The sequence below is a fragment of the Saccharopolyspora sp. NFXS83 genome, from assembly GCF_026241095.1.
Lineage (GTDB): Bacteria > Actinomycetota > Actinomycetes > Mycobacteriales > Pseudonocardiaceae > Saccharopolyspora_C.
This window is the reverse complement of sequence record NZ_JAPFGB010000033.1, coordinates 1-56,216: the sequence shown is the minus strand read 5'-3', so window position 1 is coordinate 56,216 and position 56,216 is coordinate 1. Positions and strand designations below refer to the sequence as shown.

General features: G+C 70.6%; 57 protein-coding genes (1 of these 57 running past the window's edge). 17 read left to right on the top strand and 40 right to left on the bottom strand.

The genetic code is table 11. The features are described from left to right. The 3 genes from OOZ19_RS26400 to OOZ19_RS26390 form a co-directional block, all read left to right on the top strand. Positions 1–3,823, top strand: the 3' portion of a protein-coding gene (locus OOZ19_RS26400; protein WP_266092860.1) for an ATP-binding protein. 1,649 nt of this gene lie to the left of the window's left edge; only the last 3,823 of its 5,472 coding nucleotides appear in the window; its start codon lies beyond the left edge, outside the window; the stop codon is at positions 3,821–3,823. Positions 3,824–4,245: 422 nt separating this feature from the next. Further along, positions 4,246–5,649 (top strand): mycothione reductase, encoded by a 1,404-nt coding sequence (locus OOZ19_RS26395; RefSeq protein WP_266092874.1) that lies wholly within the window; start codon positions 4,246–4,248, stop codon positions 5,647–5,649. A 2-nt stretch (positions 5,650–5,651) separates the two neighbouring features. Continuing rightward, positions 5,652–6,155, top strand: coding sequence for a metallophosphoesterase family protein (locus OOZ19_RS26390; protein ID WP_266092859.1), 504 nt, complete (start codon positions 5,652–5,654; stop codon positions 6,153–6,155). Positions 6,156–6,175: 20 nt separating this feature from the next. On the opposite strand, the gene OOZ19_RS26385 is transcribed toward OOZ19_RS26390, so the two are convergent. Beyond that, the gene (locus tag OOZ19_RS26385) at positions 6,176–6,352 is read right to left on the bottom strand and encodes a DUF397 domain-containing protein (RefSeq protein WP_266092858.1); all 177 of its coding nucleotides are present in this window, start codon (positions 6,350–6,352) and stop codon (positions 6,176–6,178) included. Then, on the bottom strand, positions 6,352–7,215 hold the full coding sequence (locus OOZ19_RS26380; protein ID WP_266092857.1) for a helix-turn-helix domain-containing protein: 864 nt from the start codon (positions 7,213–7,215) through the stop codon (positions 6,352–6,354). Before OOZ19_RS26380 ends, OOZ19_RS26385 begins: the two co-directional genes overlap by 1 nt. Positions 7,216–7,369: 154 nt before the next feature. Here OOZ19_RS26380 and OOZ19_RS26375 point away from each other — a divergent pair, with 154 nt between their 5' ends. The 3 genes from OOZ19_RS26375 (at position 7,370) to OOZ19_RS26365 (ending at position 8,667) form a co-directional block, all read left to right on the top strand. Then, entirely contained in the window at positions 7,370–7,588 is a 219-nt protein-coding gene (locus OOZ19_RS26375) for a hypothetical protein (RefSeq protein WP_266092856.1), read from the top strand. An 85-nt stretch (positions 7,589–7,673) separates the two neighbouring features. Continuing rightward, the gene (gene cmtR, locus OOZ19_RS26370; protein WP_266092855.1) at positions 7,674–8,021 is read left to right on the top strand and encodes a Cd(II)/Pb(II)-sensing metalloregulatory transcriptional regulator CmtR; all 348 of its coding nucleotides are present in this window, start codon (positions 7,674–7,676) and stop codon (positions 8,019–8,021) included. A 70-nt stretch (positions 8,022–8,091) separates the two neighbouring features. Beyond that, positions 8,092–8,667 (top strand): cation efflux transmembrane domain-containing protein, encoded by a 576-nt coding sequence (locus OOZ19_RS26365; protein ID WP_266092873.1) that lies wholly within the window; start codon positions 8,092–8,094, stop codon positions 8,665–8,667. A 239-nt stretch (positions 8,668–8,906) separates the two neighbouring features. Here the strand turns inward: OOZ19_RS26365 and OOZ19_RS26360 are convergent, their stop codons facing one another. Further along, positions 8,907–9,689 carry an MBL fold metallo-hydrolase gene (locus OOZ19_RS26360; protein WP_266092854.1) on the bottom strand — a complete coding sequence of 261 codons (783 nt, stop codon included), beginning with the start codon at positions 9,687–9,689 and terminating at the stop codon, positions 8,907–8,909. Between the two features lie 96 nt (positions 9,690–9,785). Here OOZ19_RS26360 and OOZ19_RS26355 point away from each other — a divergent pair, with 96 nt between their 5' ends. Then, positions 9,786–10,400: a TetR/AcrR family transcriptional regulator gene (locus tag OOZ19_RS26355; RefSeq protein WP_266092853.1), complete on the top strand. Its 615-nt coding sequence runs from the start codon at positions 9,786–9,788 to the stop codon at positions 10,398–10,400. 241 nt (positions 10,401–10,641) lie between these two features. On the opposite strand, the gene OOZ19_RS26350 is transcribed toward OOZ19_RS26355, so the two are convergent. After that, entirely contained in the window at positions 10,642–11,934 is a 1,293-nt protein-coding gene (locus OOZ19_RS26350) for a CynX/NimT family MFS transporter (protein WP_266092852.1), read from the bottom strand. 103 nt (positions 11,935–12,037) lie between these two features. Between OOZ19_RS26350 and OOZ19_RS26345 the strand changes: the two genes are divergently transcribed. Further along, positions 12,038–12,736, top strand: a complete 699-nt coding sequence (locus OOZ19_RS26345) for a FadR/GntR family transcriptional regulator (protein ID WP_266092851.1) — start codon at positions 12,038–12,040, stop codon at positions 12,734–12,736. On the opposite strand, the gene OOZ19_RS26340 is transcribed toward OOZ19_RS26345, so the two are convergent. The 10 genes from OOZ19_RS26340 to dxr all read right to left on the bottom strand — a co-directional run bounded on the left by OOZ19_RS26340 (position 12,703) and on the right by dxr (position 23,253). After that, the gene (locus tag OOZ19_RS26340; protein ID WP_266092850.1) at positions 12,703–12,975 is read right to left on the bottom strand and encodes a type II toxin-antitoxin system Phd/YefM family antitoxin; all 273 of its coding nucleotides are present in this window, start codon (positions 12,973–12,975) and stop codon (positions 12,703–12,705) included. The genes OOZ19_RS26345 and OOZ19_RS26340 overlap by 34 nt on opposite strands. Positions 12,976–12,994: 19 nt before the next feature. Further along, positions 12,995–14,527, bottom strand: a complete 1,533-nt coding sequence (locus tag OOZ19_RS26335; RefSeq protein ID WP_266092849.1) for a cobyric acid synthase — start codon at positions 14,525–14,527, stop codon at positions 12,995–12,997. Further along, positions 14,524–15,381 carry a type I methionyl aminopeptidase gene (gene map / locus OOZ19_RS26330; protein ID WP_266092848.1) on the bottom strand — a complete coding sequence of 286 codons (858 nt, stop codon included), beginning with the start codon at positions 15,379–15,381 and terminating at the stop codon, positions 14,524–14,526. Before map ends, OOZ19_RS26335 begins: the two co-directional genes overlap by 4 nt. A gap of 131 nt (positions 15,382–15,512) precedes the next feature. Further along, positions 15,513–15,905: a type II toxin-antitoxin system VapC family toxin gene (locus OOZ19_RS26325; RefSeq protein ID WP_266092847.1), complete on the bottom strand. Its 393-nt coding sequence runs from the start codon at positions 15,903–15,905 to the stop codon at positions 15,513–15,515. Next, positions 15,902–16,207, bottom strand: coding sequence for a type II toxin-antitoxin system Phd/YefM family antitoxin (locus OOZ19_RS26320; protein WP_266092846.1), 306 nt, complete (start codon positions 16,205–16,207; stop codon positions 15,902–15,904). The genes OOZ19_RS26325 and OOZ19_RS26320 overlap by 4 nt, the downstream gene beginning before the upstream one ends. A 24-nt stretch (positions 16,208–16,231) precedes the next feature. Continuing rightward, on the bottom strand, positions 16,232–17,968 hold the full coding sequence (locus OOZ19_RS26315) for a penicillin-binding transpeptidase domain-containing protein (RefSeq protein WP_266092872.1): 1,737 nt from the start codon (positions 17,966–17,968) through the stop codon (positions 16,232–16,234). 221 nt (positions 17,969–18,189) lie between these two features. Then, positions 18,190–19,026: a GNAT family N-acetyltransferase gene (locus OOZ19_RS26310; RefSeq protein WP_266092845.1), complete on the bottom strand. Its 837-nt coding sequence runs from the start codon at positions 19,024–19,026 to the stop codon at positions 18,190–18,192. A gap of 175 nt (positions 19,027–19,201) precedes the next feature. After that, a complete protein-coding gene (gene ispG / locus OOZ19_RS26305; RefSeq protein ID WP_266092844.1) occupies positions 19,202–20,359 on the bottom strand; it encodes a flavodoxin-dependent (E)-4-hydroxy-3-methylbut-2-enyl-diphosphate synthase in 1,158 nt (385 codons plus the stop codon). Positions 20,360–20,662: 303 nt separating this feature from the next. Further along, positions 20,663–21,946: a M50 family metallopeptidase gene (locus tag OOZ19_RS26300; RefSeq protein WP_266092843.1), complete on the bottom strand. Its 1,284-nt coding sequence runs from the start codon at positions 21,944–21,946 to the stop codon at positions 20,663–20,665. After that, positions 21,946–23,253 (bottom strand): 1-deoxy-D-xylulose-5-phosphate reductoisomerase, encoded by a 1,308-nt coding sequence (gene dxr / locus OOZ19_RS26295; RefSeq protein ID WP_184481675.1) that lies wholly within the window; start codon positions 23,251–23,253, stop codon positions 21,946–21,948. The genes OOZ19_RS26300 and dxr overlap by 1 nt, the downstream gene beginning before the upstream one ends. A gap of 163 nt (positions 23,254–23,416) precedes the next feature. On the opposite strand from dxr, the gene OOZ19_RS26290 reads away from it, so the two are divergent. From OOZ19_RS26290 to OOZ19_RS26275, 4 genes are all read left to right on the top strand, one after another. Next, positions 23,417–23,695, top strand: a complete 279-nt coding sequence (locus OOZ19_RS26290; protein WP_266092842.1) for a GlsB/YeaQ/YmgE family stress response membrane protein — start codon at positions 23,417–23,419, stop codon at positions 23,693–23,695. Between the two features lie 201 nt (positions 23,696–23,896). Beyond that, positions 23,897–24,169: a DUF2631 domain-containing protein gene (locus tag OOZ19_RS26285; protein ID WP_184481679.1), complete on the top strand. Its 273-nt coding sequence runs from the start codon at positions 23,897–23,899 to the stop codon at positions 24,167–24,169. Positions 24,170–24,333: 164 nt separating this feature from the next. Next, on the top strand, positions 24,334–25,416 hold the full coding sequence (locus OOZ19_RS26280) for a hypothetical protein (protein ID WP_266092841.1): 1,083 nt from the start codon (positions 24,334–24,336) through the stop codon (positions 25,414–25,416). Positions 25,417–25,728: 312 nt separating this feature from the next. Beyond that, on the top strand, positions 25,729–26,217 hold the full coding sequence (locus OOZ19_RS26275) for a beta-class carbonic anhydrase (RefSeq protein ID WP_266092840.1): 489 nt from the start codon (positions 25,729–25,731) through the stop codon (positions 26,215–26,217). A gap of 473 nt (positions 26,218–26,690) precedes the next feature. On the opposite strand, the gene rlmN is transcribed toward OOZ19_RS26275, so the two are convergent. Beyond that, a complete protein-coding gene (rlmN, locus tag OOZ19_RS26270; protein ID WP_266092839.1) occupies positions 26,691–27,800 on the bottom strand; it encodes a dual-specificity RNA methyltransferase RlmN in 1,110 nt (369 codons plus the stop codon). 171 nt (positions 27,801–27,971) lie between these two features. Here rlmN and OOZ19_RS26265 point away from each other — a divergent pair, with 171 nt between their 5' ends. The 4 genes from OOZ19_RS26265 to OOZ19_RS26250 are packed head-to-tail and all read left to right on the top strand — an operon-like array spanning position 27,972 to position 31,186. Then, the gene (locus OOZ19_RS26265; RefSeq protein WP_266092838.1) at positions 27,972–28,868 is read left to right on the top strand and encodes a metal ABC transporter substrate-binding protein; all 897 of its coding nucleotides are present in this window, start codon (positions 27,972–27,974) and stop codon (positions 28,866–28,868) included. Continuing rightward, a complete protein-coding gene (locus OOZ19_RS26260) occupies positions 28,865–29,587 on the top strand; it encodes a metal ABC transporter ATP-binding protein (protein ID WP_266092837.1) in 723 nt (240 codons plus the stop codon). Before OOZ19_RS26265 ends, OOZ19_RS26260 begins: the two co-directional genes overlap by 4 nt. Beyond that, positions 29,584–30,462 carry a metal ABC transporter permease gene (locus tag OOZ19_RS26255; RefSeq protein WP_266092836.1) on the top strand — a complete coding sequence of 293 codons (879 nt, stop codon included), beginning with the start codon at positions 29,584–29,586 and terminating at the stop codon, positions 30,460–30,462. Before OOZ19_RS26260 ends, OOZ19_RS26255 begins: the two co-directional genes overlap by 4 nt. Before the next feature lie 52 nt (positions 30,463–30,514). Then, a complete protein-coding gene (locus tag OOZ19_RS26250; protein ID WP_416309510.1) occupies positions 30,515–31,186 on the top strand; it encodes a metal-dependent transcriptional regulator in 672 nt (223 codons plus the stop codon). A 5-nt stretch (positions 31,187–31,191) separates the two neighbouring features. Here OOZ19_RS26250 and OOZ19_RS26245 read toward each other — a convergent pair whose 3' ends face one another. The 7 genes from OOZ19_RS26245 to rpsB form a co-directional block, all read right to left on the bottom strand. After that, entirely contained in the window at positions 31,192–31,674 is a 483-nt protein-coding gene (locus OOZ19_RS26245; RefSeq protein ID WP_266092834.1) for a hypothetical protein, read from the bottom strand. Positions 31,675–32,198: 524 nt separating this feature from the next. Next, positions 32,199–32,927, bottom strand: a complete 729-nt coding sequence (locus OOZ19_RS26240; protein ID WP_266092833.1) for a class I SAM-dependent methyltransferase — start codon at positions 32,925–32,927, stop codon at positions 32,199–32,201. 13 nt (positions 32,928–32,940) lie between these two features. Beyond that, complete coding sequence (locus OOZ19_RS26235) at positions 32,941–33,786, bottom strand: phosphatidate cytidylyltransferase (protein ID WP_266092832.1); 846 nt, start codon at positions 33,784–33,786, stop codon at positions 32,941–32,943. Between the two features lie 182 nt (positions 33,787–33,968). Continuing rightward, positions 33,969–34,526 (bottom strand): ribosome recycling factor, encoded by a 558-nt coding sequence (gene frr, locus OOZ19_RS26230; protein WP_266092831.1) that lies wholly within the window; start codon positions 34,524–34,526, stop codon positions 33,969–33,971. Positions 34,527–34,620: 94 nt separating this feature from the next. Continuing rightward, a complete protein-coding gene (gene pyrH / locus OOZ19_RS26225; RefSeq protein ID WP_266092830.1) occupies positions 34,621–35,370 on the bottom strand; it encodes a UMP kinase in 750 nt (249 codons plus the stop codon). A gap of 195 nt (positions 35,371–35,565) precedes the next feature. Further along, on the bottom strand, positions 35,566–36,381 hold the full coding sequence (gene tsf, locus OOZ19_RS26220; protein ID WP_266092829.1) for a translation elongation factor Ts: 816 nt from the start codon (positions 36,379–36,381) through the stop codon (positions 35,566–35,568). A 217-nt stretch (positions 36,382–36,598) separates the two neighbouring features. Continuing rightward, on the bottom strand, positions 36,599–37,435 hold the full coding sequence (gene rpsB / locus OOZ19_RS26215; RefSeq protein ID WP_266092828.1) for a 30S ribosomal protein S2: 837 nt from the start codon (positions 37,433–37,435) through the stop codon (positions 36,599–36,601). A gap of 501 nt (positions 37,436–37,936) precedes the next feature. Here rpsB and OOZ19_RS26210 point away from each other — a divergent pair. Further along, complete coding sequence (locus OOZ19_RS26210) at positions 37,937–38,557, top strand: murein hydrolase activator EnvC family protein (protein WP_266092827.1); 621 nt, start codon at positions 37,937–37,939, stop codon at positions 38,555–38,557. Positions 38,558–38,586: 29 nt separating this feature from the next. Here the strand turns inward: OOZ19_RS26210 and whiG are convergent, their stop codons facing one another. The 18 genes from whiG to OOZ19_RS26120 form a co-directional block, all read right to left on the bottom strand. After that, positions 38,587–39,678, bottom strand: a complete 1,092-nt coding sequence (gene whiG / locus OOZ19_RS26205) for an RNA polymerase sigma factor WhiG (RefSeq protein WP_266092826.1) — start codon at positions 39,676–39,678, stop codon at positions 38,587–38,589. Next, positions 39,653–40,621 carry a tyrosine recombinase XerC gene (locus OOZ19_RS26200; protein ID WP_266092825.1) on the bottom strand — a complete coding sequence of 323 codons (969 nt, stop codon included), beginning with the start codon at positions 40,619–40,621 and terminating at the stop codon, positions 39,653–39,655. Before OOZ19_RS26200 ends, whiG begins: the two co-directional genes overlap by 26 nt. 93 nt (positions 40,622–40,714) lie before the next feature. Further along, positions 40,715–41,851, bottom strand: a complete 1,137-nt coding sequence (dprA, locus tag OOZ19_RS26195) for a DNA-processing protein DprA (RefSeq protein ID WP_266092824.1) — start codon at positions 41,849–41,851, stop codon at positions 40,715–40,717. Between the two features lie 217 nt (positions 41,852–42,068). After that, the gene (locus OOZ19_RS26190) at positions 42,069–43,586 is read right to left on the bottom strand and encodes a YifB family Mg chelatase-like AAA ATPase (RefSeq protein ID WP_266092823.1); all 1,518 of its coding nucleotides are present in this window, start codon (positions 43,584–43,586) and stop codon (positions 42,069–42,071) included. Further along, positions 43,587–44,000, bottom strand: coding sequence for a YraN family protein (locus tag OOZ19_RS26185; RefSeq protein ID WP_266092822.1), 414 nt, complete (start codon positions 43,998–44,000; stop codon positions 43,587–43,589). A gap of 242 nt (positions 44,001–44,242) precedes the next feature. Next, positions 44,243–44,569 carry a DUF2469 domain-containing protein gene (locus OOZ19_RS26180; protein WP_184481717.1) on the bottom strand — a complete coding sequence of 109 codons (327 nt, stop codon included), beginning with the start codon at positions 44,567–44,569 and terminating at the stop codon, positions 44,243–44,245. A 33-nt stretch (positions 44,570–44,602) separates the two neighbouring features. Continuing rightward, positions 44,603–45,370, bottom strand: coding sequence for a ribonuclease HII (locus OOZ19_RS26175; RefSeq protein ID WP_266092821.1), 768 nt, complete (start codon positions 45,368–45,370; stop codon positions 44,603–44,605). Positions 45,371–45,372: 2 nt separating this feature from the next. Next, positions 45,373–46,287: a signal peptidase I gene (gene lepB / locus OOZ19_RS26170; protein WP_266092820.1), complete on the bottom strand. Its 915-nt coding sequence runs from the start codon at positions 46,285–46,287 to the stop codon at positions 45,373–45,375. A gap of 274 nt (positions 46,288–46,561) precedes the next feature. Next, positions 46,562–46,921 carry a 50S ribosomal protein L19 gene (gene rplS / locus OOZ19_RS26165; protein ID WP_266092819.1) on the bottom strand — a complete coding sequence of 120 codons (360 nt, stop codon included), beginning with the start codon at positions 46,919–46,921 and terminating at the stop codon, positions 46,562–46,564. 221 nt (positions 46,922–47,142) lie between these two features. Further along, on the bottom strand, positions 47,143–47,937 hold the full coding sequence (gene trmD / locus OOZ19_RS26160; protein WP_266092818.1) for a tRNA (guanosine(37)-N1)-methyltransferase TrmD: 795 nt from the start codon (positions 47,935–47,937) through the stop codon (positions 47,143–47,145). 97 nt (positions 47,938–48,034) lie between these two features. After that, positions 48,035–48,565 carry a ribosome maturation factor RimM gene (rimM, locus tag OOZ19_RS26155; RefSeq protein ID WP_266092817.1) on the bottom strand — a complete coding sequence of 177 codons (531 nt, stop codon included), beginning with the start codon at positions 48,563–48,565 and terminating at the stop codon, positions 48,035–48,037. Positions 48,566–48,572: 7 nt separating this feature from the next. After that, on the bottom strand, positions 48,573–48,812 hold the full coding sequence (locus tag OOZ19_RS26150; RefSeq protein WP_243792825.1) for an RNA-binding protein: 240 nt from the start codon (positions 48,810–48,812) through the stop codon (positions 48,573–48,575). After that, the gene (gene rpsP, locus OOZ19_RS26145) at positions 48,809–49,258 is read right to left on the bottom strand and encodes a 30S ribosomal protein S16 (protein WP_266092816.1); all 450 of its coding nucleotides are present in this window, start codon (positions 49,256–49,258) and stop codon (positions 48,809–48,811) included. Before rpsP ends, OOZ19_RS26150 begins: the two co-directional genes overlap by 4 nt. Positions 49,259–49,502: 244 nt before the next feature. Then, the gene (locus OOZ19_RS26140; RefSeq protein ID WP_266092815.1) at positions 49,503–50,303 is read right to left on the bottom strand and encodes a CPBP family intramembrane glutamic endopeptidase; all 801 of its coding nucleotides are present in this window, start codon (positions 50,301–50,303) and stop codon (positions 49,503–49,505) included. A 163-nt stretch (positions 50,304–50,466) separates the two neighbouring features. After that, complete coding sequence (locus tag OOZ19_RS26135) at positions 50,467–51,543, bottom strand: amidohydrolase family protein (protein ID WP_266092814.1); 1,077 nt, start codon at positions 51,541–51,543, stop codon at positions 50,467–50,469. Then, positions 51,540–53,117, bottom strand: coding sequence for a signal recognition particle protein (ffh, locus tag OOZ19_RS26130; protein ID WP_266092813.1), 1,578 nt, complete (start codon positions 53,115–53,117; stop codon positions 51,540–51,542). Before ffh ends, OOZ19_RS26135 begins: the two co-directional genes overlap by 4 nt. A 171-nt stretch (positions 53,118–53,288) precedes the next feature. Further along, positions 53,289–55,208, bottom strand: coding sequence for a DEAD/DEAH box helicase (locus OOZ19_RS26125; protein WP_266092812.1), 1,920 nt, complete (start codon positions 55,206–55,208; stop codon positions 53,289–53,291). Between the two features lie 319 nt (positions 55,209–55,527). Then, positions 55,528–56,112, bottom strand: a complete 585-nt coding sequence (locus OOZ19_RS26120) for a P-loop nucleotide/nucleoside kinase family protein (RefSeq protein ID WP_266092811.1) — start codon at positions 56,110–56,112, stop codon at positions 55,528–55,530. Positions 56,113–56,216: the final 104 nt, after the last annotated feature.

The following is a 56,216-nucleotide window of genomic DNA, read 5'->3' as shown; positions in this document are numbered from 1 at the left end:
CCAGATCACCGTCAACGGCCACCGGTTCCGCCTGGTCACCGGCACGCACGGGCCGACCCACCTGGTGGAGGTCGACGGCGTCGCCCACCGGGTCAGCCGCGACGAGGGCGGCGTCGTGCGCTCCCCCGCGCCCGCGCTGGTGGTCGCGACCCCGCTGGCCGTCGGCGACGAGGTCGAGGCCGGGGCACCGATCCTCGTGCTGGAGAGCATGAAGATGGAAACGGTGCTGCGCGCGTCGTTCCGCGCCCGCGTCCGCGAGCTGCCGGTGTCGATGGGCAGCCAGGTCGAGACCGGCGCGCCGCTGATGCGGCTGGAGCCGCTGGCCGACGACGACGCCGAGCAGGAGCAGGACACCGATTCCGCGGTCGAGGTCGAACTGCCCGCGGAGCAGGGCTCGGCCTCCCCCGAGCAGCGCGTCGAACGCGGCCTGCACGACCTGCGCAGCCTGCTGCTGGGCTTCGACGTCGACCCGCACGACCAGCAGCGGGTGCTCAGCGGCTACCTCGCCGCTCGGGCGGAGCTGGGCGAGCACGCCGACGCGCTGCCCGGCGAGGTCGCTCTGCTGGGCGTGTTCGCCGACCTCTCCGAGCTCAGCCGCAACAAGGGCGACCTCGACGACGAGACCGGCCCGGTGCACAGCCCGCGCGAGTACTTCCACAGCTACCTGCAGAGCCTCGACGTGGAGCGGGCCGGGGTGACCGCGGGCTTCGAGAACCGCCTGCGCCGCGTCCTGTCGCACTACGGCGTCACCGAGCTGGAGCGGACCCCGGAGCTGGAGGAGGCGGTCTTCCGGATCTTCCTCGCCCAGCAGCGCGCGTCCTCGGACGTCGCCATCGTCACGGCCCTGCTGCGGCAGTGGATCACCGAGGCGCCCCCGGGCAAGGAGCTGCGCGAGCACGCCGGGCTGACCTTGGAGCACGTCGTCAAGGCCACCCAGGTGCGGTTCCCGTCGGTGTCGGACCTCGCTCGCGGCGTGGTGTTCCGCTGGTTCGCCCAGCCGCTGCTGCGCCGCAACCGCGCGGAGGTCTACGCGGGGGTGCGCGCCGAGCTGCGCTACCTGGACGAGCACCCGGACGCCGCGGACCGCGCCGACCGGATCGCCGCCATGGTCGCCAGCGCCGAGCCGCTGGTCCGGCTGCTCGGCCAGCGCATGGGCCGCGAGCGCGACCACGCGCCGCTGCTGGAGGTGCTGACCCGGCGCTACTACGGCAACCGCGCGCTCACCGGGGTCACGGCTCGGGATGCGGCGGGCTGCCGGTTCGTCACCGCCGAGCACGGTTCCGACGAGGGCGTGACCAGGCTGGTCACCACCGCCGTCGACTTCAGCGCACTGCCGGACGCGGTGCGCGCCGTCGGTGAGCTCGCGGACGGGCAGGCCGGTGTGGTGGCCGACCTCTACGTGAAGTGGGAGGGCCAGCCGGACGCGGACGCGATGGCGGCCCGGCTCGGCGAGGCGCTCGCCGCGCGGTCCCTCCCGGACGGAGTCGCCCGGATCACCACGACCGTCGCAGGCATCGGCGGCGCGGTAATGCACCACCACTTCACCTTCCGCCGCGACGAGCACGGGTTCACCGAGGACCGCCTGATCCGCGGCCTGCACCCGCTGATCGCGCAGCGGATGCAGCTGGAGCGGCTGCGCGAGTTCGACCTCACCCGGCTGCCTTCGGCCGACGAGGAGGTCTACCTGTTCAAGTGCGTCGCGCGGGAGAACCCGTCCGACGAGCGCTTGGTGGCGATGGCCCAGGTCCGGGACCTGACGCCGCTGCGCGACAACGACGGCCGGCTGGTGGCGCTGCCCGCCGTCGAGGACATGCTCGCCGGGTGCCTGGACGCGATCCGCACCGTGCAGGCGCAGCGCCCGGCGAAGAAGCGCTTCGACACCAACCGGATCCTGATGTACGTGTGGCCGCCGACGGAGTTGACCGCCGACGAGCTCAACACCCTCACCCGGCGGGTCCTGCCGACCACCGCGGGCGCCGGGATGGAGGAGGTCACGTTCCTGGCGCGGAAGCGCCAGGACAACGGCGAGCTCACCGACATGGCCGTGCGCATCGCGCTCGGCGAGGGCGACGGCGCGAAGCTGCACATCGAGGAGCCGTCGACGGAACCGTTGCGCCCGCTGGACGACTACCGGCAGAAGGTGCTGCGGGCGGCGCGGCGCGGCAACGTCTACCCCTACGAGCTCACCGGGATGCTCGCGGGCGACGCGGGCGGTTTCGTCGAGCACGACCTGGACGACGACGGCGCCCTGGTCCCGGTCGACCGGCCGCGCGGGCAGAACTCGGCGGCGCTCGTCGCGGGCGTCGTCTCGACGCCGACCGAGCGCCATCCCGAAGGCCTCCGGCGCGTGGTCCTGCTCGGCGACCCGACGAAGGCGCTGGGCGCGTTGTCGGAACCCGAGTGCGCGCGGGTCATCGCGGCGCTCGACCTCGCCGAGCGGCTGGAGCTGCCGCTGGAGTGGTTCGCGCTGTCGGCGGGCGCCCGGATCTCGATGTCCTCCGGCACGGAGAACATGGACTGGGTCGCCGCCGCGCTCAAGCGGATCGTGGAGTTCACCCAGGACGGCGGCGAGATCAACATCGTGGTCGCGGGCATCACCGTCGGCGCCCAGCCGTACTGGAACGCCGAGGCCACGATGCTCATGCACACCAAGGGAATCCTGGTGATGACGCCGGATTCGACGATGGTGCTCACCGGCAAGCAGTCGCTGGACTTCTCCGGCGGCGTCTCGGCGGAGGACAACTTCGGCATCGGCGGCTACGACCGCGTGATGGGGCCGAACGGGCAGGCGCAGTACTGGGCGCCGAACCTCCCGGCGGCCCGCGACGTGTTGATGTCGCACTACGACCACACCTACGTCGTGCCGGGTGAGACGGCGCCGCGCGCCGCCGACACCTCGGACCCGGTGGACCGCGACGTCTCCCCGTTCCCGCACGAGATCGCGGGCAGCGATTTCCGGACGGTCGGCGAGATCTTCTCGTCCGAGCACAACCCGGACCGCAAGAAGCCCTTCGACATCCGCACGGTGATGCGCGCCCTGTCCGACCAGGACCACCCGACGCTGGAGCGCTGGGCGGGCATGGCGGACGCGGACACCGCCGCCGTGCAGGACGTGCACCTCGGCGGCCGGCCGGTGTGCCTGCTGGGCATCGAGTCCCGTTCGGTGCAGCGGCGCGGTTTCCCTCCCACCGACGGCCCGGACACCTACACCGCGGGCACCCTGTTCCCGCGGTCGTCGAAGAAGGCCGCCCGCGCGATCAACTCGGCTTCGGGCAACCGGCCGCTGGTGGTGCTGGCGAACCTGTCCGGTTTCGACGGTTCACCGGAGTCGATGCGCAAGCTCCAGCTGGAGTACGGCGCGGAGATCGGCCGCGCGATCGTCAACTTCGACGGCCCGATCGTGTTCTGCGTGATCTCCCGCTACCACGGCGGCGCGTTCGTGGTCTTCTCGAAGGCGCTGAACCCGAACATGACGGTGCTGGCGCTGGAAGGTTCGTACGCGTCGGTGCTCGGCGGCGCCCCGGCCGCGGCGGTGGTGTTCTCCGGCGAGGTCGGCAAGCGCACGACGAACGATCCTCGGGTCACCGAGCTCCAGGCCCTCGTCGGCGAGTCCAGCGGTGTCGAACGCGCCCGGCTGAACGCCCAGCTGGCGGAGCTGCAGGCGTCGGTCCGCGCGGAGAAGCTGGGTGAGGTGGCGACCGAGTTCGACCAGGTGCACAGCATCCAGCGCGCGGTCGAGGTCGGCTCGGTGGACGCGATCATCAGCGCGGCGGACCTGCGCCCCCGCATCATCGAGGCCATCGAGCACGGCCTCAAGCGCTGAGGACGGGTCGAGCCCGCGGCCCGCGCGGTCGCGGGCTCGGCCGGAGCGCGAAGGGGAAGCGGGGATGACCACCCCCTGGAGGGCCATCCCCGCCCGTGCCTCCCCGTTGATCGCCGCACGGCCGCACCCGTTCCGGCATTAGCGCACAGCGATGCGAGGTCCAAGTTAGTGATCTTGGTCGAGGCCGGTCGACATCCCTGAGGAGTAGATCCAGGGTAAACCTACGTGGTAGTAGGTAAGCGGGACCGGCCCGTTCCGGATCCTCGCGGCGGCGCTCCTCCAGCGGTGCCCGCACGGACTCGACCACCGGACGGGTGATCAGCGACGCCCTCCGGGAATCAGCAGGCCGCCCGCGGGGTTGTACCGCGAGGTGCGCCTTCGGCGCCGCGCACCGCGGTACCCACGACGAGCACAGGATGGACATGCCCCACTTCGACCTGGTCATCATCGGCAGCGGTTCCGGCAACTCGATCCTCGACGAGCGGTTCGACGACTGGAACGTCGCGATCGTGGAGAAGGGCGTCGGCAGCACCGGGAACTACGGCGGTACCTGCCTGAACGTGGGCTGCATCCCGACGAAGATGTTCGTGCACACCGCCGACACCGCCGCGAGCCCCGGCGTGGGCACCAAGCTGGGCGTCGACCTGGAGCTGCGGGACGTGCGCTGGCGCGACATCCGGGACCGCATCTTCGGGCGCATCGACGCCATCTCCGACGGGGGCCGCCGCTACCGCGCCGAGGGCAGCGCGAACGTCACCCTGTTCCAGGGCGAGGCCCGGTTCACCGGGGTGAAGGAACTGACCGTGGCGACCGGGTCCGGTCCGGAGACGATCACCGCGGACCGGTTCGTCGTCGCCGCGGGCGGTCGCCCGGCCACACCGGACGTCCCCGGCATCGACGAGGTCGACTTCCACACCAGCGACAGCGTGATGCGCTTGGACGAACTGCCCGACCGCATGATCATCCTCGGCAGCGGGTTCATCGGCGCCGAGTTCGCGCACGTGTTCTCCGCCCTGGGCGTCGAGGTGACGGTGGTGGCCCGTTCCGGGGCGCTGCTGCGCGCCGAGGACGAAGACATCTCGCAGCGCTTCACCGAACTCGCCCAGGCCCGCTGGGACGTGCGCCTCAACCGCAAGCAGACCGCCGTCGAACGCGACGGCGACGTCGTGCGGCTGCACCTGGAAGGCCCCGACGGCGCCGAAACCGTCGAGGCGGAGCAGCTGCTCGTCGCGGTCGGCCGCGAACCGAACACGGACCTGATCGACGCGGCGGCCGGCGGCCTCAAGGTCCGCGAGGACGGCAAGATCGAGGTCGACGCCGAGCAGCGCACCTCCGTCGACGGCGTGTGGGCGCTGGGCGACATCAGCTCCGACCACGAGCTCAAGCACGTCGCCAACCACGAGCAGCGCGTCGTGCAGCACAACCTGCTGCACCCCGACGAGCTCATCGACTCCGACCACACCTACGTGCCGCACGCGGTGTTCTCGTCCCCGCAGATCGCCGCGGTCGGGCTCACCGAGCAGCAGGCGCGGGAGCAGGGCGTCGACTACGTCACGAAGATCCAGAACTACGGCGACATCGCCTACGGCTGGGCGATGGAGGACACCACCGGTTTCCTGAAGCTGCTCGCCGACCCCGCCGACGGAACCATCCTCGGCGCGCACATCATCGGCCCGCAGGCGCCGACGCTGATCCAGCCGCTGATCCAGGCCATGCAGTTCGGCCTGGACGCCCGCACGATGGCCCGCGGCCAGTACTGGATCCACCCGGCGATGCCGGAACTGCTCGAAAACGCCCTGCTCGGCCTGGAACTGCACCCGGAGTGAGCGTGCGCCTGCTGCTGCTCGCCGACACGCACCTGCCCAAGCGCGCCAAGGCGCTGCCCGAGCAGGTGTGGCGGGAGGTCGTGCAAGCGGATGTCGTGTTCCACGCCGGAGATTGGGTGGAGCCGCCGCTGCTGGACGAACTGGAGTCCCGCAGCGCGCGGCTCATCGGCGTGTGGGGCAACAACGACGGCGAGGAACTTCGGCGCCGGTTGCCGGAGATCGCGCGGGTGGAGCTCGACGGCGTCCGCTTCGCGATGATCCACGAAACCGGCGCCGCCCAAGGCCGCGAACGCCGCTGCGACGAGGACTTCCCCGACACCGACGTCCTCGTCTTCGGCCACAGCCACATCCCGTGGGACACGGTCACGCCGAACGGCCTGCGCCTGCTCAACCCCGGCTCCCCCACCGACCGCAGACGCCAACCGCACTGCACCTACCAAACGGCGGAAGTCTCCGACGGGACGCTGACGAACGTCGAACTCCACCGCCTGCCACCACGGAGCTGAGCAGCGGACCCACCGCTAGATCAACGTAGCGCCACCAGGAACGCAGCCCACTCGCTGTGTCCTACCGATAACTCGCCGCCCTGCCGGTTTTTTGAATCCCGCACCGAGACCGCGCGCTCGGTCAGCCGGACTTCGACGCAGGCGTTGGACGAGGTCGAACTGCGGCTGCTCTTGAACCACCCGGTGTCGTAGCGCATCACTTCAGATCCTTCAGCTTCTCGATGAGCAAGTCACGAGCCGGTTCCGGATCAAGGGCAAGCTGTCGAACGCACTCCCATGCCCGGAACATGGGCGCAGTTTCCACCTCTTGATCGTGGTAAGTACAGGGACCGTGGGAAGTGGCGCAAGCGATGCGAGGCGCGTTCCCGGCGAAGTCCAACGTGATGAGACCACCTCCGAGGAGGAACTTGGAGGTGGTCGCCCGACTCAGAACCCGAACGGTCACCGACGGACGTTCACCCAGCTGGAGCAGGTGGAGGAGCTGGCCGCGCATGATCGCCGTGCTCCCGACCGTTTCTTCCAGCGCCGATTCGGTCAGCACGAAGTCGATCTGCTTCGGTTCCTCTGCCTCTAACACCCGCCGCTGCTGCTGAAGCCGGAACTCGATCCGACGCTCGATCTCCGCTTCGGAGGGCTCCCACCAGATTCCGTCCCCTACGCGCATCAACGCGACCACGTAGTCCTGCGACTGTGCGAGACCCGGAACGATTCCGGTGTCGTAAAAGCCGATCGCGGCGGCATCTGCTTGCAGGTCGGCCAGCCGCTCGAACGACTTGGGCAGCTGATCGGTGTATCCCTTCCCGCGCTGTCGTTTCCGAGCCACCGCGCCCAACGCGAGCACGGTTTCCCGATCCGCGTCGGACACCGCGTAGCGGTCGAGCAGCAACCCGAGCTCCTCGATGCTCAGCGAGGCCTTCGCCGATTCGAGATGGCTGATGCGGGTGTAGTGCCGGTTGATCGCGCGAGCCGCCTCTTGCTGCGACAGTCCTGCTTCACGCCGGAGTCGGCGGAGCGTGAGCCCCAGCTGACGGCGCTCGACGGTTTGGCGGCCTGTGGGCACGAAATCTCCTCCGGCTGAACCGATGGCTACCTGATCAGGGGACCGACAGTGAACCACAACCTGTGGTCTATTTCTCCCACAAGCCTAACTATGCGGCTTAAATGAAGATCTTTCGTGAACTGTACCGAGACACCGCAGATCAGGAGGAGACCGGATGCGCGAGCAGCGAGCGGTCGAGAACGACACCTACGTGTGCCTGTCCGAGCAGGTCAGGATCACCTTCGAGACCGAACCGGACCGGTCCGTCCAGCTGGACTTCCGAGGCAGCGGCGACGGCCTGACCCTGAACTTCACCGAAAAGGCTTTCGCCGAACTCACCAGCGCAGTCGGCCGAGCCAACGCGGAGCTCCTCGGCTCCCCGGCGCCGAACTGAGTGAACGGACCGTTCGTCCAATCCGCTTGGACGAACGGTCCGTTCACCCCGCCAACTGGTCAGCGCAGGCTGTACTGTTCAGCGTGTGCTGACATGTGAGGCGAAGAAAGCGGCGCTGGCCCGCGTGGGAAAAGCCCTGGCCGACCCCACTAGATGCCGGTTGCTGGTGGCGCTGCTGGACGGGCCCGGTTATCCCGGGAAGCTGGCGGCCGATCTCGGGTTGTCCAGGTCGAACGTGTCCAACCACCTGAGTTGCCTGCGCGGGTGCGGCCTCGTCGTAGCGACCTTCGAAGGTCGGCAGACCCGGTACGAACTCGCCGACCCGCACTTGTCGGCGGCACTGGGAGAACTGGTGCAGGTCGTGCTGGCGGTGCAGCAGTCGCAGCCGTGCTTGAACGACGCGCCCCTCTCGGAGGTGGCAGGTGAGCGCTGAGGCGGACCGCGATCAAGCCTGCCGCGGGAGCTGCTCGGCTCCGGAGCCGACCGAGGCTCGACGGGCTGCCCTGCGACGGCGGGTGCGGTGGCTGGTCGCAGCGACGATCACCTACAACGTCATCGAAGCCGTCATCGCGTTGACGGCGGGCAAGGTGGCGTCGTCGGTGGCGCTGATCGGATTCGGGCTCGACTCCGCGATCGAGGTCACCTCGGCCGCCGCGGTCGCCTGGCAGTTCAGCGCCCGCGATCCGGAAGCTCGGGAACGCGTCACGTTGCGGATCATCGCCGTATCGTTCTTCGCGCTGGCGGCCTACGTCTCGGTGGAGTCGGTGCGGAGCCTGCTCGATGGCGCCGAGGCGGATCATTCGACGGTGGGCCTGGTGCTGGCCGCGTTGAGCCTCGCGGTGATGCCCGGCCTGTCCTACGCGCAGCGCCGGGCGGGGCGCGAACTCGGGTCGGCCTCAGCGGTGGCCGACTCGAAGCAGACGCTGCTGTGCACCTACCTGTCCGGAGTGCTGCTGGCCGGCTTGCTGCTCAACACGCTCTTCAGCTGGTACTGGGCGGACCCGCTGGCCGCCCTCGTGATCGCCGCCGTCGCCGCCAAGGAAGGCCGCGAGGCCTGGCGAGGCCACCACTGCTGCTGAACCACCCCAAGACCCGCCAAGCCAACGGCCCGTTCCCCCAACCCCATTGGACAAACGGCCCGCTCACCCACAACCCGAACCGAGTCAACGGACTGTTCGCCCAACCCCGTTGGACAAACGGTCCGTTCACCCGACCTGCAACCGAGTGAACGGACTGTTCGACCAAGGGGATTGGACGATCGGGCCGTTCACCCCGACAGCGCCGCAGGGCGAACGGACCGTTCGCCCAACGGGGAAGCTCACGCGGCGAGTTCGCCCGTGAAGTCCCGCCACTCCCCCACGTCCAGGACGTGCGCGATTCCTCCCGCGTGGATCCGGAATTCGGCCACCGGGCCGTCGACTTCCACGTAACCCGGCGGCTTGATCAGGTGCTCGTCGTCGTGGTGGATCGGCACCGCCGCGCGGGCGCCGAGGATCCGCGCCGCGACCGCCGCCTGCTCCGGCCCCATCGCCGCCGGGAACGGGCTCGGCGGCTGCAGAGCGGGAGCGTCGACCACCGCCCCGTTGATCGGCAGGAACACCGCGTCGAACGGCCCGCAGCGCGCGGCGATGGACCACCAGGCACCGTGGAACAAGGTGTCCCCGGCGTGCAGGATCCGGCTGCCATCCGCCTCCACGACCCAGCTCACCTGCGGTGATCCCAAACCGTCTACGGCGGGCACGGCGGTGATCCGGAACGGGCCGACCTCCCGCCGCTCCCACTCGGCGACGACCTCGGTGGCCAGGCCGCTCGCGCTCAGCTCCCGCTCGACCCCCTCGGTGAGCACGTCCGCGAAGGGCGCGGGACGGAACACCGGCGCGCCGGGGCGCAGCGCCCGCGCCAGAGCCGGAACGCCCGTGTGATCGACGTGCAGGTGCGTCACCAGCGCGGCGTCGACCGCTCCGGCGGAGGGAGCAGGCAGCTCCGCCTGCGGATCGCGGAGACCGAACAGCTCGTTGGGGTGCTGGACCAGGTCCACCACCACGGTCGCTCCCTCGGCTTCGATCTCCAGCCCTGCCCAGGCCAAACGCCGGATGCGCATAGCGCGTCCTCCTCGGTTCTCCGGTTGACCGGGCAAAATTTAGCGTCCGATCGTTCGCCAAGTCAATAGCGCACGGTCGGACGCTAAACTGCGGCCATGTCACCTCGACGCTCCGCGGCGGAAGCCCGCGCCACCCGAGCGAGGATCATCCACCGCGCCACCGAGATCGCCTCCGCGGAAGGACTCGAAGGCGTCACCATCGGCCGCCTGGCGGGCGAGCTGGAGATGAGCAAATCCGGCGTGCTCGGGCACTTCGGCACCAAGGAAGCGCTGCAGGCCTCGACGCTGGACGACGCCTTCGCGGACTTCTGGCGGCGCGTCGTCGAGGCCGCCGAGCAGCACCGGCAGGGCATGCCGCGGCTGCGCGCGCTCTGCGAGAACTCGGTGAGCTTCCTGGCCACCCTGGAACTGCCCGGCGGCTGCCTGCTCACCGCGGCGTCGAGCGAGTTCGACGGCCGCCCCGGCCTGGTGCGCGACGCCGTCGCCGAACGGTGGTCGTGGTGGCGCGGCCGGCTGCGCGACGAGCTCTCCGCGGCGGCGACCAACGGCGAACTGCCCGCGCACGTCGACGTCGACCAGGCCGTGTTCGAGATCATCGCGGTCGGCCTGGCCCTGAACCAAGCCTTGCAACTCGACCACGATCCCCAGGCAGTCGACCGCGCGCACCGCGCGATCCACCGCATCCTCGAAACGGCTCCCCAGCAGCCATGATCACCCGCCGCCCAGCGGCCCGTCCGACATGAGTGAACGGACCCTTCGCCCAACGGGATTGGACGAACGGTCCGCTCACTCCACTCTCACCGAGCCCCTGCCGGGATGAACGGCCCGTTCACCCAACGCGGTCGGACGAGCGGTCCGTTCACTCCGGCTGCGGCGCACTCCCCGAGTGAAGTGAACGGCCCGTTCGCCCAACGGGATTGGACGAACGGGCCGTTCACTCGGCGAGCTCCGCTCAGATCACGCGGGGGCGTCCGGCGAGCATGCCGACGATCGTCTGCGCGACGACGATGACCAGCGCCGCGATCAGCGACACCGACCAGGTCGCCGTCACGTCGTGCAGCATCCCGAACAGGAACGGCCCCGACGCGGCGATCAGGTAGCCGATGCTCTGCGCCATCGCCGAGAGCTGCCCGGTGTCAGCAGCGTTGCGGGTGCGCAGCGAGATCATCACCAGCGCCAGCGGGAACGCGCTCATGCCGATGCCCATCAGCACCGCCCACAGCATCGGCGCAGCCAGCGGCGCGAGCAGCAGCCCCAGCAAGCCGGCGAACATGAGCGTGCCCATCAGCAACGCCCAACCGGACTGGCCTCGGGTCCGCGTCACCAGCGGCGGCAACACCATGTTGATCGGCACGCCGATCAACAGCAGCACGCCCAGCAGGGCTCCGGCCGAGGTGGCGTCCATGCCCGCGCCCTTGAACACCTCCGGCAGCCAGCCCATCACCACGTAGGCGATGGTCGACTGCATCGCGAAGTAGAACGTGATCAGCCAGGCCAACGGGTTGCGCATCAGCGATCGCCGCTCACCCTTGACCTCGGTGACGGCCTTGGTGGTGGGCCGCTTGCGGGTGCCGGGAATCCAGACGCACAACGCGGCCAGCGCGACGACCGTCCACGTCGCCAGCGACCACCGCCAGTTCCCGGTCGCCGAGTTCAGCCACGGCGTGATCGCCGAACCGGTGGCGCCACCGGCGGCCATCGCCGTCGTGTAGAGGCCGGTGGCCAGGCCGACGCGGCCGGGGAAGGACTCCTTCACCACCACCGGGATCAGCACGTTGCACATGGCGATCGCCGCGCACACCAGCACCGTGCCCGCCAGCAGCGCCCACGGGCCCCCGAGAACGCGGGCGATCATCGCGGCGGTGAGCAGCGCGAGCGAGCCGCCGACGACGCGGTTCATCCCCCACCGGCGGGCCAGCAGCGGCGCACCGATGCCCGCGACGCCGAAGCACAGGGTCGGCACCGAGGTCACGATGCTGGCCCAGGTGCTGGTCGCACCGAGCGAATCGCGCACCTCGCCGAGGATCGAGGCGAGGCTGGTGACGGCGGGGCGCATGTTCGCGGCGGCCAGCGCGACGCCCGCCAGCAGCAGTCCGCCGCCTGCCAACGCGCGCGAGCGGGACGGCGCCATCGTCTCCGCGGCGCCTTCGTTCACGAGGACTTCGGCTCTGGCCAGCGCGGAGGATTCGTCGGCCCGGGTGCCGGACGCGGCCGAAGCCGCTGACCTGGCATCCTGGTCGGTCACACGGTCGGTGGGAACTCGATCGATCGGGGGCTGGGTGTGCGACTCAGGAGACATCGCCACCTAGTATGGCAAACATAGGATGTTTGGATGAAAGGACCCTTCAGTGCCTTTGGTCACCACCCAGCGCACGGGTCTGGTCGAACAGGTCATCGCGCAGATGCGCGCGCTGGTGAGCTCCGGCGAATGGCCGTTGGGGGAACGCATCCCCACCGAATCGGAACTCGTCACCGCACTCGGCGTCGGCCGCAACACGGTGCGGGAAGCCGTCCGAGCACTCGCGCACGCGGGCTTGCTGGAGGTCCGCCAGGGCGACGGCACCTTCGTCCGCGCCACCAACGAGCTCTCCGGCGCGGTCCGGCGGCTCTGCGGCTCCGAGCTGCGCCGCATCCTGGAGGTGCGCCGCGCGCTGGAGGTCGAGTCCGCCCGGCTGGCCGCCGCGGCGCGCACCGATGAGGACGTCGCCGAGCTGGAGACGCTGCTCGCCGCCCGCGACGACGCGGTGGACCGCCTCGACCGCGAAGTGGTCGTCCACGAGGACACCCGGTTCCACCTGCGCCTGGTGGCCGCCTCCCACAACCCGCTGCTGATCGGGCTCTACGAAGGCATCAGCGAGGCCGTGCAGTCCAGCGTCGCCACGACCTTCGACCCCGCGTCGGTCACCCAGGTCTCGCACACCGAGCTGCTCAACGCCGTGCGCTCCGGCGACGCCGACCGCGCCGCGGCCGAGGCAGGCGGGTTCCTGGACGAGCTGCTCGACGCGATCGACGTTCAGCCGGAGAAGCCGACCTCACCCGCCGAGTAGTCGGTCCCGAAGTCGAAGGTGCCCGAATCCGCCGCGGCGTCCCCGGCGATCGGGGCGAGCCAAGCGCCGGTGAGCACCCCTGAGGTCACGACCTCCCGCGACCTGCCGGCACCGGCCCGCTGCAACGCCACCGAGGGTGCGCCGAAGCGGGTGATGACGATCTCCTCACCGGACTCCACGCGGTCCAGCAGCTCCGGCAGCCGCGCCTGCGCTTCTTCCACCGAGATCTCAGTCGCCATGCCGGAGATGTTACGCGCGTCACTTCCCCGCGTGCATCGCCGCAGGTCCGACGAGCGGCAGACCGCGCGGCGCCCCGCCGTCGAGCAGCCGCAGCAGCGCGTCGGTGTCCAGGTGCCGTTCGACGAGGTCGCCGAGCAGGTCCAGCTGCCCCTCCCGTAACGCCGCGAACGACACGTCCGGGGAGGCCGCGAAACCGTCCCGTCCCGCTTGGCGGGCGACGTGCGCGAGGAATCGACGGCGGAACGCGTCGTTCTCGAACAGGCCGTGCCAATGCGTGCCGGACGTGGCACCGCTGACCGCGCCCTCCGCGCCGAACTCGGTCGTGATCAGCGGAACCAGGTCGTCGCCGGGCCGCACCGGAGTGCCGTGGTGGATCTCGTAGCCGGTGACCGCCTCGCCGAACGCGGTGCCGCTCGGGGTGCGCAGCGTCTTCTTCGGCTCGAACTCGATCTCCAGGTCGAGCAACCCGAGGCCGTCGACGACACCGCCGCCGGATTCGACCTCGTCGGTGATCCGCCGGGACAGCATCTGGAAGCCGCCGCAGATCCCGAACACCGGCAGCCCCGCCCGCGCGTGCGCGAGCACCCCGTCCGCGAGCCCCGTCCGGTGCAGCCACGCCAAGTCCTCGACGGTCGCCTTGGAACCGGGCAGCACCACCAGGTCCGCGTCCGTCAGCCGGGACGGTTCGGTCACGAACCGCACTGCCACGCCCGGTTCCGCCGCCAGCGCCTCGATGTCGGTGGCGTTGGAGATGCGCGGCAGCTTCGGCACCGCGACCCGGAGCCACTGGTCCCCCAGCGGCGGGGCCGGATTTCCCACCACCCCGTCGGCCACGTAGGACAACGAGTCCTCGGCGTCGAGCCACAGCTCCTCCGACCAGGGCAGCACGCCCTGCACGGGTCGGCCGGTCAGCGCCCGCACCTGCTCCAGACCGGGCTCCAGCAACGCCGGATCACCGCGGAACTTGTTGATCACGAATCCGGACACCAGCGCCTGATCGGCCGCGTCCAGCAGCGCCAAGGTGCCGTAGAGCGCGGCGAACACGCCACCCCGATCGATGTCGCCGACCACCAGCACCGGCAGCCGCGCGGCCTGCGCGAGGCCCATGTTCGCGATGTCGGTGGCCCGCAGGTTGATCTCGGCGGGCGACCCCGCACCCTCGCAGATCACCTGGTCGTAGTCGCCCCGCAGTCCTTCCAAAGTGGACGACACGGTCTCCAGCAGCGCCGCTTTGCGCTCCCGGTAGGACAACGCGGTGACCTCACCGGCCACTTCGCCCAGCACCACGACCTGCGAGCTGCGGTCCCCGCCGGGCTTGAGCAGCACCGGGTTGAACCGCACCGACGGCTCCAGTCCGCACGCCGCCGCCTGCACGGCCTGCGCCCGGCCGATCTCACCGCCGTCCGGGCACACCACGGAGTTGTTCGACATGTTCTGCGCCTTGAACGGCGCCACCCGCACGCCCGAACGCGCCAGCCAGCGGCAGATCCCGGCGACCAGGACGCTCTTGCCCGCGTCCGAGGTCGTCCCGGCGACCAGCAGACCGCTCACGGCTGGGTGAGGATCTCGTTGCCGTCCTCGGTGATCAGGATGGTGTGCTCGAACTGCGCGGTCCACGACTTGTCCCGCGTGGTCACCGTCCAGCCGTCGCTCCACATGTCGTACTCGTGGGTGCCCAAGGTGATCATCGGCTCGATGGTGAACGTCATGCCCGGTTCCAGCACGGTCTGCACCGACGGCTCGTCGTAGTGCAGCACCACCAGCCCGGAGTGGAACGAGCGGCCGATGCCGTGCCCGGTGAAGTCCCGCACCACGCCGTAGCCGAAGCGCTTCGCGTACGACTCGATGACCCGCCCGACCACGTTGAGCTGGCGGCCGGGCTTCGCCGCCTTGATGCCGCGCATCGTCGCCTCGTGGGTGCGCTCCACCAGCAGCCGCACCTCCTCGGACGCCTCACCGGCGATGAAGGTGGCGTTGGTGTCGCCGTGCACGCCACCGATGAAACCGGTGACGTCGACGTTGACGATGTCGCCGTCCTCGACCACCGTCGAGTCCGGGATGCCGTGGCAGATGACCTCGTTCAGCGAGGTGCAGCAGGACTTCGGGAAGCCCCGGTAACCCAGCGTCGACGGGTACACGCCGTTGTCCACGAAGAACTGGTGCACGACCTCGTCGACGCGGTCGGTGGTGACACCGGGCTCGATGGTCTTGCCCGCCAGCTGCAGCGCCTGCGCCGCGAGCCTGCTCGCCACCCGCATCGCCTCGATGACCTCGGGCGGCTGCACGTCCGGGTCGGTGTTGCGGCGCGGAGCGGGCTTGTCGACGTATTCGGGCCGCTCGATCGTCACCGGCACCGGCCGGCGGGGCGTCTGGACTCCTGGCTGCAACGGTGCGCGTACGGGCATGCCCTTCACTCTAGAACGTGGGATCCGGACCCGACCGCTCCCCGTCCCGCCACGCCCGCGCCGCGGGAGCGAGCCACCCGCACAGGCGACGGGCGGCACGTTCTGGCTGGTCAGCACACCGGGCGGCTCGATCAGGCACCGGGCGAGGCCGTGGCGAGCCCTTCCTCCTCCGCCGCGGCCAGCAGCGCCTTGTCGTAGGAGACGTAGGCGTGCAACCCCTCGCGGATCTTGCACGCGGACGCGAGGTGGATCGCCTCCAGCGGGCTCACCCGGGAACGCAGCCCCGCCGCGGTGTCCAGCACGTCCTGCTTCACCGGCAACCGGTCCAGCTTCGACAGGATGATCGAGGCCAGGTCCTCGATCGCCGGGCCGAACTCGCGGAACGTGCGCAGCACGTCGACCTGCGAGACGGCGCTGGTGATGCGGGGCTGCTCCAGCCGGGCCTGCACCCATTCGCTGAGCGCTTTGCTCTCCGGTTCTGGGGCGATCAGCTTCACCAGCGCGGAGGAATCGAAGTAGATCAAAGCCGCTCCTGTTCACGTCGGTCGTCGCCCGGCGGCGTCGTGCGCGGCCCCGGTTCGTCCGGGAACCGCGCGTCGAACTCGCCGGCCTCCGGGTCACCCGGTTCCGGGAGGTCGCCGCCGTCACCGGGGATCAGTTCCCCGGCGGCGATCAATTCGTCGTAGAGCGAATGCGCGCGCGTTGGCGGGTTGAGGACCGCGACGGTCCGGCCGCGGTCCGTCACCAAGATCGACTCGCCGGTCGCCACCCGCTTGAGGTAGCGGCTGGCGTTCTGCCGCAGCTCCCTGACCCCGATCCGCTCCATGAGCTACAACGTAGCACTTTGACTTCAGGGCGTGTTCGACAAGAAGCTCTGCGCGACCTGCACGGCCGGCTTCGACTCGCCCGCGTCCTCCAGCAGCACCGCGAAGGCCAGGTCACCGCGGTAACCGACGAACCAGCCGTGGGAATGGGTGCCGTCCCCGAACTGCGCGGTGCCCGTCTTGCCCGCGACCTCGCCCGCGCCCGCGACCCCGGTGGCCGTCCCGGACAGCACGACCTCCCGCATCATCGGACGCAGCTGCTCCAGCGTCTTCGGCGACAGCGGAGCCACCTGCGCGTCGGCCTTCGTCTCCGCACCCTCGATCAGCTTCGGCGTGGGCATCGACCCGTTCGCCACCGTCGCCGAGGCCAGCGCCATCCCGAACGGACTGGCCAGCACGGTGCCCTGGCCGAACCCGTTCGCCGCCCGCCCCGTCGTGTTCTCACCGGGCGGAGCCTGGCCGGTGATCGTCGTGATGCCCGGCACCTCGAAGTCGACGCCGATGCCGAGCTGCTGGGCCATGTCGGTCAACGACTGCGCGGGCAGGTCCACCGCGAGCTGCGCGAACGTCGTGTTGCAGGACTTCGCGAACGCGGTGCGCAGCGGCACGACGCCCAGGTCGAAGTCCTTGTCGTTGGGAATCGTGCGGCCGTCGAACACCTTGCTCTTCGGGCATTCCACCGGCGCGTCGATGCTGACCTTGTCCGCTTCCAGCCCCGCCGCCGCAGTCGCGATCTTGAAGGTGGAGCCGGGCGGGAACTGGCCGCTCAGCGCGGGCGAACCCTGCGCGTCGGCCGGGTCGTTCTGAGCCACCGCCAGCACACCGCCCGTGGAAGGCTGCAGCGCGACGATCATCGCCGCCTGCGGCACCGGCGCCACCGCCTGCTCCGCGGCCCGCTGCACGCGGTCGCTGAGCGTGGTGCGCACCTGGTCCACCGGCCGCGACGGCGCCTCCTGCAGGACCTCGACGGGCGCGCCGTGCGCGTCGGCGGTCGCGACGCTCCACCCGGAGTTCGCCGCGATCTGCTCGTCGACCTGCTCGGACACCCCGTTCAGCACCTGCGCGGCGTACCCGCGCTCGGCCGTCACCAGCTTCGGCTGCGCCGGGAAGCGCACGCCCGGCAGGTCGTAGATCGCCGGGCGCACCCGGTCGTAGTCGGCCTGCCGCAGCGAGACCACCACGTAGGGCTGGCCGGGCGGCGTGCGCCCGACGCCGTCCAAGATCGTCTGCTGGGTGATCTCCGGGTCGACCGGTTCGAGGCCGTCCGCGAGGCGCCCCGCGACGCCCGGCAGGTCTCCGGCCTGCTGCGGGTCGAGGCTGACCGTGACGATCTGCTCCGACTTCATCAGCTCGGCACCGTCGCGGTCCAGCACCGGCTGGGGTTCCGGCCGCTGCTCGTTGAGCACCAGCCGCTGGTCCGGGCCCAGCTTCGGGTGCAGCACCGACGGCGCCCAGTGCACCTTCCAGCCGTCGTCGGACTCGGTGAGCTCGAACGCGCCTTGGTACCGCCAGGCGCGGCCGTCGCCGAGGTCCCAATCCGCGTCGAACGTGGCGCGGGCCGGGGCGCCGCCCTCGTCCTCGACGACGTTGGTCACGGTGAACCGCACCGCCTGCGGCGACAGGCCGCCGCGGGCGGCGTCGAGCGTCTGCCGGGCCTGCTCGGGGGCGTCGGTCCGGCCCGCGGCGCCCGCGGTGTCACCCGCGGCGAACGTGTTCAGGAACGACGAGGCGATCTCCTGGGCGGACGGGCCGGACTGGAACATGCCGCAGCCCGAGACGGGGAGGGTCAGCGCCAGCCCGGTTAACGCGGCGAGGACCCGCGAACGCGAGCCCCGCTGGGGGAAGATCCGTGAGGAACGCACCCGCGAAGTATGCCGAAGTCGACCGAGGCTTCCGAGCGCCCACCCGGTTGGTCCTGTGCCCGGGGCTTTCGGAGGTTCGTCCGACTCGGCGGACGCGAGCGGGGCGGGGCGCAGCGCGGGCGTCAGAACAGGACGGTGCTGAACGTGCCGGTCTGCTGGAAGCCGACCTTGCCGTAGGCGACCCTGGCCGCGATGTTGAAGCCGTTCACGTACAGGCTCGCGGCCCGTCCGAGACCGCGGACCAGGTGGTCGGCGACGGCGGCCGTGCCCGCCGTGCCCAGTCCGGAGCTGCGCTTGTCCGGGTGCACCCAGACGCCTTGGATCTGCCCGACGGCCTGCGACATCGCGCCGATCTCCGCCTTGAACACGACCTCGCCGTGCTCGAAGCGGGCGAACGCCCGACCCGCCGCGATCAGCTCCGCCACCCGAGCGCGGTATCCGGCGGCGCCGCCGTCCCGGGACGGGTCGACGCCGACCTCCTCGGTGAACATGGCGACGGCCGCGGGCAGATAGCGGTCCAGCTCCTCCGGGCGGACCTGGCGGACCAGCGGGTCCGGGCGCACCGCGGGCTCACCGGACAGGACCATCAACGGCTGCTGCTCGCGCACCTCGCGCGCGGGCCCCCACTGGGCCGCGAGTTCGTCCCACAGCGCCAGCACCTGCTCGGCGGGACCGACCAGCGAGGAGCACACCCTGCGTCGGCGCAACACCCGATCGGCGAAGGCCCGCATCGCGTCCGGTCCCCCGGACAGCGGAATCAGGTTGACGCCGGAGAAGCACAGCCCGTCGAGCCTGCTGCCGTAACCCCACACCTCGCCGCCGAGCCTGCTCGGCCGAAGCCCGGCGGGTTCCACCCTGGACGCCACCATGCAGGCCGCGACCGGGTCCCTGGCCAGCGCCGCGCGGACCTGGACCGCGTCCCGATCCTCCAGCAGGCGGGCACCGACGAGCTTCAGCACGGGTAAAGACTGCCAGACCGAACGGCCCACGGGCTCCCCTGCCCGACGTACCCGGTGCACACCCACCGGGTATCACCCGAACGGCGTAGCGCCAGAGGTGGCACCACGATCAGCCACGACCGTCGCGCACGAGAACCGCCCGCCGGAACCGAGCCCCGGCGGGCGGGGTCGGTGATCAGCCGACGGTGACGACGGGGCTGCCGTCGCCCTGCTCCTCGGCGCCCTCCATGGACTCCGCGATGCGCATGGCCTCTTCGATCAAGGTCTCCACGATCTTGGCCTCCGGCACGGTCTTGATGACCTCGCCCTTGACGAAGATCTGCCCCTTGCCGTTGCCGGAGGCGACACCGAGGTCGGCCTCGCGGGCCTCACCCGGACCGTTCACCACGCAGCCCATGACGGCGACGCGCAGCGGCACCTCCATGCCCTCCAGACCGGCGGTGACCTCCTCGGCCAACGTGTAGACGTCGACCTGGGCACGACCGCAGGACGGGCAGGAGACGATCTCCAGCTTCCGGGGGCGCAGGTTCAGCGACTGCAGGATCTGGGTGCCGACCTTGATCTCCTCGACCGGCGGCGCCGACAGCGAGACGCGGATCGTGTCCCCGATGCCCTGGCGCAGCAGGGAGCCGAACGCCACCGCGGACTTGATCGTGCCCTGGAACGCCGGACCGGCCTCGGTCACGCCCAGGTGCAGCGGGTAGTCGCACTGCTCGGCGAGGATCTCGTAGGCCCGCACCATCACGACCGGGTCGTTGTGCTTGACCGAGATCTTGATGTCGTGGAAGTCGTGCTCGGCGAACAGGCCCGCCTCCCACAGCGCCGACTCGGCCAGCGCCTCCGGCACCGCCTTGCCGTACTTCTTCATCAGCCTCGGGTCCAGCGAACCGGCGTTGACGCCGATCCGGATCGGCGTGCCGTGGTCCTTCGCGGCCTGCGCGATCTCCTTGACCTGGTCGTCGAACTTGCGGATGTTGCCCGGGTTGACCCGGACCGCCGCGCAGCCCGCCTCGATGGCCGCGAACACGTACTTCGGCTGGAAGTGGATGTCGGCGATCACCGGGATCTTCGACTTCTGCGCGATCGCGGGCAGCGCCTCGGCGTCGTCGGCGCTAGGACAGGCCACGCGCACGATGTCGCAGCCCGAGGCGGTGAGCTCCGCGATCTGCTGCAGCGTGCCGTTGATGTCGGCGGTGTTGGTGGTGGTCATGCTCTGCACGGAGATCGGGTGGTCGCTGCCCACTCCGACCGCACCGACCTGCAACTGCCGGGTCTTGCGCCGTTCGCCCAGTGTCGGGGCGGGTGCTGCGGGCATCCCCAGATCGACGGTCATCGATTCCTCTCCACCTTTGCGCTGCGCGGATGCGCTGATGAGTTACGGCGGGGCGAGGTGATTCGTACCGCGCCCCGGCGGACGGGACGGCTCAGCGACGAGCGTGCCGACACTGCTCCGGGAAACCCCTCGGAGAGGTCTCCGAGTGTCCGGCGCGTGCCGTTCCCCGCCCCACGATACCGATAGCCACTCACCCGGCCGGGCAAGGTTCACCCCTGCCATGATCACTGAGCGTGATCTTCGGTGGGCAATCCCGAACCCCGGTCCCGGCGTTCACCGACATTTCACGCGCCGGCCGGACGGCTAGAGCAGCGTCACCGGGTTGACGACGTCCGCGACCAGCACCAGCAGCGAATACGCGATGAAGATCAACGTCACCCCGTACGCCAGCGGCATCAGCCGGGCCGTGTCGAACGGACCCGGATCCGGCCTGCGCACCAGCTTCGCGATGCCCCGGCGCAGCGACTCCCACAGCGCACCGGCGATGTGCCCGCCGTCCAGCGGCAGGATCGGCAGCATGTTCATCACGAACAGCGAGAGGTTCACCGCCGCCAGCAGGTTCAGCATGGTGATCAGCCGCGCACCCACGGAGACCTCGTCCATGGACAGCACCTCACCGCCGATGCGGCTGGCACCCACGATGCCCACCGGCGAATCGTCGGACCGCTCCTGACCGCCGATGGCCGAGATCAGGTCCGGCACCCGCTGCGGCAGCTCAACGATCTTCTGCGCGGTGAGGGTGACGAACCCGCCGATCGTGCTCGCCACTCCGGCGACGTCCTGGCGGACCAGGACCGAGCTGGGCGAGAGCCCGAGGAACCCGACAACCTCGGTCTTGTCCGGATCCTGCAACGAGGGACGCTTGTCCTGGATCAGGTCGGCGTGCAGGGTCACGCGCTGGTCACCGCGCTCCACCACGATCGGGACCGACCCGGACGAACCGCGGATGGCGAGCTGGAGCTCGCTCCACGAGGAGTACGGCTTGCCGTTGAACTCGACGATCTTGTCGCCGGGCCGGAAGTCGGCGGCGGCGGCGGGCGACTTCGGAGCGCCCGGCGGGCAGTTCGTGGTGTCCTTCGCGTCCGCGGAGACCACGCACTCGTTGACCAGCTGAACCGTGGTGGTCGGCTGCGGAGTGCCGTAGCCCATCAGGATCCCGGCGAAGATGAGCACCGCGAGGATCAGGTTCATGAACGGCCCCGCGGCCATCACGATGATCCGCTTCCACGGTTTGCGCTGGTAGAACTGCCGATGCGCGTCCTCGGGAGTGACCTCTTCGGCCGCCGCCTCCCGAGCGTCCTCGATCATCACGCGCCACGGCGCCGAGGAGGCGGTGCGCCCGTACTCCTCGTCCCGCTTCGGCGGGAACATGCCGATCATCCGGATGAAGCCGCCGAACGGGATCAGCTTCACGCCGTACTCGGTCTCGCTGGTCTTGCGCGACCACACGGTGCGGCCGAAGCCGACCATGTACTGGGTGACCTTGACCCCGAACATCTTCGCGGTGAGCAGGTGACCGAGTTCATGCCAGGCGATGGACAGCAGCAGCCCCACGAAGAACAGGACGATGCCGACGATGACCAGCATCACTGCCCCTTCCCGGCCGCCACGAGCTCGCGGGATTTCACTCGCGCCCACTCCTCTGCTGCGAAGACCTCATCGACGCTCTGCGGCTCACCGCGCCACTGGTCGGCCGCGGCGAGCGTTCGCTCCACAGTCTGCACGATGTCGGTGAAACCACTGTTGCCTTCGACGAAGGCGGCCAGCGCTTCCTCGTTCGCCGCGTTGAAGATCGCGGGCAGGCACCCGCCGGTGGAACCGGCGTGGCGGGCCAGCGACACCGCCGGGAACGCCTCGTCGTCGAGCGGTTCGAACGTCCACGAGGACGCCTCCGAGAACGACAGCGGCGGCGCGGCCTTCGCGATCCGGTGCGGCCAGTCCAGCCCCAGCGCGATCGGCAGCCGCATGTTCGGCGGGCTGGCCTGCGCCAACGTGGAGCCGTCCACGAACGTGACCATCGAGTGCACGATCGACTGCGGGTGCACCACGACGTCGATGCGGTCGTAGTCCACGTCGAACAGCAACCGCGCCTCGATCAGCTCCAGGCCCTTGTTCACCAGCGTGGCCGAGTTGATCGTGACGACCGTGCCCATCGCCCACGTCGGGTGCTTGAGCGCCTCCTGCAGCGTCACGCCCTCCAGCTCGTGGCGCTTGCGACCGCGGAACGGGCCACCGGAAGCGGTCAGCACCAGCCGGTCCACCTCGTCCGCCTTGCCGCCGGCCAGGCACTGCGCCAGCGCGGAGTGCTCGGAGTCCACCGGCACGATCTGTCCCGGCTTCGCCGCGCGCAGCACCAGCGAACCGCCCGCGACGAGCGATTCCTTGTTCGCCAGCGCCAGCGTCGCGCCCGACTCCAGCGCGGCCAGCGTCGGCTTGAGCCCGCGCGAGCCGTCGACGGCGTTGAGCACCACGTCAGCGGGCGTGCGCTGCACCAGCTCGGTCGTCGCCTCCGGGCCCGCCAGCAGCTTCGGCAGCCGGAAGTCCCCCGTGGAATAGCCGAGCCGCTGCGCCTCCGCGTACAGCGCGAGCTGCACGTCCTCGGCGGCGGTGCCCTTGGCCACGGCCACCGCCTCGACCCCGAACTCCAAGGCCTGCGCGGCCAGCGCGGCCGGGTCGCTGCCGCCGGCGGCGAGGCCGGCGACGCGGAACCGGCCGGGGTTGTTCCGGATGACGTCCAGCGCCTGGGTCCCGATCGAACCGGTCGAGCCGAGGATCAGCACGCTGCGCGGCGTCCCGCGTGCGGAGTCGTGCTCGGCGGCGGCACCTGCCGGGCCACCGGTTCCGGAGACGGGGGATTCGGGGCGCGCGCTCGAAGCGGGGGTCGCGGTGTCCATCGCCGCCATTGTCCCCGAAGCAGGCGATCATCGGTCGCTCGCGGTGCGCGAAGACGAGATTGCCGTCACGATCGGGGAGTAAGCCCCGAGCACCGGACGTCTGAACCACCGGCTCGCACCGATGGCTCAGCGTTTCAAAGACCAGGCAGGAAGGGGTAGCGCCATGGGCATCATCGGATGGATCGTTCTCGGTCTCATCGTGGGCGCCATCGCCAAGTTGATCATGCCAGGCAAGGATCCGGGCGGGATTCTCGTCACCTTGTTGCTGGGTGTGGTCGGGGCTTTCGTCGGCGGCCTGATCGGGAACTGGATCTTCCACGTCGGATTGGGCAGTTTCTGGTCGTGGCGCACGTGGCTGCTGGCCATCGTCGGCGCGATCATCGTGCTGGGCATCTACCGGCTGATCGTCGGCAGGACCGGCAAGGCCGCCAAAGGGGGCTGACACGCCCCCGGTCCACTCCCAGGAAGCCGCGGAACGGGTCCTCCCGTTCCGCGGCTTCGTTTCAGCACCAGGCGTGCCCAGGGGGTCACCAGGCACCCGGTCGGCGGTCCCGCGTATGCGAAGATGGGCTACGCGTGGCTCGTGCCGCGCCTAGGAGCAGGTTCAACCGCCCCGGTGGCTGGTTGTGGCGCAGGAGGGTACGTGGCGAGCACGGAGCTGGAGACCAAGCCCGGTCAGGCCATCGACCCGGCAGACGAGCCGTCGGTCGACTGGGGCTGGCACGGCGGGTTCCCCAAGGGCACCCAGATCGCGGGCTGGTTCACCGTGTTCGCGTTGCTGATCATGCTGGTGGGCAACCACCACGGCATCCTCAGCGGCGGCGACACCTTCAAGACCGAGGACATCTGGCTCATCGGCCTCGCCGCGGCCGTCGCGATCGGACTGCTGGCGGACCTCCGCCGCCGTCGCCGCTGACCGGCGTCCCGGTCGTCACCCGGGAACTTGCCCCGGTTAGGACGAACGGGTGGTGTCCGTCCTCCTCCCGGCCGAGCCGATCACGACCCGACCTGCGGCGATGATCATTCCTTGTTCGGAGGTCGCTCGATCGGGTTTGCCCCAGGAGGTCTACGTTTCGCTTCGTGGGCCATTCCCCGGAGCCGCAACTGCACCGGCGGGTCTTGGCGCGCCTGGGGTCGGCGACGGATGAGCTCGCCGGGTTGCTCGGCGCTCGGGGCCGCAACCGGATACCGCACGAGTTCCTGGCCGCTCCCGCGCGGATCGACACCCGGGCGCTCTGCCGGGAGCTCGACGGGATCAGCGCCGTCCGCGCGTTGCGGTTGCCCAGCTCCTTCCTGGACGAGCTGAGCGGAGCGCCCGCCCCCGAGCGGTTGCCCGCGCTGCTCCGGGAGATCGACCGGCTCGGCAGGCTGCGGGAGCTGCGGCTCCCACCCGACGCCTTCGACGACGTACCGCTGGAGACCGTCGACTGCTGGCGGCATCGCGCGCTCGCCGGGCGGCCCGTCGCGCCCGGCGAACGGCTGTCGCTGCTGGCCGCGCTCTGCTGGTGCAGGCAGGCGGAACTCACCCACGAAGTCCTCAACGTCCTGTTCGCACTGGTGGACGAGTTGCACGCGCGCGTCGCGGAACGCCTGCAGCAGACGGGCCGGCCGGCGCGCACCGCGGGCCCGGCGGGCGGGCTCGCGCAGTGGGAGTGGTGGCCGGTGCCGGACGAGGGCCTGGGAGCGCTGCTGCGCGGCGCGGACGAGCAGCGCAGCCGCGCCAGAGCCGGCCGGGCCGCGCTGCACGTCGCCTACACCTCCGATTACCGGCAGCTGCTGTCGGCGATGCTCCAGGTGCTGGAGTTCCGCAGCGCCGCGCCCGACTGCTGGCCGTTGCTGGCCGCGCTGGGCGAACTGCTCGGGGAGACGACGCGCGCGTGGGGCGCCGAGCGGTTCTACCCGTCGGGGACGGACGTCCCGGTGCGCGGTGTGGTGCCCTCGGCCTGGCTGGACGTGGTCGTCGACCGGCACGGCCGGATAGACCGCTCGGCCTACGAGCTCTGCGTGCTGATCCGCTTGCGGGAAGCCGTCCGGGACGGCCAGATCACCGTGCCCGGTTCCGCGGATCCCCGCGTCGGCGTCGGGGACGTCGTCGGCGAGTGCGTCACCTGGCCACCGGACACCTCCGAGCGGATCACCGCGTCCGGAGCCCCACCCGGCTGAATCCGCCGAGCTCGCGCGTCCCATCACGTGGTGTCTCCTTGCGCGCACTCGGCGTGCACCCGTAGGAAGGCGTCGCGAAGTGGTCTTCGTCCCGTCGGCGGCGGGCTCGCCGAGCGGTGACCACGCGACTCGATCCGAACGGACTCCGAGGAGCGTGGGCATGACCTCTGCGGTGCTGACCGCGTTCTGGCCGACTCGGCGGGGCTCGCTGTTCGACCAGGCGTGTCGACGGGCCGCGCACCCGGTGCGCGCCGCTACCGCTCGGCGCGGGCGCCCGGCGTTCGCGCCTCCCACGACGAGGAAGGCTGCCCCATGTCGGTCACCGATGAACTGCTCCGCAACAACGACGCCTACGCCGCCGAATTCAACGGCCCGCTGCCCCTGCCGCCGTCGAAGAAGATCGCCGTGGTGGCGTGCATGGACGCCCGCCTGGACGTCTACCGCGCACTCGGCCTCAACGAGGGCGAGGCGCACGTGATCCGCAACGCCGGCGGGGTGATCACGGCGGACGAGATCCGCTCGCTCGCGATCAGCCAGCGCCTGCTGGGCACCGAGGAGATCGTCCTGATCCACCACACCGACTGCGGCATGCTCACGTTCACCGACGAGGAGTTCACCGCGTCCCTCCGGCGCGACACCGGGATCGAGCCCGAGTGGGCGCCGGAGTCGTTCACCGACGTCGACGCCGACGTCCGGCGGTCCCTGGAGCGGGTCCGCACCAGCCCCTTCATCCCGAAGAAGGATTCGGTGCGCGGCTTCGCCTTCGACGTCGCCACCGGGAGGCTCCGCGAGATCGGCTGATCCCCTTCGGCGCCGCGGCTCGGGGGGTCCGACCGGACAGTGCGGTGCGAGGGGAAGGGAGCACTGTCCGGTCGGCCGGGCCCGACGCCGGTCGGGGGCATCGGCATCAGGCCGACGCGGTCCCGACGGTCGGTCAGGACCACGCTCACCAGCATGATCTCCGGCAGGTCCGTTTTTCCAGAGCCCCCACACGGTCGATGGACACCCCTTGCGCGGGACGCCGCGATGATCGTGCACCGATCGTCGCGGCACCCCGGCACGAGCGTGATCGTGGAATTCTGCGCTGGTCGCTGCAGCGCACGACCGCCCGCGGGTATGTGACGCGGCAACCAGTCCGCGCGGTGCGCCGGCTCGGCCGGACTCGAACGAGATCATCCGACTTGATGAAGTCGCCCCGTCACCTGAGTGACTGCTCCGGGACCAGGCCCGCGAACCCGCGGCGGCACCCCGCTGCCGCGCGATCGGCGGGCTGTTCAGCCCTCCGCGGCGAGCTGGCCGCAGGCGGCGGCGATCTCCTGGCCGCGCGTGTCGCGGACCGTGCAGGGCACGCCCGCGTCGCGGACGCGCTGCACGAACTCGCGCTGCACCGGCTTCGGCGAGGCGTCCCACTTGCTGCCCGGCGTCGGGTTCAGCGGGATCAGGTTCACGTGCGCGAACTGGCCCAGGTGCTTGTGCAGCAGCTTGCCCAGCAGGTCCGCGCGCCACGGCTGGTCGTTGATGTCGCGGATCAGGGCGTACTCGATCGACACCCGGCGCCCGGTGTGGTCGGCGTAGCCGCGGGCCGCCTCCAGCACCTCGGCGACGTTCCAGCGGTTGTTCACCGGCACCAGCGTGTCCCGCAGCTCGTCGTCCGGGGTGTGCAGCGACACGGCCAGCGTCACGTGCAGCTGCTCCTCGGTCATCCGCTTGATCGCGGGCACCAGGCCCACCGTGGAGACCGTCACCGAACGCTGCGACAGGCCCAGGCCCTCCGGCGCGGGGTCGCAGATCCGGCGCACCGCGGCGATGACCCGCTTGTAGTTCGCCAGCGGCTCGCCCATGCCCATGAACACGACGTTCGACAGCCGCCCCGGACCGCCCGGCACTTCGCCGTCCCGCATCATCGCCGCCGCCGTGCGCACCTGGTCCACGATCTCCGCCGTGGACAGGTTCCGCTGCAGGCCGCCCTGGCCGGTGGCGCAGAACGGGCAGGCCATGCCGCAGCCCGCCTGGCTGGAGATGCAGACGGTGGCGCGCTCGGAGTAGCGCATCAGCACGCTCTCGATCAGCGTGCCGTCGTGCGCGCGCCACAACGTCTTGCGCGTGGTGCCCTCGTCGGTGTCCAGCGTGCGGATCTGGCTCAGCAGCGTCGGCAGCAGGTCCGCGCCGAGCTTCTCCCTGCTCGCCGCGGGGATGTCGGTCATCGACTCCACGTCCGCGTTGAGCCTGCCGAAGTAGTGGTGCGCGAGCTGCTTGGCGCGGAACGGCTTCTCGCCCAGCTCGGCTACGGCGGCGCGGCGCTCCTCGACCGACAGGTCGGCGAGGTGGCGAGGGGGCATGCCGCGCTTGGGCGCGTCGAAGACCAGCGGAAGTGAAGTCGACATAGCGCCGACCAGTGTCCCACGAAGGCACCGGCGGCTCGTCGGCCCGTCCGCGGACCGGCGGCCCTGGTCGACCCTCACCCCATCGGTTAAAGTTTCGGAGTGCCGAAAATCAGCTCTCCGCGCCAGCGAAACTTTCGCTGCGGCCAGCCGAGAGCGCGGCGTGCGGCGGCCGTGCTCGCCGCGCTGGCCGCGACGGTGCCCCTGGTGGCGGCCTGCGACGTCGACCTGAGCCGCGCCGACGACGGCAAGCGCACCGTGGTCACCACCTTCACCGTGCTCGCCGACATGACCAGGGCCGTCGCCGGGGACGCGATCGAGGTCGAGTCGATCACCAAGCCGGGCGCCGAGGTGCACGGCTACGAGCCCACGCCCAGCGACCTGCTCACCGCCGCGAAATCCGATCTGGTGCTGGACAACGGGCTCGGTCTGGAGAGCTGGTTCGCCCAGTTCGTGGCCCGCAGCGAAGCCCCGCACGTGACGCTCAGCGCCGGCGTCGAACCGATCCCCGTCGAAGCCGGGGGCTACGAGGGCAAGGCCAATCCGCACGCGTGGATGTCGCCGCGCAACGCCAAGATCTACGTCGCGAACATCCGCGACGCGCTCACCAAGCTCGACCCCGCGCACGCCGAGACGTTCCGGGTCAACGCCGAGAACTACACGCGGCGGCTCGACGAGATCGAGACCTACCTGCGCACCGAGATCGCCCGGATCCCCGAGGCGCAGCGGGCCCTGGTCAGCTGCGAAGGCGCCTTCTCCTACCTCGCCAGGGACACCGGTCTGCGCGAGGCGTACCTGTGGCCGGTCAACAGCGACGAAGAAGGCACCCCGCAGCAGATCAAGAACACCACCCGGTTCGTCGACGACCGGCGGATACCGGCCGTGTTCTGCGAATCCACCGTGAACGACAAAGCCCAGCGCCAGGTCGCCGAGGAGACGGACGCGCGGCTGGGCGGCAAGCTCTACGTCGACTCCCTGTCCGAACCGGGCGGGCCGGTCCCCACCTACCTGGACCTGCTGCGCCACGACGCCGAAACCATCGTCACCGGACTCTCCGGAGGTTCCCGATGAGCGTGCTGGCACGGCACGTCACCGTCTCCTACCGGGAGACGCTCGCCCTCGACGACGTGACCATGGACATCGCGCCGGGACGGGTGTGCGGGCTGTTGGGCGTCAACGGATCCGGCAAGTCCACGCTGTTCAAGGCCCTGATGGGGCTCGTGCACCCGGACAGCGGCGAGATCCGGCTGCTCGGCCGCGACCCGAAGCGCGCCCGCGGCGACGGGCTCGTCGCCTACGTGCCGCAATCCGAGGCGGTCGACTGGACCTTCCCGGTCACCGTGGCCGACGTGGTGCTGATGGGCCGCTACGGCCGGATGGGGCCGACCCGCCGCGCCCGGCCCGCCGACCGGGCCGCCGTCGCTGACGCGCTGGAACGGGTCGGACTCACCGCGCTGGCCCGCAATCCGATCGGCGCGCTGTCCGGTGGCCAGCGCAAGCGGGCCTTCGTCGCTCGCGGCATCGCGCAGGAGGCCGAGCTGCTGCTGCTCGACGAACCGTTCGCCGGAGTGGACAAGGGCTCCGAGGCGATGATCAGCGAGCTGCTGCGCGGACTCCGCGACGAGGGCCGCACGATCATGATCTCCACGCACGACCTCGCGGGCGCACCCGCGCTGTGCGACGAGGCGGTGCTGCTGCACCAGCGGGTCCTCGCGCACGGTCCCGTCGCCGACGTGCTCGCCCCGGAAACGCTCGCCCGGACCTTCGGCGTGGCGGAAGGAGCCCGATGAACGACATCGCGATCTGGCTGCTGGAGCCGCTGCAGTTCGGGTTCATGCGGCGCGCGCTGCTGGTCAGCGTCGTCGCGGCGCTGGTGTGCTCGGTGCTGTCGTGCTGGGTGACGCTGATCGGCTGGTCCCTGCTCGGCGATGCCGTGTCGCACGCCGTGCTGCCCGGGGTCGTGCTGGCCTACGTGTTCGCGCTGCCGTTCTCCGTCGGGGCGTTCCTGTTCGGCGGACTCGCGGTGGCCATGATCGGTGCGGTGCGCGGCACCACGAAGCTCAAGGGCGACGCGGCGATCGGCGTCGTGTTCACCGGGCTGTTCGCGCTGGGCGTGGTGCTGGTGTCGCGCATCCCCAGCCAGGTCGACCTCAACCACATCCTGTTCGGCAACGTCCTCGGCGTCACCGACGGAGACATCGCGCAGGTCCTGGTGATCAGCGCGATCACGCTGGCGATCGCGATGATCAAGCGCCGCGACTTCACGCTCTACGCGTTCGACCCCACCCACGCGCACGCCATCGGGCTGCGACCGCGCCTGATCGGGGCGCTGCTGCTGACCATGCTCGCGCTGACCGTGGTCGTCGCGCTGCAGGCCGTCGGGGTGATCCTCGTGACGGCGATGCTGATCACTCCGGGCGCGACCGCGTTCCTGCTCACCCGGCGCTTCCCCCGGATGCTGGTCGTGGCCTCAGCGCTGTCGGTCGGCAGCGGCATCGCGGGCACCTACCTGAGCTTCCACCTGGACACCTCGACCGGCGGGATGATCGTGCTCTGCCAGGCCTCGCTGTTCCTGCTCGCCTACCTGTTCGCGCCGGGCCAGGGCCTGCTGCGCGAGGTGCTGCGCCGACGCGCGCGGCGGGCGGAGGCGGCTTCGGCCGGATAGTCCACCCACTCGTGGCACCGTCCGGTCTCCTATCGTGGATGGCATGACAAGCATGGCCGAACGCCCGTCGGCGTCCGTCGAGGACTACGTCCGGGCGATCTACGGGCTCAGCGAGCGCGGGGTGGCCGTGACCAACGCGACGCTGACGCAGCGGCTGGGGCTGAGCCCCTCGTCGGTGTCCGGGATGATCACCAAGCTGGCGCAGCTGGGGCTGGTCACCCACGTCCGGTACCGCAGCGTCGAGCTCACCGCGGACGGCCGCCGGTTGGCCTACGACGTGCTCCGCAGGCACCGGCTGCTCGAACTGTTCCTGGTGGAGGTGCTCGACTACACCTGGGACGAAGTGCACCCGGAGGCCGACGCGCTGGAGCACGCCGTCTCCGACGAACTGATCGAGCACATCGCCGCCAAGCTCGGCAACCCCACGCACGATCCGCACGGCGACCCCATCCCCACAGCGGACGGCATCGTCGAGAAGCCCAGCACTCGGCTGCTCGACCAGGTCGAACCCGGCACCATCGGCACCATCGCGCGGGTCTGGGACACCGATTCGGAGCTGCTGCGCTACCTCACCGATCACGGGATGACGCTGGGCGCGCGGATCGAGGTCGTGGAGCGCAAACCGTTCGGCGGCCCGCTGGTCGTGCGCATCGGGGAACCGGCGCAGGCCGAAACGCACTTCCTCGGCACCGAGATCGCGGGCACCCTCTCGATCCGGACCTGAGCACTTCAGCAGGCGCGACGCCTGCCCTCGTCCCATTCCCTGCTGCCGGCCTCCTCCTCGCCGGAACGATCAGCGGGCTCGCTCGGCGAGACCTCCTTCTCGACCGCCTCGGCGCCGTAGAGCTCATCGGTGAGCAGCCGTCCGTGCAGCTCATCGGTGCGGTGCGCACCGAGCACCGCGAGCAGCAGGTCGAACCGGTGATCCGTGAGCACTATCGCCACGTAGGCGAACCCGGCCAGGCCGCCGAGGACCAGCGCGGACACCCATCGCGTGGGCACATCCGCCTGCACCAGCAGGATCACGGCGAGCGCCAGCGCCAGGACCGAGGTGAACGCGATGCCCCTGGCGAACATCACCTGCCGCCACAGCGATCGGAACGTCGGGTGCTGCCGGGACAGCTCGCGGACCAGCCGCGCTCGCTCGCGTCGATCCATCCGGGCGACCTGGCTCAGGCCCGCGGTCACCGGTCTCCCCGCGTGAATGGCCATCTGGTCGCTCCTGTTGCGCGTCTTCTCGGGCGGGGTCGGGCCGCCGGCCCGTGGCCGTCCGGGAACGGCTCGCCGGGCGCGATCGTGGATCTGCTGACCGGTTTCGGTGGTCATCTCGGTGTGCCGTGGTCGGCGCTGGAGGCCGCGGTCGGTCACGGGGCACCGTCGCGGGTCGCTGCTGGACCTGCGGGCGGCGCTGCCGCCGCGTCGTTGCAGCGGGCGCACACATCTCGTCGCCGCCACAAGTCGATCACGCCGGGAGCCCCGGAACAAGGCGTCATTCGGGGGCGTTCGCATCGCGACAAGAGCACCGAAGGGTAACGGTACTCGATAATGCTGCTCGGCTTAATAGTCTGGCCGGTTGTTATTCCCAGCCGATCGAGATCCGCAACTACTTTACGTGTCAGCAACCTTGCCGGGATGCAGCAATCCCTTGCCCCAGCAGGTGTTTTCCCGAGCAAGGAACTACCAGTCGGTACCCCACCGGAAAACCCGACCCGAATCCGGAAAGGGGAATTCGAAATTCACGAACCGCGAAGCAGCCCCAGCGGACGGGTGCGAATTCGCAGGCGATAGCCCACTTCCAGCGCGCACCCGGAGACCTCGCGCAGCGCACGACGCGCCACCTTCGGCGAGAACTCGATCCCCAGCACCGCTGCCAGCTCCGCGCGATCGCCGAACCGCCACACCGTCCGCACCTGCTCGCTGTCGAAGCCGTGCAGCTGGAAGAACCGCTCCACCGCAGGCGGGTCGAAGCGAGGCGCGTCCGCCCGCATCCACTTCCCGTAAGGCTCGCACGAGCCGTCCAGATCGATGATCGCCAGCGTGCCGCCGGGCCGCAACACCCGCTCGGCCTCGGCCAAACCCGGCTGGCAGCCCGGGCCGAAGAAGTACGCCGTCCGCGCGTGCAACAGGTCGACGCTCGCGTCGGCCAGCGGAAGCCGCTGCGCGGGAGCCCTGCGGACGTCCACCCCCGAGAGCCCGGCGACCCGCCGCCGCGCCCGCTCCACCAGCGGCGCGTGCGGCTCGATTCCGATCACCGACCGCGCGGACTCCGCGAAGACCTCCAAGTGGAATCCGTCGCCGCACCCGACGTCCACCACGTCCCGGCCCGCCCAGTCGCACCGGTCGCGCAGCGCGCTCCACAGCGCGCCGGTCGAATCCTGCGCCCGGTTCTCCCGCTCGTAGACCTCCGGCCAGTGCCAGATGTTCGGGCTCGGCGTGACCCGGGGCTCCGGATCGGAGCCGATCACCACGACGACCAGATCATTGCGGGAGCAACCAGAACAGCATCATCCACGCCACCACCGCGGACGGCAGCAGCGAATCCATCCGATCCATCAGACCGCCGTGCCCCGGCAGCAGGTTGCCCATGTCCTTGATGCCTAGGTCCCGCTTGATGACCGACTCCATCAAGTCGCCCAGCGTCGCGCTGCACACCAGAGCGGCGCCGAACAACGCGCCCTGCCACCACTGGCCCTCCAGCAGCAGCGTCACCGACAGCGCCCCCGCGACAGTGCCCGTCAGCATCGAACCTCCGAAGCCCTCCCAGGACTTCTTCGGACTGATCGACGGCGCCATCGGGTGCTTGCCCAGCAGCACCCCGAACGCATAGCCCCCAGTGTCCGAGGCGACGACGCCGATCATGAAGCACAGCGCGCGGAACGCGCCGTCCTCCGGCACCGCCAGCATCGCGGCGAACGACGCGAACATCGGCACGTACGCGGCGGTGAACACCGAAGCGGTCACGTCGCGCAGATAACCGTCCACGCCCAGCCGGAAACGCCAGGCCAAGCAGCCCAGCGTGGTGATCGTGAAGGCGACCAGCAGCCCGCGCAGGCCGAACGGCCACGACAACCAGATCATCAGCTGGCCGCCCACGAGCACCGGCAGCAGGCTGACCCGGATGTCGGCGCCGCGGCGCAGCGCACCGGCGAGTTCCACCGTGGAGACCGCGGCGGCCACCGCGACGATGCCGATGAACAGGTGCCGCAGCATCAGCAACGACAAGATGATCGCGGCGCCGAGCACGACACCTACAGCGATCGCCGCTCGCAGGTCGCGACCTGCGCGAGACGGGCGCGACGGCGGGTCCGGTACGGAAGCGGACATCCCGGACTCACCTTCGCGCTGGCTGGTCGTCACCGAAGATCGCCCGGTACCAGCACACCCGGAGCCCGGACCTCGTGCGCCCGGACCTGAGGAAGGCACGAGCGGGAACGACCAGGCGCCCACTCGGGCGCCGCCGGCGAAAGCGGCCCGGCAGCCGCGAACCACAGTTGCAAGACAGCCTCTCAAACTTCGAGGAGCTCTGCTTCCTTGTGCTTGACGAGCTCGTCGATCTGGGCCGTGTAGCGGTGCGTCAGGCTCTCGAGCTCCTTCTCGCCGCGGGTGCCCTCGTCCTCACCGGCCTCGCCGTCCTTGACGACTCGGTCGATCTCTTCCTTGACCTTGCGCCGGATACCGCGCACGGTGATCTTGCCTTCCTCGCCCTTGTGCTTGGCGAGCTTAACCATCTCCTTGCGGCGTTCCTCGGTCATCTGAGGAATGGAGATCCGGATCAGCTGCCCGTCGTTGGACGGGTTGAAGCCCAGGTCGGAATCCCGGATGGCCTTCTCCATCGCGGCGAGCTGGCTCGCGTCGTAAGGCTTGACCACGACCAACCGCGCCTCCGGCACGCTGATGCTGGCCAGCTGGTTCAGCGGCGTCGGCGAACCGTAGTAGTCGACGACGACGCTGGCGAACATCCCCGGATTGGCGCGGCCGGTGCGAACCGTGGCCAGGTCGTCCTTGGCCACCTGCACCGCCTTCTGCATCTTCTCCTCGCCTTCGAGGAGAGTCTCGTCGATCACGGTTGCTCCTTAGGTGTGCCGGCCGATGTGTACAGTGCGCGCCGCGTGCGACGCGGCGGCGTCGGTAGCGGACCTGATCAGGATCCCAGCACGGTCACGCGGACGCTGCGGCCGGGGTGCTGACCAGGGTTCCGATCTTCTCACCGCGCACGGCGCGAGCGATGTTGCCCTCCTCCAGGAGGTTGAACACCAGGATGGGCATCTGGTTGTCCATGCAGAGGCTGAAGGCGGTGGCGTCGGCCACCTTGAGCCCTCGCTCCAGCACCTCGCGGTGGCTGACCGCGTCGAAGCGCTCCGCGGTCGGGTCCGTCTTCGGGTCCGCGGTGTAGACCCCGTCCACACCCTTGGCCATCAGCACGACCTCGCAACCGATCTCCAGGGCGCGCTGCGCCGCCGCGGTGTCGGTGGAGAAGTACGGCATGCCGGTCCCCGCACCGAAGATGACCACGCGGCCCTTCTCCATGTGCCGGATCGCGCGGCGCGGAATGTAGGGCTCGGCGACCTGGCCCATTTCGATCGCCGTCATCACCCGGGTGTCGATGTCGTGCTCGCGTTCCAAGAAGTCCTGCAGCGCCAGGCAGTTCATCACCGTGCCCAGCATGCTCATGTAGTCGCCGCGAGCGCGTTCCATGCCGCGCTGCTGCAGTTCGGCGCCGCGGAAGAAGTTGCCGCCGCCGATGACCACGGCGACCTCGACGCCGCCCGCCACGACCTCGGCGATCTGCCTGGCCACCGTGCCGACCACGTTCGGGTCGACGCCGACCGCACCGCCACCGAACATCTCACCGCCCAGTTTGAGCAGCACACGCCCATAGCCGTCTTCCGACAGACCGTCGTCGGTCACTGGGTTCCTCCCGTGAGGCTGTTGTTCCGCGGTGATCGAAGTGCACCGTCAGCGGTGCGCTGCGCGAACGCCCCGCCCTCCCAGGGGGCGGAGGCGGGGCGTGCAGGTCGCGAACCCCGCCGCCGGGAACGCCCAGAGCGAACCGGCGGCGGCGCGAAACCGGTGCGGCGGTCGCGACCGCCGCACCGGGCGAGATCAGGCCTGGCCGACCTCGAACCGCGCGAAGCGGGTCACGGTCACGCCAGCCTCGTCGAGCAGGGCCTTGACGGTCTTCTTGTTGTCCTGCACCGACGGCTGGTCAAGCAGCACGTTCTCCTTGAAGAAGCCGTTGAGCCGACCCTCGATGATCTTCGGCAGGGCCTGCTCCGGCTTGTTCTCGGCGCGCGCGGTCTCCTCTGCGATGCGGCGCTCGTTCGCCACCACGTCCTCCGCGACGTCGTCGCGGGTCAGGTAGGTGGCCTTCAGGGCCGCCACCTGCATCGCGGCGTTGCGGGCCGCGTCCTCGGAGGGACCGGTGTACTCGACGAGGACACCGACCGCCGGCGGCAGGTCCGCGGCGCGGCGGTGCAGGTAGGTCGTCACCTGGCCGTCGAAGACGGCGACGCGACGCAGCTCCAGCTTCTCGCCGATCTTGACGGCGAGCTCCTGCACGGCCTCACCGATCGTCTTGTCGCCCAGCGGGGCGGCCTTGACGATCTCCAGGTCGGAGGAGTTCGCGGCCTTGGCGGCCTTCACGACCTGCTCGGCCAGGGAGATGAACTCGTCGTTCTTGGCGACGAAGTCGGTCTCGCTGTTGAGCTCGATCATCGCGCCGTCCTCGGCGGCGACCAGGCCCTCGGCGGCGGAGCGCTCGGCGCGCTTGCCGATGTCCTTGGCACCCTTGATGCGCAAGACCTCCACGGCCTTGTCGAAGTCCCCGTCGGTCTCGGTGAGGGCCTTCTTGCAGTCCATCATGCCGGCGCCGGTCAGGTCACGGAGACGCTTGACGTCGGCCGCAGTGTAGTTAGCCATCGTGCGGGTCCGTCCTTTTTCGGAATGTGTGCACAGCGGAAGTTTCAGCGGCGATCTCCGGTGGAACCAGAACCTTCGGAAACCGCTCGCGACGCGAAAGAGGCGGCGGCCGCATCAGCGATGCCCGCCGCCACTGGCCTCGGCCACCAGTGTGGCCGGTCGGCGCGAAGATCGTGCTGGTCACCCGCTCGGACGGCGGGTGACCAGCACGACTGAATCAGGACTGAGCGGGCTGCTCGTCGGCCGCGGGGGCCGGAGCGCCTTCACCGGAACCGGTGGCCAGCAGCTGCTGCTCCCACTCGGGCAGCGGCTCCTCGCCGGTCGGCTGCGGCTTCTCCTCGCCCTCGGCGGCGCCGTTGCCACGGCCGCTGCGGGACATCAGGCCCGCCGCGACACCGTCGGCGACCACGCGGGTCAGCAGCGCGGCGGAGCGGATCGCGTCGTCGTTGCCCGGGATCGGGTAGTCGACCTCGTCCGGGTCGCAGTTGGTGTCCAGGATCGCCACGACCGGGATGCCCAGCTTGCGAGCCTCACCGACGGCGATGTGCTCCTTCTTGGTGTCCACGATCCAGACGGCGCTGGGGATCTTGGACATGTCGCGAATACCGCCGAGGGTCTTCTCGAGCTTGTCCTTCTCGCGGGTCAGCATCAAGATTTCCTTCTTGGTGCGACCCTCGAAGCCACCGGTCTGCTCCATGGTCTCCAGCTCCTTGAGCCGCTGGAGGCGACGGTGCACGGTCTGGAAGTTCGTGAGCATGCCGCCCAGCCAGCGCTGGTTCACGTAGGGCATGCCGACGCGCAGCGACTGCTCCGCGATGGCTTCCTGAGCCTGCTTCTTGGTACCGACGAACAGGATCGTCCCGCCGTGCGCGACCGTCTGCTTGACGAAGTCGTAAGCCGCATCGATGTAGGACAGCGCCTGCTGCAGGTCGATGATGTAAATGCCGTTGCGCTCGGTGAAGATGTAGCGCTTCATCTTCGGGTTCCAGCGCCGGGTCTGGTGCCCGAAGTGCACGCCGCTGTCGAGCAGCTGCTTCATGGTGACGACGGCCATGGCCTTGTTCGCACCTCTTGTGTCGGGCGCACCGCCGAGCGGTGCGCGGTTCGGTTCTCGCGGCGAGCCGGGTGGCCCGCTGCCCTGGTGCCCGCGCCCGATGCCCCCACCCTGGCCCTGCGGGCCGGGACCTCGAAGGCACCGCTCGTTGCGCCGGAGCTCCGAACCGCCCTGCTCCCGAACACCGGGTCGATCATCGATCGGACCGGGTGGTCTCGCGTTTCCCGTTCGGCCGTGCCGAGCCGGAGGCCGAAGCCGTTCAGCGCGGTACGGGACCGCCAGGAGCGGACCACAGGTGCGGGAGTGGAGTTGTTCGGTTTCCCGACGGCGACGCGCGGACACGCGAAGTCGGATCGTGCGCACACGAAACCGCGTTAATAGTGTACTCGACGGGCAAAGCCGCCCAGGGCGAGGTCGCGAGTTGTCCACAGGCGGCCGATTCATCCACAGATTTCCGGATTGCCCCTGTCCAGGCCGCGCCGTGCGGGTCACGGTGGAAGCATGCTCCCGCTCCCCCGGATCTTCCCCGTCCGCGCCGGTCACCGGCGCTCCGGACACGTCCGGTCCGGCCTGCTCACGCGGCTGCTGCCGGTGCTGCTGATCGTTGCGCCCGCGGTGTTCCCCGCGACCGCCGCGACCGCACCGGGCGCGGAGCCCGGTGTCGCGCCTACCCCGCCGCAGACCGGGCTGCACCACCCGCTGCACCACCCGCTGCCCGGCTCCGCGGTGTCACGCCCGTTCGTGCCGCCCACCAGCGCCTACGGCCCCGGACATCGCGGCGTGGACCTGGCCGGGGCGCCCGGAGCCACCGTGGCGGCGGCCGATGCGGGCGTCGTCGGCTACGCCGGACTGCTCGCCGGGCGCCCCGTGGTGTCCATCGAGCACGCGGACGGCCTGCGCACGACCTACGAGCCGGTTCGCCCCACCGTCGAGGCCGGCCGCCACGTCGCCGCGAGCCAGCCGATCGGCGTCCTCGAACCGGGGCATCCCGGCTGCGCGGCGCCGGCGTGCCTGCACTGGGGCGCCCGCCGCGACGCGGACTACCTCGATCCTCTCGCCTTGCTCGGCGGGGTCGAGGTGCGGCTGCTGCCCTGGGACGCGGAAGCTCCAGCCGGTTCGTGAGTCCAGCACGTTCGAGCGCTAGGCCGTGATCACGGCTGAGGTTCGGTGAGCTTGCTGCGCAGGCGCAGGACAGCGCGGGTGTGCAGCTGGCAGACGCGGGACTCGGTCACCCCCAGCACCTTGCCGATCTCGGCCAAGGTGAGGTTCTCGAAGTAGTAGAGCGTCACCACGACCCGGTCGCGATCGCTGAGCCGTTCCACCGCCTCCGCCAGCTGCCTGCGGCTGTCCCGGTCCACCAGGGCCGCCACCGGGTCCTCCGCCCGGTCGTCGGGCAGCGTCTCGGCGAGCGAGGCGCTACCGCGGCCGACGCTGATCAGGTCGTCGAGGGCGACGACGCTGGTCATCTGCAGCTGCGCGAACAGGTCGTGCAGCTCGTCGGCGGACACGTCGAGCTCGTCGGCCAGTTCCACGTCCGTGGCGTGGCGCTGCAGCTTCGCTTCCAACCGCTCCAGCGCGCGCTCGAGGTCCCTGGCCCGGCTGCGCACCGAGCGCGGTACCCAGTCCTGCGCGCGCAGGTCGTCCAGGATCGCGCCCCGTATCCGCTGCATGGCGTAGGTCTCGAACTTCAGGCCGCGTTCGGGCTCGAACTTCTCGATCGCGTCGACCAGCCCGAAGATGCCGGACTGCACCAGGTCGGAGACCTCGACGTGCGAGGGCAGCCCGGTGCCGACCCGGCCGGCCACGTACTTCACCAGCGGCGCGTAGTGCAGCACCAACCGGTCCCGCAGCCCTTGATCGCGGTGTTCGCCGAAGGCGTGCCAGAGCGCCACGATGCCCGCTTCGACGTCGTCAGCGCTGCGCTGGTCGTCGGCGACGAGGTACGACAGGCGCCCCGGTGTCGAGGGCTTCGCCGCGTCAGCACCCTGGTCGACCCTGGATCGGGTGGCCGTGTCCGACTGCGCCGCGGCCCCCTGGGGGGTGGCCGCGCCGTCGGTGTGCCGGCTGCCGTTGACCTGCGCGCCGTTGGTGCCGGAGCTCGTGTCGTGGCCGTTCTGGCTGCGCCGCGCGGTCGGCTCGCCGGGGAGACTCGTCCTCGACGACGTCGATCTCGATGTCGCCTCCGTGGCCACGGTGCGGGCACCGCCCCCGGCGTCGTCAGGAACGGGGGTGGGTTCGGTCATGAATCGCCTTCAGCCGGTCGACGGTCACGTGGGTGTAAAGCTGGGTCGTTGCGAGCGTAGCGTGACCAAGCAACTCCTGAACGCTACGGAGGTCTGCTCCTCCTTCGAGCAGATGGGTCGCAGCCGAATGCCTCAGCCCGTGCGGTCCGAGATCGGCCGCGCCGGGCACGGCCTGCACTGCGTCGTGCACCACCCGGCGTGCCATGCGCTGGTCCAACCGCCCGCCGCGGGCGCCCAGGAAAACCGCCGGGCCGGAACCTCCGGTGCGGAGTTCGGGCCGTCCCGCCGAGAGCCAGCGTTCCAGTGCCGCATCGGCGGGTACGCCGAACGGCACGGCGCGCTCCCGTTTCCCCTTGCCGAGCACGCGGAGCAGTCGCCGTTCGTGATCGATGTCATCGAGGTCGAGCCCGCACAGCTCGGCCACCCGGATCCCGGTCGCGTACAGCAGCTCCAGCAGCGCGTGATCGCGCAGGGCGACCGGGTCGCCCTGCTCGGCCCCGGCCGCGGAGGCGGTCATCGCCGAGTCCGCCTGGTCGGCGCGCAGCACCGACGGCAGCGCCCGGTGCTTGGACGGGGCAGTGAGCCTGGGCCCGGGGTCGACGGCGAGCAGCCCGGTGCGGTGCGCCCACGCGGTGAAGGTCCGCACCGACGCGGCCCGGCGCGCCAGCGTCGCCCTGCTGATGCCCTGGGCGTGCTGGCCCGCCAGCCACGACCGCAGCGCGGGCAGCGTGACCTGGTCCAGTCCCGGGCCGGAGTTCGCGACGTCGGCGAGCAGCGAGACCACGTCACCGAGGTAGGCGCGCACGGTGTGCTCGGACAGGCCGCGCTCGGCCGAGACGTGGCGCTGGAACCGATCCACCGCGGAACCCAGCTCGTCGGGAAGCGATGCGCGTGCCGCGCGCAGGTCCGTTCTGGCCGCGGCGCCGGACCGTCTGCGTTCCATGGTGCAAACGCTCGCCCTTGGACGTGGTCCGGTCAAGAGGGCCACGCCGTGAACACGCTCCCACCCGCGGCGCCGCCGTCGATCACCGCACGTTCACCCGGCGCTCACCGCCCAACCGCCCTCCTTCCGCTCGATCAGGCCGGCCAGCTCCATCTCCGGCAGCAGGGCCCGAACGGCGCGCAGGGACAACCCGGATTCCTGCGCGAGCCGGTCAGCGTCCGCTCCGTTGCAAGCGCTGACCGCATCGTGCAGCTGTCGTGCACGCGGCTCCAGCGCGTCGGTGCGGCGAGCGGCCGGTACCGGATCGACGGGTGGCGCCGCCCCGAGCGGGTTGATCATTTCGAGCACCTGGGGCGTGGACGTCACCAGCACCGCCTTCCCGGAACGCACCATGTCGTGGCAGCCCACCGAACTCGCCGAGGTCACCGGTCCCGGCACCGCCATCAGCGGCAGCCCCAGCGCGTCGGTGGTGTTCGCGGTGTTGCCCGCGCCGCTTCGCGACCCGGCCTCCACGACCACGGTGCCCTGGCCGCACGCCGCGATCAGCCTGTTGCGCACCAGGAACCGATGTCGTCGGGGCGTGGTGCCCGGCGGGTACTCCGTCGCCACCACTCCTTGCTGCGCGATGGCGCGCAACAACCGGCCGTGCCCCGCCGGGTAGTCGATGTCGATGCCGCAGGCAAGGAACGCGACGGTTGTTCCTCCCGCGGCCAGCGCGCCCCGGTGCGCCGCGCCGTCGATGCCGTAGGCCGCGCCCGAGACCACCGCGCACCCGGCCGAGGCCAGACCGTGCCCCAGCTCGGCGGCGAGGTGCTCGCCGTACCCGGTCGCCGCGCGAGCCCCGACCACCGCCACCGAGGTGGTCAGCGCCGTGCCGAGATCGGCCTGGCCGCGCACCCACAGAGCCAGCGGTGCCGCCATGCCCGGTACCCCGACCTCGGCGGCCCCGGCGAGCAGTCCGAACCGCTCCGCGGGCCAGTCCGGATCTTCCGGGATCAGCAGCCGCGCACCGATCCGCCGCGTGGCCGCCAGGAGATCCGCGCCCGAGACGTGCCGCCGCCGGGACTCGACCTCGTCGGCCACCGCGCCGGGGGCCGAACCGCCGTGAACCAGTGCGGCCGTGCGGACGGGCCCGCGTTCGGCGACGCAGGCGGCCAACGCCGGCGCCGGGGGTTCGGCCACCGCCGCCAGGTAGGCACGAGCGAGCCGAACCTTCTCCTCCCCGCTCATCGCACACCCCCGTCGCCGGAACCGGTTCCGCTCGGACGGGCCGGATCACCGGCGGCCGATCCGGACCTCGCACCGGGGCACCGAATCGCGCGCACGAGCCAGGAGCACCGCGGGAGCGCGCCGGAATATCGAGGATCGACACCGTGCGACGAACATCGACACGATGCCGCCTCGCATTGCACCATCTGCATCGCTTGCACCGTTCCGGCCGTCGCGTTCATGCGAGCCTCCGTTCCCGGAACGCGAGTGCGGCGGCCACGTGCTCCGCCTCCGGACGCTCGCTGCCGTCCAGATCGGCCAGCGTCCACGCCACCCGCAGGCAGCGGTCGGCGCCTCGCGCGGTCAGCGCCCCCACGTCGAGCCCGCGGTCCAGCAGCGCGGTCACCGCGTCCGGCAGCGCGAACTCGCGGCGGAGCACCGGGCCGGGCACCTCGCCGTTGGTCTGCCAGCCTCGCGAAGCCCACCGCTGCACCGCCACTTCCCGCGCCCGCGACACCCGCTTGCGCACCACGTCCGTCGACTCCGCCTGCCCGCCTGCGCGCATGGTGGTCGCGGTGACCGGGCGCATGTCCACGCGCAGATCGACCCGGTCCAGCAGCGGACCGGACAGCTTGCCGAAGTAGCGGCGCCGCGCCTGCGGCGCGCAGTGGCAGTCGGCGTCCCTGGCCGGCGCGCACGGGCACGGGTTGGTGGCCAGCACCAGCTGGAACCGCGCCGGGTAGCGCAACGTCCCGTCCCGCCGCGAGAGCCGGACCTCCCCTTCCTCCAGCGCGGTGCGCAGTGCTTCGAGGCGCTGCGGACCGAACTCGCACGCCTCGTCCAGGAACAGCGTGCCCCGGTGCGCGCGGCTGACGGCTCCCGGTCGCGCCAGCCCGGCCCCACCGCCGATCAGACCGGGAACCGAGGTGGAGTGGTGCGGAGCCACGAACGGCGGATCCGCCACCAGCGGAGCGTCCGCGCTGAGCTCGCCGGCCACCGAGTGGATCGCGGTGACCTCCAACGCCTCCTGCCTCGACAGCTCCGGCAGCAGCCCGCTGAGCCGTCGCGCGAGCATCGTCTTGCCGGTGCCCGGCGGGCCGACCAGCAACAGGTGATGACCGCCCGCGGCGGACACCTCCAGCGCCCAGCGCGCCTCCGGCTGCCCCAGCACGTCCGCCAGGTCCTCCGTCGACGTCGCGCGCCGGGAGACGACCTCGCCGGGACCGTCCACGAGCTCGCCCTGCCCGCGCAGCCAGTCGACGACCTCGCTCAACCGCTCCGCCCCGAGCACTTCGAGGCCGTCGACCAGCCGAGCTTCCGCCAGCCCCTCCACCGGCACGATCGCCCGCCGGATCCCTTCGCGCCGAGCCGCCAGCAGCCCCGGCAGCAGTCCGCGCACGGGCCGTATCCGGCCGTCGAGGGCCAGCTCCCCGAGCAGCACCGTGCCTTCCAGCCGGTGCGCGGGCACCTGTTCGGCCCCGGCCAGCACCGCGCAGGCCAACGCCAGGTCGTACGAGGTGCCCGCCTTCGGCAGCGCGGCGGGTGACAGCGCCAGCGTCACGCAGCTCTTCGGCCAGTCCTCCTGGCAGTTCTGCACCGCCGCGCGCACCCGGTTCTTCGACTCCTGCAGGGCCGTGTCCGGCAATCCCAGCAGCTGCACGCTCGGCAGGCCGCCCTTGCGCACGTCCGCTTCGATCTCCACCAGCACGCCGTCCACGCCGAACAGCGCGACCGCCCAAGTCCGCCGCAGCGCCATTCAGAACACCCCCGGCAGGTGGTCAAGGGTGATCGGCCCCTTGGGGGGCCACAGGACGGAGATGACGTCGAACCGGACCTGGCAACCGGTCAGCCGCCGCTCCGCGAGCCAAGCTCTGGCGAGCTCCCGCAAGCGACGGATCTTGTTCGGTCCGACGGCGTCGAGGGGCGCCCCGTAGTCGATCCCGGAGCGCGTCTTGACCTCGCAGAACACCACGCGGTAGCCGTCGGTGCCGACGATGTCGAGCTCGCCGTGCGCGGTACGCCAGTTCCTGGCGAGCACCGAGATGCCCAGCTTCTCCAGGTGTTCGGCCGCCAACCGCTCACCGGCTCGGCCGAGCGCGTGAGTGCCTTGCCCGTGCACGTCCGAGAGCGCCCCGCGCAACGGTCGGTAGTCGAGAGTGGGCACCGCCATGATCTCCTCCAGGGCTGGGAATCGGCCCGGAGCTGCTCTCCGGGCCCGACTTCCAAAGTGCCCTGGCCGATCAGCGCCCACCAGGCCCAATTGGGAAATCTGTGGATGGATCGACGACCTGTGGACAACTCCATCGAAAACGATCTATGAATGCTGCGACGAAGAACGGGTGGCCGCCCGCAGGCGACCACCCGTTCCACCACATCAGCGCCGAGCGCCCCTCCGCCCGGTGGCGCGACCGGTCAGCTCCCGCCGAACGGCCCGTTCTCCGGCAATCGGAGTTCCGGTTTGTCCAGCTCCTCGACGTTCACGTCCTTGAACGTGATCACCCGGACCTTCTTGACGAACCGCGCCGGCCGGTACATGTCCCACACCCACGCATCCGACATGGACACCTCGAAGTAGACCTCCGAATCGGAGTTGCGAACCTGCACGTCCACCGCGTTGGCCAGGTAGAAACGCCGCTCGGTCTCCACGACGTAGGTGAACTGCCCGACGATGTCGCGGTACTCCTTGTAGAGCTGAAGCTCCATCTCGGTCTCGTACTTTTCGAGATCCTCGGCGCTCATCGCAGTGCGAGCCCTTCCCCGTCGCCGTTCGTTCTACGTTCGCCCATTGTCCACCACTTCCCCCTCAGAAGCATCGAACAGACCGGGTTTGCTGGTGACGGTGCGTGGCGACCGCATCCCGTGCAGCCGGGCCGCCGCGACCACGTTCGAATAGGACCACCGGTGCTCCCCGCTCGGACCGTGCTCGCGCATGCGCGCGGTGTGGTGGACCGTGCAATACCCCTTGTGCCCGGCGAAGCCGTACCTCGGTAACCGCTCGTCCAGCTCGCACATGATGCGATCGCGGGTGACCTTCGCCAGCACCGACGCGGCGGCCACGCAGGCCGCGACCAGGTCGCCCTTGAGCACCGCCACGCTCGGCGCCGCCAAGCCCTGCACCCGGAACCCGTCGGTGAGCACGTAGCCCGGATGCACCGCCAGCCGCGCGACCGCGCGCCGCATGCCTTCCAGGTTGGCCACGTGGATGCCGAGCGCGTCGACCTCGTCGGCCTCGATCACCACCGTCGACCAGGCGACGGCCCGCCGCACGATCACCTCGTAGAGCCGCTCCCGCTCCGCCTCGCTGAGCACCTTGGAGTCGGTGAGCCCCTCGAACCGCCGCGCGTCCCCGGCGCGCAGCACGCAGGACGCCACCACGAGCGGTCCCGCGCACGCGCCGCGGCCCGCCTCGTCCACCCCGGCGACCGGGCCGAGACCGCTGCGGTCCAGGGCGCTCTGCAGCGCCCAGTTGCCGCTGCTGCGGCGGATCACCGGCCGTGGCGGGCGCCAGCCCGTCTCGGCGACCGCGGACCGCGCTCCCACCGTCAGTGCCGCTCCTGGTGGTGCTGCCGGATGACAGCGGTGAACCTGCGGCCCATCCACAGCACCGGGAACGCGGCGGCGAAGCCGATGCCCGCGGGCAGGCCCGCCTGCCAGGCGGGGGCGCCGAGCGCGTCGGCCTGCGGGTTGGTCTCCGAGATGCTCTGCCAGCGCTGCGGCGGCAGCACGATCACCTGCGCCTTGCCGATCACGTTGTCCACCGGCACCGCACCGTTGACGCCACCACCGCCCTGGAATCGGGAGTCCAGGGAGTCGTTGCGGTTGTCGCCCTGCACCCAGAGGTATCCCTGCGGAACGGTGACGGGCGCGAAGTCCGGCTGCGTGTCGCCGCGACCCGGCTCCCAGTAGATGTAGGGCTCGTTGAGCGGTTTGCCGTCCACGAGCACCCGGTTCTGGTCGTCGCAGCATTCGACGGTCTGCCCGCCGGTGGCCATGACCCGCTTGACGAAGTCCTTCTCGTCGGGCGAGCCGAAACCGACCAGTGCCATGGCGCCCTGCAGGAAGCCCACCACCGGGTTCGACGGCTCGGCCACCTGGAAGTCGTTGTGCCCCCACGTCTCGGGGCCGCGGAACACGACGACATCGCCCGGTTCGGGATCGGTGAACCGGTAGGAGACCTTGTCCACCAGCACCCGGTCGTTCTGGCAGCCGTCGCAGCCGTGCAGCGTCTGCTCCATCGACTGCGAGGGGATCACGTAGACCCGCGCCAGGAACGCCTGGATCACGATCGTGAGCACCAGCGCGGTGACGATCAGGATCGGCAGCTCCCGCCAGAACGATCCCTTCCGTTCGCGCGAACGGCGGCCCCGCGAGCGGCCACCGTCCCCTTCGGAGTGCTCGGCAGCCGCGCCTTCGCGGGGCTCTTCTTCTGGTCCATTAGAGCGCATGACGTCGGCCACGCAGCCAGGCTACTGGAACCGCGGTGCCCCCCGGCGGACTGCCCCGGCCGGAGGCCGCGGGGCCGCATTCCGCCGGTGACGTGCGGGTTCCCGGCACGCGGTCGATCAGTGCGGGTTCCGGGAGATCCGGGAACGGGCGCGATGTGCCGCGCCCCACCGAACTCGTTCACCTGATCGTGGATCACCGGAACGATCAGGCGCGCACGAAAAGGACGACCCGGGCGCGAAGCACCCGGGTCGTCCGAAGTCACCCGCCACCGGCGGGCGTCACGCATCAGGAAGCGGCGATCGGCTCCCGCTTCTCCTTGATCTTGGCGGCCTTGCCGCGCAGCTCCCGCAGGTAGTACAGCTTCGCCCGGCGGACCTGGCCGCGGCTGGCGACCTCGATCTTGGCGATGTTCGGGGTGTGCACCGGGAAGGTGCGCTCCACGCCGACACCGAAGGAGATCTTGCGGACGGTGAAGGTCTCCCGGACGCCTGCGCCCTGGCGACGGATCACGACGCCCTGGAAGACCTGGTTCCGCTCGCGCGAACCCTCGATGACGCGGACATAGACCTTCAGCGTGTCGCCAGGCCGGAAGGCCGGAATGTCGGAACGCAGCGACTGGGCGTCCAGAGCGTCCAGGGTGTTCATCGGTGGTCCGTCCTCATCCGTGTCGTAGGCACCCGTGCACTCGCGAATCGTGACCGGGTCTGAACCGCGGCCGCCGCCTGACACGGGGTTTGGCTTGCGATGTGCGCGCCGGTACAGAATCCGGCTTCAGCAACCCGTCAAGTGTGCCAGACGCGCAGGCAGGCGCCGGAACCGGCCCCGGAAAGCGCCGCAGTACGAGCCTTCGCGGCTCTCCGGTGGGGTCAGTCCTGCCCCTGCTGCGGAGTTCCTTCCGGAACGTCCGCTTCATCATCCGCGCGCAGTGTATCCAGCCGCGCGCGGTCCTTGGCGTTCAGGTCCTGCGCGGGCAGTCGCTCCAGCAGATCCGGCCGCCGGTGGTAGGTCCGCTCCAGCGCCTGGTCGCGCCGCCAGCGCGCGATGGCGGCGTGGTTGCCGGAGCGCAGCACGTCCGGCACCGGCCGGTCGCGCCACACCTCGGGCCGGGTGTAGCTGGGGCCTTCGAGCAGGCCGTCGGAGAACGAGTCCTGTTCGGCGGAGGCCGGGTTGCCGAGCACTCCCGGCAGCAACCGGGCGACGGCCTCGATCATGGTCAGCGCGGCGACTTCACCGCCGACCAGGACGTAGTCGCCGATCGAGACCTCTTCGACGGGCATCCGCTCGGCCGCCTCGTCGACGACCCGCTGATCGATGCCCTCGTAGCGACCGCAGGCGAACACCAGCCACGGCTCAGCGGACCAGCGCACCGCGGTCCGCTGGGTGAAGGGACGCCCGGCCGGAGTGGGCACGATCAACCGGGGCCGCGCCTCCGGCGACGCGCACACCTCGTCGAGGGCTTCGCCCCACACGTCGGGTTTCATCACCATGCCCGGACCGCCGCCGTACGGGCTGTCGTCCACCGCGCGGTGCACGTCGTGGGTCCAGTCGCGCAGGTCGTGCACCCCGACGGAGATCTTCTCCCGCTCGATCGCCTTGCCCAGCAGCGCGGCGCGCAGCGGAGCCAGGTACTCGGGGAAGATCGTGACGACGTCGATGCGCAACGGGGTGTTCCTTCAAGGAGATGTCCCGGCGGCGTGGCCGGGCAGCGTTCGGAGATCGGACGAGCACCGACGCGGCGTGCGCCGCCACCGGGCGTGGTCAGTCGTCGCCGAGCAGGCCCTCGGGCGGGTCCACCACGACGCGTCCGGCGGCCAGGTCGACCTCCGGCACGATCTCCGACACGAACGGGATGAGCCGTTCCACGTCGTCCGGGGTGCGCACCGACAGCAGCTCGCCACCGGGCGTGTGCAGGATTTCGCGCACCACGCCGACCTCGTCGCCGGTCGGCAGCACCACTCGCAGGCCTTCGAGCTGGTGGTCGTGGTACTCGTCCGGATCGTCGGTGGCCTCCAGCGCGTCCGCGCGCACCATGAGCGTGGCGCCGCGCAGGTGCTCGGCGGCGTCCATGTCGTCCACCGACTCGAAGCGCACCAGCAGCCGCCCGGCGTGTGGCCGGGCGGCTGTCACGGTGAGCGTGTCCGGCCCGGCTTTGCCGCGCCGCTGGACGCCGAGCACCGCGCCCGGCGCGAACCGCAGTTCAGGGCTGTCCGTGCGCACGTCGACGACGACTTCGCCGCGCACGCCGTGCGTCTTGGCCACCCTGCCCACGGCCAGCATCGGACCGGTCATGCCGTCCTCATCGATCGGTGTCGACCACGTCGACCCGGATGCCACGACCGCCGATCCCGGAGATCACGGTGCGCAGCGAGGTCGCCGTGCGACCGCTGCGGCCGATGACCTTGCCCAGGTCGTCCGGGTTGACGTGAACTTCCAGGGTGCGGCCGCGCCGGGTGGTGAGGAGTTGGACGCGGACATCGTCGGGGTTGTCGACGATGCCGCGCACCAGGTGTTCAAGCGCGTCCGCGAGGACCGTCACGCCTGGCCGTCCTCGGACTTCTGCTCTTCGGCGGCGGCCGCGTCGGCGTCGGCCTTCTTGCCGCCCTTCTTCTTCGGCGTGGTCGCGTCGGCGACGGTGTCCTCGCCGGCGGCGGCCAGAGCTGCGGCGAACAGCTCCTGCTTGCTCGGCTTCGGCTCCGCGACCTTCAGCGTGCCCTCGGCGCCCGGCAGGCCCTTGTGCTTCTGCCAGTCGCCGGTGACCTCCAGGATCGCCTGCACCGGCTCGGTCGGCAGCGCGCCGACACCCAGCCAGTACTGCGCCCGCTCGGAGTTGACCAGGATGCGACTGGGGTTCTCCATGGGGTGGTACTGACCGATCGTCTCGATCGCCCGGCCGTTACGGCGGGTACGCGAGTCGGCGACGACGATGCGGTAGTGCGGCTCCCGGATCTTACCGATCCGCGCCAGCTTGATCTTCACAGCCACGGGTGCTGGTGCTCCTCAGACTCTCGTTCGTGCTCGGGTGAGCAAACCAAGCCGTGTGGGGAAATACGGTGTGGAAGGCTCATACGTCGATGGCCGCGGACGGTGAGAGGGACCGACTCGCAGCGAACAGGCGTTTATTCTGCCAGATGCCCGGCTCGGCCTCGCAGGAGGTACCCGCCGCGGGCACGGCCGCGATTCCGGGACCGCCGCGGTGGGCGATTCCGGGCGAGCGGCCCCGGCGCGCTCAGGACGGCGCCACCACGCCGAGCGAGATCAGCAGCAGGCCCAGCGCGGGCAGGAAGTTGTTCACCTGGTGCGCGACGACGCTGGCGGTGAGCCTGCCGGTGCGCATCCGGGCCACCCCGATCGGGATCGCGATGATCAGCAGCAACCAGGTGCGCTCGGGTTCCAGGTGCCCGATCGCGAACACCGCGGTGCTCAGCACGAACGCGCTGATCCGGCTCCAGCGCAGCCGTTCCATCGCGCCCCACAGCAGGCCGCGGTAGAGGATCTCCTCGCACACCGGGGCGATCAGCCACACGTGCAGGAAGATCAGCACGGCGAGCAGCGGCGGCAGCCGCACCCCGTCCAGCAGGGTGCTCACCGTGGAGGTGGCGTTCTCCGGTCCCACCCAGCGGATCCAGATCATCGAGGCGACGGTCGTGCTGAGCAGGCCGATCGCGCCGATGCCGAAGCCCGTCGTGATGTCCGACCACCGCCAGTGCAACCCGAAGTCGAGCCGCGGCCCGTTGCCGCGCACCACTGTGATCACCACGGCCACCGCGGCGGACAGCAGCGTCGGCACCATCAGCATCAGCGGGAGCGCCACGGTGAACCAGGAGCTCTCCCCCGGATCACCGAAGATGGCCGCCAGCGTGACCGACGCGAGGATGAACACCGCTTCCGCGAGGAAGAACGCGCCGAACCCCCACCGGTGATCCGATTCCGCGGGTGGCGGCTGCACCTGCGTTGCGATGGCGGTTCCTCCCGCGATCTTCCCGACGGCGGGAACGCCTTCGGTGGGCTCGGGCTGCGGTACCTGCACGGGCGCCTCCGTCTCGGGCGGGCGGCGTGGCCTGGACGCGCTCGTCCCGTTTCCCGCCGCTCGGCCGTGGTCTGCTGTCCAGCACGCCGATTTCCGGCGGAATCGTCAGATTACCTTCGGCATTCGCCGCCCCACATCCGAATTCGGATGCGGGGACCGTCGTTCAGGTGACGACGGCGCCTTTCAAGACGATGCGCCGGGGATGGCGCAATGCGGCGAGTTCCTTGCGCGGATCGGAGTCGTAGCAGACGAGATCCGCCGCGTCGCCGTCCCGCAGCCCGGAGTGCCCGAGCCAGTCGCGGGCCTCCCAGGACGCGGCGCCCAACGCCTGCTCGGCCGACATCCCGACGCGGTGCAGCGCGAGGATCTCGTCGACGAGCACGCCGTGCTCGATGCCACCGCCGGCGTCGGTTCCGGCGTACACCGGGACGCCCGCTTCGATCGCCTTGGCGACGGTCGCGTCGCCGCGTTCGTAGAGCGCGGTCATGTGGCTCGCGTAATCCGGGTACTTCGTCGCCGCGGACGCGAATCCGGGGAAGTTCTCGATGTTCACCAACGTCGGGACCAGCGCGGTGCCGTGCCGGGACATCATCTCGACGGTGTCGTCGGTGAGGCCGGTGCCGTGTTCGATGCAGTCGATGCCCGCCGCGAGCAGACCGGGCAGCGCGTCCTCCCCGAAGACGTGCGCGGTGACGCGGGCCCCGTGCGCGTGGGCGGTGGCGATGGCCTCGACCAGCACCTCATCGCTCCACAGCGGGGCGAGGTCGCCGGCGGAGCGGTCGATCCAGTCCCCGACGAGCTTCACCCAGCCGTCGCCGTCGGCGGCCTGCTCGGCCACCGCCGCGGGCAGCTGCGATTCGTGTTCGAGCTGGTCGGCGAGGTACGGGATGTAGCGCTTCGGCTTCGCCAGGTGCCTGCCCGCGCGGATGATGCGCGGCAGGTCGTCGCGCTGCTGCAGCGGCTTGGTGTCGATCGGCGCCCCGCAGTCGCGGATGAGCAGCGTGCCCGCGTCCCGGTCGATCTCGGCCTGCTTTGCCGCCACGTCGAGGTCCACCGGCCCGTCCGGGCCGATGCCGACGTGGCAGTGCGCGTCGACGAGTCCGGGCACGACGTAGCCGCCGTCGAACACGGTGGTCGCGCCGGGCAGCGGCGCGCGGCTGATCCGGCCGTCCCCGATCCACAGCTCACCGAGTTCGCCGTCGGGCAGCAGGACACCGCGCACGTGCAGCGGCGCCGTCATTTCTTCTTCTTGCCGCCGAAGTTCAGCTTGGACGGGTCGAAGCCCGGCGGGAGCTCGTTGAGCCCGCCTTCGAGCTGGGACGTGTCCTGACCGGCACCGGCACCGGGCATTCCGCCGGGCATGCCTCCGGGGAATCCGCCGGGCGGCATGCCGGGGAAACCGCCGGGCATGCCGCGCATGCCCTTGGGCTGCGTCGGGCCCTTGATCTTCTTGCGGTTCTTGCCCTTGCCCTTCTTGACCTTCTTGGTGCCGCCTCCGCCGCCGAAGCCGCCGAACTGGCCCGCCATCTGCTGCATCATCTTGCGGGCCTCGAAGAACCGGGTCACGAGGTCGTTGATGTCGCTGACGTTGACGCCGGAGCCCTTGGCGATGCGCTGCCGCCGCGAAGCGTTGATGATCTTCGGATCGTCGCGTTCGGCGGGCGTCATGCCGCGGATGATGGCCTGCAGCCGGTCCAGGTGCTTCTCGTCGAAGTTGGCCAGCTGGTCCTTCATCTGGTTCGCGCCCGGCAGCATGCCCAGCAGGTTCTGCAGCGGGCCCATCCGGCGGACCGCCTGCATCTGCTCCAGGAAGTCCTCCAGCGTGAGCTGCCCGGATCCGAGCTTCTGCGCGGCCTGCTCGGCCTGGTCGGCGTCGAACGCCTGCTCGGCCTGCTCGATGAGGGTGAGCATGTCGCCCATGCCCAGGATCCGGCTGGCCATCCGGTCCGGGTGGAAGACGTCGAAGTCCTCCAGCTTCTCCCCGTTGGAGGCGAACATGATCGGCTGGCCGGTCACGTGCCGCACCGACAGGGCCGCGCCACCGCGGGCGTCGCCGTCGAGCTTGGTGAGCACGACGCCGGAGAAGCCGACGCCGTCGCGGAAGGCCTCCGCGGTCGACACCGCGTCCTGACCGATCATCGCGTCGACGACGAACATGATCTCGTCGGGGCTGACGGCGTCCCGGATGTCCGCGGCCTGGCGCATCATCTCCTCGTCCACGCCGAGGCGGCCCGCGGTGTCGACGATGACCACGTCGTGCTGGGCGCGCTTGGCCTCGTCGAGGCTGCGCCGCGCCACGTCCACCGGGTCCCCGGTGCCGTTGCCCGGTTCCGGCGCGAACACCGGCACGCCGGCGCGCTCGCCGACGACCTGGAGCTGCGTCACGGCGTTCGGGCGCTGCAGGTCGCAGGCCACCAGCATCGGGGTGTGCCCCTGGCCGGCGAGCCACTTGGCGAGCTTGCCGGACAGCGTCGTCTTGCCGGAGCCCTGGAGGCCGGCGAGCAGGATCACCGTCGGCGGGTTCTTGGCGTGCTCCAACCGGCGGGTCTCGCCGCCGAGGATGCCGACGAGCTCCTCGTTGACGATCTTGATGACCTGCTGCGCCGGGTTGAGCGCGCCGGAGACCTCGGCACCCTTCGCGCGATCCTTGACACCCGCGATGAACGCGCGCACCACCGGCAGCGCCACGTCGGCTTCCAGCAGTGCGATGCGGATCTCGCGCGCGGTGGCGTCGATGTCGGCGTCCGAGAGCCGGCCCTTGCCGCGCAGGTTCTGCAGAACCGAGGTGAGCCGGTCGCTAAGGGTGTCGAACACGGGTTCTCGCCGCTCCTGAGTCGAATGATGTACCTGAGTACCTGGTCGAGGGTAACCGTCGCCGGAAGCGCCTGGGGCGACCGCCGGGCAGGTGCCCGCGTCCGAGCGGCGAACGCGGTGCGAAAGAGCGGGCGGCGCGGCCTCCTCGGGGAGACCGCGCCGCCCTCGTCATCAGGTGCGGTCCCGGCTGGGGCGCTTGCCGTAGCCGCCGGAGCGACCGCCCTGCTGCGGGGACCGAGGGCCGCCCTTGCGGTGCGGACGCGGCTTGTCCCGGTCCCGGTCCCGGCCCGGACGCGGACCGCGCCGCGCCAGCACCTCGCCGTCGGCCCGGCTGATCCGCAGACCACGACCGGCGACCTGGGTCTTGCTGAGCTTGCGCAGCATGTCCTCGGGCAGGTTCGCGGGCAGCTCGATGAGCGTGTGCTCGGCCCGGATGTCGATGTGCCCGATGTGCTTGCTGTGCAGGCCGCCTTCGTTGGCCAGCGCGCCGACCAGTGCGCTCGGCGTGACGCGGTTGCGGCGCCCGACCTCGACCCGGTAGGTGTCGGTGTCCGAACCGGCGGGCTCGTAGCCGCCGTCCCGGCCGCCGCGGCGGTTGTCCTGCGGTTCCGGCTCCAAAAGCAGCGGGCGGTCGCCCTGCACCATGGCGGCCAGCGCAGCGGCGATCTCCGCGGCGGGCACGTCGTGGGTGCGCTCGTACTCCTGGACCAGGTTGTGGAACAGCTCCAAGCCGCCCTTTTCCAACGTCTCGGTGATGTCCTTGGCGAACCGGGCGAGCCGCTGGTCGTTGACGTCGTCGATGCTGGGCAGGTCCATCTGCTCGATGGCCTGCCGGGTGGCCTTCTCGATGGAGCGCAGCATGTGGCGCTCCCGCGGGGACACGAACAGGATCGCCTCGCCGCTGCGCCCGGCCCGGCCGGTGCGGCCGATGCGGTGCACGTAGGACTCGCTGTCGTGCGGGATGTCGTAGTTCAGCACATGCGAGATGCGCTCGACGTCGAGCCCGCGCGCCGCCACGTCGGTGGCCACGAGGATGTCGATGCGGCCTTCGCGCAGGTGACCGATGGTGCGCTCCCGCTGCGCCTGCGGCACGTCGCCGTTGATCGCGGAAGCGTTGAACCCGCGCGCCTTGAGCTTCTCGGCGAGTTCCTCGGTGATCTGCTTGGTGCGGGCGAACACGATCATCGCGTCGAAGCTCTGGACTTCGAGGATGCGGGTGAGCGCGTCCAGCTTGTACGGGCCGCGCACCGGCACGTACTTCTGGGTGATGTTGGTGGCCGTGGAGGTCTTGGTCTTGACCGAGATCTCCACCGGGTCGCGCAGGTACGACTGGCTGATCTTGCGGATCGCGCCGGGCATGGTCGCGGAGAACAGCGCGACCTGCCGCTGCTCGGGCACGGACTGCAGGATGCGCTCGACGTCCTCGATGAAGCCCATCCGCAGCATCTCGTCGGCCTCGTCGAGCACCAGGTGCTTGAGGTGGCGCAGGTTCAGCGAACCCTTGTCGAGGTGGTCGATGAGCCGGCCGGGTGTGCCGACGACGACGTGCGCGCCGCGCTTGAGGCCGGCGAGCTGCGGGCCGTAGCTCTGGCCGCCGTAGATCGGCAGCACGTTGAAGCCGGGCAGGTGCTTGGCGTAGCGCTGGAACGCCTCGGCGACCTGGATGGCCAGTTCGCGGGTCGGGGCGAGCACCAGCGCCTGCGGGCCGGAGCCGTTGAGGTCGATGTTGCTGAGGATGGGCAGCGCGAACGCGGCGGTCTTGCCGGTGCCGGTCTGCGCCAGGCCCATCACGTCGCGGCCTTCGAGCAGCGGCGGGATGGTCTGCGCCTGGATCGGCGAGGGGGTTTCGTAACCGAGCTCGGCGACGACCTTGCGCACCAGCGGGTCGATGGCGAGCGCGTCGAAACCGCTCGGCTCGGCCGGCTCGGCGGGAGCCTCGGGGGCCGTCTCGGCGGCCTGCTCGGACAGCGCGGACTCGACGGAGTCGACCGATGCGGCGACGGCCGCGTCGGTGGTCAGTTCGGCGGGCAGCTCGGTGCTCGCGTCGCCGGTCAGGACCTGTCCGGAAACTGCGTGATCGATTTGGGGCATGGGTGTAGCGGATCTCCTCGTTAGTGGTCGCCAGGGCTGAACCGGGATGCGTCACGGCCCTGCACCGACGTCCACTGCACGCGGCGATCGCAACAGTCAGGTCCGAACACAGCTCCGCCGTCGCCGTCCTCAGGGCGTACGCGCGGTGCTGCTCGCGCATGTACAAGCCGCGCACACCTGGCACGCACACACACTGTTGCCAGTCACTCGCAGCTCGCTGTCTCAGCCAGACGCGGCGGATTTTTCCTCCGCGCCGTTGTCCAAGGGTAGCGATCACCTGTTCGCCATGACGAACCCACCCGTGGCATCGGGACGAATCTCACCTGCGGCCGGTCAGCCGCAGGCCTGCGGCCAGGTCGTTCCGGGTGAACAGGCGCACGTCCTGCCAGCCGCGCGGCGCCCGCCCCGACAGCAGCGCGCGATGCACCCGGTACGCGCGGTGCACGTGCAGCTGGAACGAGCGGCTGCGGATGAGCCGTCCGCGGGCGTGCTGCCCGGCGAGCGCCTCCTCCGGACCGACGTGCAGCCACACCAGAACCCGGCGCCTGCCGGTGATCAGCGCGAACAGCACCATCATGAGGCGGGTCGTGGCGCGGGTGGACGGCTCGTGGGCGATCACCCTGCCGTCGGTGCGGAAGCAGAACCAGGCGATGCGCGTGCGGTGCAGCGCGTGCACCAGGGGGCGGTACCAGCGGTACGGGACGGCGGCGGGCAGCAGTGCCTTGAGCCGGGCGCGGACCTGCTCGGAGTCGAGCACGACGGTCCCCGGCGGCGCGATCAGCTTGTGCAGCACGGTGCTCTTGCCCGCGCCGGGCAGCCCGGCCAGGACCACCAGGGTGCGGCTCGGGGTGCGCAATGTGGGAATTGGCCCGCCGGACGCGGCGGACTCGTCCGAAATGTCCACGACGTGACCAGGTTACGCGAAGCGGATCTTGGCCCGGCCGTGCGGGTGAACCCCGGAGAGCAGACCTGGGGTGGCCCGCCCCCTCGTGCGAGCCACCCCAGGTC

Bases quoted from the DNA above. Each gene is read 5' to 3' on its own strand.
- OOZ19_RS26190 (WP_266092823.1), bottom strand. From the start codon at position 43,586: ATGGCGCTGCGGCGGACTTGGGCGGTCGCGCTGTTCGGCGTGGACGGC.
- rpsB (WP_266092828.1), bottom strand. From the start codon at position 37,435: ATGGCCGTCGTCACCATGAAGCAGCTGCTCGACAGCGGCGTGCACTTC.
- OOZ19_RS26360 (WP_266092854.1), bottom strand. From the start codon at position 9,689: ATGCGCATCCGGCGTTTGGCCTGGGCAGGGCTGGAGATCGAAGCCGAG.
- OOZ19_RS26210 (WP_266092827.1), top strand. From the start codon at position 37,937: ATGCTCCCGCTCCCCCGGATCTTCCCCGTCCGCGCCGGTCACCGGCGC.
- OOZ19_RS26180 (WP_184481717.1), bottom strand. From the start codon at position 44,569: ATGAGCGCCGAGGATCTCGAAAAGTACGAGACCGAGATGGAGCTTCAG.
- OOZ19_RS26185 (WP_266092822.1), bottom strand. From the start codon at position 44,000: ATGGCGGTGCCCACTCTCGACTACCGACCGTTGCGCGGGGCGCTCTCG.
- OOZ19_RS26355 (WP_266092853.1), top strand. From the start codon at position 9,786: ATGTCACCTCGACGCTCCGCGGCGGAAGCCCGCGCCACCCGAGCGAGG.
- OOZ19_RS26250 (WP_416309510.1), top strand. From the start codon at position 30,515: ATGGCCGAACGCCCGTCGGCGTCCGTCGAGGACTACGTCCGGGCGATC.
- OOZ19_RS26255 (WP_266092836.1), top strand. From the start codon at position 29,584: ATGAACGACATCGCGATCTGGCTGCTGGAGCCGCTGCAGTTCGGGTTC.
- rplS (WP_266092819.1), bottom strand. From the start codon at position 46,921: ATGAACACCCTGGACGCTCTGGACGCCCAGTCGCTGCGTTCCGACATT.
- OOZ19_RS26245 (WP_266092834.1), bottom strand. From the start codon at position 31,674: ATGGCCATTCACGCGGGGAGACCGGTGACCGCGGGCCTGAGCCAGGTC.
- OOZ19_RS26260 (WP_266092837.1), top strand. From the start codon at position 28,865: ATGAGCGTGCTGGCACGGCACGTCACCGTCTCCTACCGGGAGACGCTC.
- OOZ19_RS26320 (WP_266092846.1), bottom strand. From the start codon at position 16,207: ATGGAGCGGATCGGGGTCAGGGAGCTGCGGCAGAACGCCAGCCGCTAC.
- OOZ19_RS26200 (WP_266092825.1), bottom strand. From the start codon at position 40,621: ATGGAACGCAGACGGTCCGGCGCCGCGGCCAGAACGGACCTGCGCGCG.
- OOZ19_RS26340 (WP_266092850.1), bottom strand. From the start codon at position 12,975: ATGGCGACTGAGATCTCGGTGGAAGAAGCGCAGGCGCGGCTGCCGGAG.
- whiG (WP_266092826.1), bottom strand. From the start codon at position 39,678: ATGACCGAACCCACCCCCGTTCCTGACGACGCCGGGGGCGGTGCCCGC.
- OOZ19_RS26315 (WP_266092872.1), bottom strand. From the start codon at position 17,968: ATGTTCCAGTCCGGCCCGTCCGCCCAGGAGATCGCCTCGTCGTTCCTG.
- OOZ19_RS26125 (WP_266092812.1), bottom strand. From the start codon at position 55,208: ATGCCCCAAATCGATCACGCAGTTTCCGGACAGGTCCTGACCGGCGAC.
- rimM (WP_266092817.1), bottom strand. From the start codon at position 48,565: ATGACCGGTCCGATGCTGGCCGTGGGCAGGGTGGCCAAGACGCACGGC.
- OOZ19_RS26385 (WP_266092858.1), bottom strand. From the start codon at position 6,352: ATGCGCTACGACACCGGGTGGTTCAAGAGCAGCCGCAGTTCGACCTCG.
- OOZ19_RS26235 (WP_266092832.1), bottom strand. From the start codon at position 33,786: ATGTCCGCTTCCGTACCGGACCCGCCGTCGCGCCCGTCTCGCGCAGGT.
- dxr (WP_184481675.1), bottom strand. From the start codon at position 23,253: ATGGACACCGCGACCCCCGCTTCGAGCGCGCGCCCCGAATCCCCCGTC.
- OOZ19_RS26290 (WP_266092842.1), top strand. From the start codon at position 23,417: ATGGGCATCATCGGATGGATCGTTCTCGGTCTCATCGTGGGCGCCATC.
- ispG (WP_266092844.1), bottom strand. From the start codon at position 20,359: ATGACCGTCGATCTGGGGATGCCCGCAGCACCCGCCCCGACACTGGGC.
- OOZ19_RS26135 (WP_266092814.1), bottom strand. From the start codon at position 51,543: ATGACGGCGCCGCTGCACGTGCGCGGTGTCCTGCTGCCCGACGGCGAA.
- OOZ19_RS26300 (WP_266092843.1), bottom strand. From the start codon at position 21,946: ATGCTGGTCATCGTCGGCATCGTCCTGTTCTTCGTGGGGCTGCTGCTG.
- rlmN (WP_266092839.1), bottom strand. From the start codon at position 27,800: ATGTCGACTTCACTTCCGCTGGTCTTCGACGCGCCCAAGCGCGGCATG.
- OOZ19_RS26395 (WP_266092874.1), top strand. From the start codon at position 4,246: ATGCCCCACTTCGACCTGGTCATCATCGGCAGCGGTTCCGGCAACTCG.
- dprA (WP_266092824.1), bottom strand. From the start codon at position 41,851: ATGAGCGGGGAGGAGAAGGTTCGGCTCGCTCGTGCCTACCTGGCGGCG.
- OOZ19_RS26275 (WP_266092840.1), top strand. From the start codon at position 25,729: ATGTCGGTCACCGATGAACTGCTCCGCAACAACGACGCCTACGCCGCC.
- map (WP_266092848.1), bottom strand. From the start codon at position 15,381: ATGCCCGTACGCGCACCGTTGCAGCCAGGAGTCCAGACGCCCCGCCGG.
- tsf (WP_266092829.1), bottom strand. From the start codon at position 36,381: ATGGCTAACTACACTGCGGCCGACGTCAAGCGTCTCCGTGACCTGACC.
- OOZ19_RS26375 (WP_266092856.1), top strand. From the start codon at position 7,370: ATGCGCGAGCAGCGAGCGGTCGAGAACGACACCTACGTGTGCCTGTCC.